Source organism: Saccharibacillus endophyticus (genome assembly GCF_013185185.1).
In the GTDB taxonomy this organism is placed as follows: domain Bacteria; phylum Bacillota; class Bacilli; order Paenibacillales; family Paenibacillaceae; genus Saccharibacillus; species Saccharibacillus endophyticus.
Genome location: NZ_JAAZWE010000005.1, coordinates 230,686 through 288,015 on the forward strand (window position 1 = coordinate 230,686; position 57,330 = coordinate 288,015).

The window sequence follows — 57,330 nt, forward strand, 5'->3', positions numbered from 1 at the left end:
AACACCGTAATCAACTTGACTCAGTTCCTGATCATGGGTCTTCTGGGTTTACGCTCGCTTCGCCAAAGCGAAGTCAAAATCAACAAGATCGACGATCTGATCGACCGTCATATCGCCTGAATCGAGCTTCAGGGACGTTTGTCCGTCAAACGTATACATATCAGCAACAAGCAGGCCTCTTCGTTCCCGCATTTTGCGGAGAGAGCCTGTTTTTTATTTCGACATCAACTTGGATGCGGGCACATCCACTCCGTGACTCCGCGCCAAATCGATCAAAGCCGAAGCTCCGAAACGAACAGCCATCAGTACCTCGTCGCGTTCCTCGGCAGTTCGATAGGCAGGGAAGTCGTCTTTTTCCTCGTCCATAAAGTTCGGCGCGCCGCTGCTGCTGTAATACGGATGCCAGCCTGCATAAGGAGGAGCAGCGGCAAAAGCATTCCGATTCGTCGGCTCGGCTTCGAATGTCTCCGTCGGGATCGCTCCGAGAACCGATACGGCCGGCTCCAAAGCCGACGAAGCGTCTGCTCCTTCTTCCGCGCATAACATCAACAGTTCCAGCAGCTCTGCCGCCCGTTCCGGGTCCCGCAGCTTCACCGGAGCGCCGTTCCCCGACACTTCGTCTCCGACCAGCTCGCTCAGCATCAGCCCCGCCCATTCCGCAATCTCCGTCGCTTCCTCCGGCAATACCCGAATGCGGATCATATCCTCGCTATTTTCCTTTTGCATGCTAACTCCTCCTTTTGGACCGACTCTGCCGATCGCTCTTCTTGGTTCCATTTTAAAAGATAAAATAAGAAGATAAAGAGAAGATAAACAAGCGATTTTTTCGTATTTTAAATCCGATGAACATTCGACCCGCGCATGGACGGCATGACCTATGCGATCGAACGCGGCAGCGTACGATCTCAGCCTATTTCAAACCTGTCCGTAACGCCGTCCAAAAACTCTGATCCTCCATGCCGAGCGCATAGACCGAAATTCCGGCCAAGCCGTATTTTTCGACTAGACGCGCTTTTAGCTTGATGCTGTATTCGTCCTCGTACCACATCGCATGTTTGTCGCCGTTATCGGCCGTGTAGCGAAGCATCATAGACTTGGACTCGGCGTTTCGCGTTCCGGCTGTGTTCAATTCCCGAATCAGCGTGCGAACCTCTGTCCAAGCCATCATTCCTCCGCTTTGATCCGTCGGATCGGACAGGTTCCAATCATTTCCGTAAGCCGGAACGCCTGCGAGCAGCTTGGAAGAGTCCACTTCGGTTACGGCAAACTTCAACGAAGCGTCGATCCAGTTCAAGCCTGCCGCGGAGCCGGGTTCGCCCCAAATGCCGTGTTCGTCATACGTCATGACCTGCACCAAGTCCGCGTGACTGCCGATCGCCTCGTAGTCAAACGCGCCGGACCAACCGTTTTCGGGATCATCCCCGGTTTTCGCGGGCACGGACACCATCGTCTTTTTTCCGAACTTGCGCATCTCTCTCGCCGTATCGCGCACGAATCGGCTTAATGCTTCCCGATCCTCCGGCCGCACTTCTTCGAAGTCGATGTTGATGCCGACGTAATCGTTATCGCGCACGATATCCAGCATATTGCGAATCAAGCGAATTTTCGCGGCAGGCTTATGGAGCACGTCGCGCGCGATATCTCCGTCCCAGCCGTTTTCCCCGTAATTCGAAACGAGCGCGTACGCATTCATTCCGTAACGGTCTGCGGCGGCGAGTGCTTTTTCCGGAATGAAACCGACCAGATTCCCTTGCGCATCCGTATTCAGCGTATCGGTCGCCAGCAGATTGAAACGGTTATGATACCGCTCCAGCGAAGCGTCCGATTGATCGGTGTAGTAACCGAGGACGATCGGACCGGTGTCTGCGTTGTTCGAATCGGCGAGACCGGACGTTTTCCTCGAGGTTAGGATTAAAGCCGCGGCAAGCAGTCCGGCGGCTATTTTTCGAATGATCATGGGGTGCCTCCGTTTCCGCTATCCCGAAATCACAAAAAAGCGGCCACCGTCCGAAGACGATCCCGCTTTATGCGTCTGACCCTAATCTATAATGTTCAAGCCGAATTCGCAACTTTAAAATCATGTGCCCAGTACCTTTAGTGTTGACATGGTACTTGGTCTTAACGAACGTCCGGCGATCCCAAGCGATTGACCGGCTGGTAGCCTTGTCCGTCGCTCCGGCGTCTGGCCCGCTTCGGGCCGCTGCGCAATTCGTTCGTCAGCTCCATAAACCAAGCTTCATCCCGAATTTGCAACGCCAAGTCGATCAGGCTGCGAATTTCCTGCTCGCTCTTGCGCGGATTGTCCGACAACTTCTTCATTCCGCGATCCGATACGGCGATTTCTTTACCCATCAGCTCCCGGTTGTCGCTATGGGTCACTTGCAGCAAAGCCGTCTGGATCGGCGCGCTCGCGGCAATCAGATACCCGTGTACCAGAGCGCCGTCGTCGGTGTATGCTTGAACCCAATCTCCCGTCGTCCATTTACTCATTTTGATACACCTCTCTCTTCCCCGTTTAGAAGTTTATTGTTTGCCTGATCCGTCTAAAAGAATTATACTTGGATTATAACTGTAATTATAAATCATACAGTTCGAAAGGTCAACAAAGGTGCTTGTTCATCTTCTACGCTGTAGGATCACTCGCGGTGTAAGGCCTTTTAGAACTTATCCTTATATTAAGTCAAGTTGCGGAGGGATAAACAATGAATAGCGAATTTCCTACAGCCGTACACCTGCTTGTCTATCTGGCCGACTCCCTCTCCAAAACGGCCAACAGCGAAGAACTTGCCGAGAATGTCGGAACGAACCCGGCACGTGTCCGCAAAGCGATGGGATGCCTGCGCGAAAAAGGTTGGGTCGGCACGCGCGAAGGCGTAGGCGGGGGCTACTTTCTTAAAGTCGAGCCTGCCTCCATCCGTCTGGCCGATGTTTACCGAGCGGCTTGTTGCGGCGGACTTCGCCCCAAGAAAGGCACCGGAAGCTCGGGCAGCGACTGCAAAATCTCATCGGGAATCTCCGGCGCGATGGACCACTACTTTGACGAAGCGGAGCGTCGCTACCTCGATTACTTCGACGGCGTAACCGTGCAGGATGTGTTGAACCGGATCGTGAGCGAAAAAGAACACGGTAACGGACAACCTGAACTTCAAGGCTGATTCACTTCGTTTCGATGCCCCGTTAACGTTTGCAAGAACGCCAAAAGGCCGCGTCTCGGGACGCGGCCTTTTGGCTATCGGACGATCACTCGGTCCTAGTACCTTATCAACTCTTAATCAAACGTAACCTTGCTTTTGACGTTGACAAGGTCCTGGCGTTATGCACGATTCGCCCCGAGTCGATGCGTATTTTCGATTATGCGCGAAATGATGCTTTTCCGCGCCGATCTTCGGCTTACTGGGCGCCTACCACGCTGCTCAGTACGTCGTCGATCATTTCACCGTTGGCAACGGCGCCTGTGTAGAGCCAGCTTTTTTCGCCGGTGAACTCATACACGTGACCTTCTTTGACGGCCGGAATGTTCTGCCAGACCGGATCGGTCAGGATTTGGTCTTTGGTCTTGCCGCTTCCGTTCACGAGGAAAATGTAATCCGCGTCCATGTCGGCCAGCAGTTCAAGCGACAGGCTGCTCCAGTTCGCTTCGCTTGCTTCGGAAGATTGCTTCACCACATCCGGCACCGTCATGCCCAGATCGTTGTAGATCACGTCGCCGCTCGACAGGTTTTGGTTCACCACGTACACGTCGCTGTCCAGCACCCATAATGCAGCCGCTTTTTTCGCGCCGCCCGTTGCTTCGTCCAGCTTCGCTTTTGCGTCCGCCGCTTTGGCTTCGTAATCGTCCAGCACTTTTTGCGCTTCGTCTTTTTTGCCCAGCACTTCGCCTACGGTCAACAATTCGTCTCTCCACGAATTGTTCTGCGCGTTGCCTACGACATAAGTCGGCGCAATCGCCGAGTACTGTTTGTATTTATCGCCCGCTACCAATTCCGCGCTATCCATGAGAATCAGGTCAGGCGAGTAGCTCGCGACCACTTCCAGCGGAAGGTCGGACGGAATGCCCGGAACGCCGGACAGCGAATCTTGCAGATAATCTTGATAGGAATTTCCTTTGATCATCCACTGCGCCACAGGCTTCACGCCGAGCGCCACCAGATTGTCTTCCAGATACGAAGCGATGATCGCTTTCGGCTCGGCCGGAATCGTCACTTCGTTGCCCATGGAATCGGTCAGCACGCGGTCTTCGGCCGGAGCGGCTGTTTCTTCCGTCGTAGTTTCCGCGGTTGTCGTATCGGTCGTCGTGTCGGTTGCCGCCTGCTCGGTCGGCGTTTCCGTCGTCGCCGTATCGGCCGTACCGTTCGAACATGCGCTAACTACCAAAGCCAAGCCGCCGACTATGGTAAAAGCCAGACTTTTGAATGTTTTCTTTTGCATGAATGTGCAGCCCCCGTTTATGGTCTTTTTATATTGATAATGATTCTCACATCCACAAATATAACCGCAATCGCTACGTTTCGCAACCTTTGCACAGAAATAAAACGTTGAAAAAAAGAAACGTCTCGCAGCTACGGCAGCCGTATAAAAAAGCGCCGATAACAGTGAAACGTTTCTCTTCAATCCTAATTCGATCCAACATTCCGCAATGATTATGCCCGGTTGCGACTGCGCTCGATACGTACCCGAACCACTTTGATAATCTCCATCAGGATGACCGCGCCCAAGGCCAAAGCCGAAGCGATCAGCCAGTCGTTCACGCCGAACTCGGCCGGGATCGAGAAGATATCGCGAACGCCCGGAAGCAGGGTTACCGCATAAAGCGCGAAGCAGAAGAGAACCGCGCCCAACACGTATTTATTGGAAAAGAATCCTGCGCCGAATGCCGTCTGAGTCTGCGAACGGGCGGCGAACGTCTGAAGCGTGCGGGCCAAAATCAGCGTCGTGAACGCCATCGCGACGCTCAATTCCGGCGACTGCTGGAGTCCGATATACTGCGACACGATAACCGCGATACCGATCAGCACGCCGCGGATAATGACCGTTTGCAGCGTACCGCCCGCGAAGATGCCTTCCTTAATATCCCGCGGCTTGCGCTGCATGACGTCCGGCTCCGCTTTTTCCATGCCCAACGCGATCGCCGGCAGCGAGTCGTTGAGCAGGTTGATGAACAGCAACTGCAGCGCCGTGAACGGATTGATCCAGTCGAAGACGAGGGCGAACAGGATCGCGATGATCGCGCCCAGGTTGCCCGAGAACAGATAGGCGATCGACTTTTTGATGTTATCGAAGACGGTCCGGCCGACTTCGACCGCGCTGACGATCGAAACGAAGTTGTCGTCGGTCAACACCATCGCCGCGGAGTTTTTGGCCACGTCGGTACCGCTGCCCATCGCGACGCCGATATCCGCCTGCTTGAGCGCCGGAGCGTCGTTGACGCCGTCGCCGGTCATCGCGGTGATGCGGCCTTTTTTCTGCCAGGCGCGCACGATCCGGATTTTGTTCTCCGGCGATACCCGCGCGTAGACTGCGATATGTTCCAATCGGTTGTCCAGCTCGCTGTCCGACAGGGCATCCAGCTCGCGGCCCGTCAAAGCTTCGTCGCCTTCCGTCATCAAGCCGATGTCGCGCCCGATCGCTTGCGCGGTCGTCTTATGGTCGCCCGTGATCATGACCGGACGGATCCCCGCGCTGATCGCTTCTTTGATTGCGCCGTATACCGCGTCGCGCGGCGGATCGATCATGGCGGTCAGGCCGACGAAGACCAGATCGTTCTCGTCGCTCTCGTCCACGGTCACGCCGTCCGCGATTTCTTTGTACCCGAACGCCAGTACCCGCAGGGCGCGGTCGGAGAAATCTTCGTTTTTGGCTTGAATCTTGCGCAGCCATTCGTCCGTGAACTTCTCTTCCCGCTCGCCGATCCGAATTTGCGCGCAGCGGTCGAGCAATACGTCAGGCCCGCCTTTGACCAGAAGCAAACGGCGTCCGTCGATCGTATGTATCGTCGACATCAGCTTGCGGTCGGAGTCGAACGGAATCTCGCCTTCGCGACCGAACTCGCCGCGTACTTCTTCATGGTTGCGGTTCTTTTTGGAACTGTACGCCAGCAGCGCCGTTTCCGTCGGATCGCCGATCTCCTGCCCGTCTTCGTTGATGCGCGAATCGTTGCAGAGCACCGCGATGCGCATCAGCCACTGCTCCGAATCCGTCCACTGACCCGGATCGTCAGGAATTTGCTCTTCCCGTCCTTCCGGCACGTAATCGTCGACGACGGTCATCTTGTTTTGCGTCAGCGTACCCGTCTTGTCGGTACAGATGACGCTGGTCGAGCCCAAAGTCTCGACCGCGGGCAGGCGCCGTATGATCGCGTGCCGCTTCGCCATCTTGTTCGTTCCGACGGCGAGCACGATGGTCACGATCGAGGACAGGGCCTCGGGAATCGCGGCGACCGCAACGGCGACCGCGAACATGAACGAATTGAGGATCGCGCCCGTCATATCGTTCGTATCGCCGGACAACCATTCGCGTCCCGCTTCAACGCCGAAGATGACGATACACAGAATCAGAATGAACACGCCCAGCTTTTTGCTGAAACTTTCCAACTTGCGTTGAAGCGGCGTCTGCTTGGCTTCCGCGCTTTCGAGCAGTCCGGCGATTTTGCCGATCTCCGAATTGACTCCGGTACCGGTAATCACCATCGTGGCGCGTCCGTAGACAACCAATGCGCCGCTGAAGGCCATATTGCGCCGGTCGCCGACTCCGGACTCTTCGTCGATGGTATCGACATGCTTCTCGGCAGGCTCCGATTCGCCCGTGAGCATGCCTTCATCCGTCTTGAGCGAGCTGCTTTCCAGCAGACGCCCGTCGGCAGGCACGTAGTCTCCGGCTTCAAGCAGCACGATATCGCCGGGAACCACTTCCCTGGCCTCGATCGTCTCCACGCGTCCTCCGCGTTTGACCTTCGCCGACGGCGCGGACATCTGCTTCAATGCGTCCAGGGAGTTCTCGGCTTTCTTGGTCTGCACGACGCCGATGATCGAGTTCATGACCAATACGGCGAAGATGATAATCGATTCGATAATCTCGCCCAACGCCAACTGCACGATCGCCGCAGCCAGCAGCACGATGACCATCGGGTCTTTGAACGATTCCAAAATCAGCTTCCAGACGGGGTCCTTCTCCCGCTCCTTCAATTCGTTATAACCGTGCTCCTCCAGCCGCCTGCCCGCTTCCCCCGAATCCAATCCTTCCGGGCGGGACTTCAGTTCCTTTAGCGTCTCTTCGCCGCTTTTACGGTAAAACTCCACGGAATCCCTCCTAAACTATTCGCGCGGTCCGGCGCCCTGAGTGACGCGGAACAAGGTGAGTATTCCAAAAGGCCGGCCGCTCTTCTCTTTCTTCTTACCCAGAAGAGGTTGTCTGCGTTCCATATTTTCAGCCGTTTTTTCAGCAAATTTCAAAAAGATAGGGCAGAAGTTCGAAAAAAATTCGAACTTCTGCCCGTTCCCGCGGTTTTGCTATGTTTTACTCGACATATCGCTCTAATAATCCGCGCGCTTGCCAATCCGACAGGTTCCACGACTGCCATGCCGAAGGCTCCGCCGACTCCTCCGAAGCCTTTTGCCGAAGCAGAGCGTCGACCTCTCCGCCTTCCCGGGCACCGTACTCGACCAGCACGGGCACGGCGTCGGAAGACAAGCCCATCAGATAACCCATATCCGCCGACGCTTCCTCCCTTTGCAGATTCAGCAAAGCGATCATCCGATCCATAAAGGAATAATTCACGGCCAGATAAGCGCATACCGCAAGCGCCACCATCCACCTTCCCAGCGGCAGTCGTCTGAAACGGATGCACAAAGCGAACAAAATCATCAGCAGGAACAAGAAGATCATGAACGCGTGCACCAGGAATCGCAGGCGGGTATAACCGTAAGCTTCCTCATACATCAACAGGCGCGAAAAAGCCGAGCCCAGCATCGCCGCCGAGCAAAAAACGAGCAGATAAAGCAAACCGTTCAGCACGCCGGCCGTCTTGCCTGTGCCGGGTCGGGTAGCATACATGCCGATCAGCAGCAGCGCGAAGTTGATGAACGTTACCCCTATCAACTCTCCGAAGCCGCTTCGCGCATACTCCGCATACGAAGCCGACTCCGGCAGCACGCCCTGCCACGCTCCGAACAAATACGAGAATTGAAAAGCGACGAACAGCACGTAGACCAGGTTTAGCGTCATCATCAGCGTGACCGTGACCAGCGTCTGGAACTTGGCCGGAGCTTCGCTGAAACTTGCCATCGCGGGACCCTGCACGGGCGGCGAGCGACGAGGAGAACGAAATCCCGCCAGATAGGTGAAAAAGAATGCGCCGATCACCGCCGACCAGATCAGTCTTGCCGTACCGTCGCCGAGGGTAAGCCGCGTGAACCATGCCGGAATCTTTTCCGCCATCGTACGCAGCACCCCGTCCGCGGAAAGCAGCAGGATCGAAACGAGGATCAATACGGGAGCCGCGATCAGCAAACCGTACATCACCTGCCTGAGCGGAGAGTCTCCCTCTTCCTCCGGTTCATCTTCCTGTTCGGGCTTGCGCCGGAAAGCGGCCCACAAGTCCGGGATATGCATCAGCGTTTGTTTGATGCCGTGTCCGATCGCGTCGGCGATCAGCATCGGATCGTGCCAGCTTCTTTTCCGATCGCCCAGCATGTACGTCAACTGCCAAGCGACCAATACCGGCAAAGCGATCAGATTGAGCACGAAAAACACCGGATTGTCGAACAATCCGTACGTAAGGGCCAACAGCAGCGCGGCCGCCGTCAACAGCAGCCCCGCCCGTTCGGGCGGACGCATCGCTTCCCGTCCGAACGTCCAGAAGTAGGCATAGAACAGCAGCAGAAACAACGGCACGGACACCCCCGGCACCTTTCCGAAAAACAGCAGCTGATGCAGGCCTCCGAGCGCCAACGCCGCCGCGATCGGCAGCAGCGGACTCCTTTTGCTTTCCATTGTCGTCGTATTCATTTTCCGAAACCCCTCCGTCGTTCGAACAGGATGGCTGCCCGTCCGCATTGTATTCTTTTTCCATTGTAGATGTTAAAATAAGAAGATAAAGAGAAAGGTTTGGCAGTGTTTTTTCTTATTTTGTAAGGGGGAGCGAATCATGAAGCTGCACAGGCAATTTCTACTGCTGCACGAACGGTACGGGACGCAAGAAGTGGAAAATAACGGGATTCAGGTAACGTTGGCGGAAGTGGCGGAGACCCTGGACTGCACGCACCGAAGCGCATTGACCGTAGTCGGGAAAATGGCGAGTGCCGGATGGATACGCTGGTCGTCGCAAAGGGGACGCGGCAAGCGTTCAGGGTTGTCTTTTCTGGTGACGCCCGAGGATATTGCGGCACAATCCGTAGCCGATGCGATCCGGCGCGGAGATTTCCGGGGAATCGCGGGCGAGTTGGGGGATAATCCGCCTTCGCCCGCCATGCAGGAACGGCTGCAAGAATCGCTGCGCACGTACTTCGGCCACCATTCGGAAATGCGGACGGGCCGTCAGATCGATACGCTGAGGCTGCCGATCCGTCAGCAGCTGCATGCGCTCGATCCGATCCGGACCAATCTGCTCGCCGAATCGTTCGTCGCGAGCCATGTCTTTGACGGGCTTTTGCGGCAGCAGGCGGGTTCGGACGAGATTCTGCCCGCGCTTGCCCATCATTGGGAACCGTCGGAGGACCAAAAGTGCTGGACCTTTTATTTGCGAAAAGACGTGCCTTTCCACGACGGACGAATCCTGAGTTCGGAAGACGTCGTGTATACGTTCGAGCGCATGCTCAAGCTGTCCGAACGGACGCTCTACGGCTTTATGTTCCGGAATATCGAAGAGGTGTCCGGTATCGGTCCTTTGACCGTGCGGATTAAGCTGAAGCGCGCCCATTCTCTGTTCCTGCCTTTTCTATGTACCAGCCGGACGTCCGTCGTGCCGAAAAACGCGCTGGCGCGCGGCGAGGACCTATTCAGTCGGCAGCCGATCGGAACAGGACCGTTTCGCGTGGCCGAATTCGATCGCGACCTATGCGTACTGGAGGCGTTCACTGCGCATTACGCGGGAAGAGCGCATCTGGATCGGGTAGAAATCGTTAATATTCCGTGGCGGATGCAAGGAGAGACGGAACTTGCCGGAGAATCGGACTTGCCTTTTCATGTGGTTCCGGGCGCCGCGACGAACAGTTCTTCGCAAGCAAACGAAGCGCGTACGCTCCATCGAAAAATCCAGCCCGCCCACGGCAATGAGCCGCCTGTCCGATCCGGGCCTGCATCCAAACCCGCTGCATGGACACAGGCGCATGCCGAAGTGTTTTCGCGCAAATTCGTGACCTGCAATACCAAAAGCGGCCCGCTGCGCGATCCGGGAAGACGCGCTTCGGTCATTGCCGCTATCGCCGAGCGCGAAGCGCCGAACAGGGATGCGCATGCAGCGGCGGAACAAAACAGAGAGCCGGAAAATCTTCCCCCGCTGCGCCTGTTAACCATTCCGCAATACCGCAAAGATGCTGTTCTGATCCGAGATCGACTGGAACGACGAGGATATGCCTGCCGCATCATCATCGTGACGGTAGACGACTTCAAGGGACGAACCCGCCTGGCTGCGGACCTGATCTTGTTCTCGTTGATCCGCGACCGCGACGAACAGCTCCGTCTATTCGACCTGTACATTACCTTGTCGGAACATGCCGACTCGAAGACTCGCTTGTTGATCCGCGGCGCGCTGCGCCAAGCGGCTTTCGATCCCACTCCGCGCGGCCGAGGGCGGGAGTTGGACGATATCGAGACGCTGCTCATCGCGGGGAATCAACTGCACGTATTGTACGAGACGCCGCTGCAAACCGCCTACCTGCCCAGCATACGCGGCGTCAGCTTCGGCTCGCAGGGCTGGATCGATCTGCGCGCGATTTGGTTTCCGCCCGTGGATTCATGCGCACATTAATGTGCCTATACTACATTTGTGCGTCTATCCCACATTAATGTGCGTACTTACGAAAAAGAATCTTTTCTTCTACAATCGGAATATCAATTCAACCGGGAGGAATACCAAATGACTGATGCAGCAAAAATGAAAGCCGTCGCTTTGAAAGAATATTTGCCGATCGACCGCGAGGATAGCCTGTTCGATGCGGAATTGGATACGCCGTCGCCGAAAGGGCGAGATTTGCTCGTCCGCGTCAAAGCCGTTTCCGTTAATCCGGTCGACGTGAAAGTACGCGCTCCGAAAGCCCGCGCGGAAGAACAGCCTCGCGTGCTCGGTTGGGATGCTGCGGGAATCGTCGAAGCCGTCGGCGAAGAAGCAACGCTGTTCCAGCCGGGCGACGAAGTCTATTACGCGGGCAGCATCACGCGTTCCGGCAGCAACGCCGAATTCCAGTTGGTCGACGAACGAATCGTGGGCCGCAAGCCGGGTTCGCTCGACTGGGCCGAAGCCGCCGCGCTGCCGCTCACGACGCTGACCGCGTGGGAAGCTTTGCATGACCGTCTCCGCCTCTCCAAAAAACCGGCCGATAACGAAGGCAAAAGCATTCTGATCATCGGCGCGGCGGGCGTCGTCGGTTCGATCGCCACCCAGCTCGCGAATTTGGCGGGACTGACCGTGATCGGTACGGCTTCGCGCAAGGAATCGGCGGATTGGGCCAAAGAACACGGAGCGCATCATATCATCAATCACTACGAGGACTTTGCAGAGCAAATCGGGAAGCTCGGATCGGAAGCGCCGGAATATATCCTGTGCCTCAACAGCACCGATAAGCACTGGGACAACATGGCGAAAGCATTGGCTCCTCAAGGCATCATCTGCTCGATCGTGGAAACGGACGAAGCATTCGACCTGAATAAACTCAAAAACAAAAGCGGCACGTTCGTCTGGGAGCTGATGTTCACCCGCGCCATGTTCGAGACGAAAGACATGATCGCCCAGCACGAGCTGTTGAACGACGCGGCGAAGCTCGTGGACGAAGGCAAGCTGGTCACGACTTTGACGGAGCGCCTGTCCCCGTTCAACGCGGCCAATATGCGCGAAGCGCATCGGCGGCTCGAGAGCGGAAGAATGATCGGGAAACTGGTCGTAGAAGGATTCGGGGCATAAATCAATACGGCAAACCGATAGCGAAAATCGAAAAGCATAAAAAAATCCCTGCCGCTCGCATGATGCGAATAGCAGGGCTTTCCGATTTTGAATTTCAACGGTACGAACTGCCGGTCATTTTTGTTCAAGCTTGCGCTTCTTCCTGCATTCTTCGACCGCCTCGCATAGATCCCCGATCTTTCCGCTCGTAAGAAAAGGAATCATCGGCTTGATTTCCTCGATATTCAGCTCCCACCACCTCGCTTGCAGCAGCTGTTCGATCTCGAACGGTTCGAAGCGTTTACGAATGCTCACGGCCGGATTGCCTCCGACAATCGTGTACGGCTCGACGTCCCTGGTCACGACGGCGCGCGAAGCGATCACCGCTCCGTGACCGATCTTCACCCCGGGCATGATCATCGCTTCCGTGCCGATCCAGACATCGCTTCCGACGACAGTATCTCCTTTCGGCGTAAAGCCGTCGGCTGCCCCTTCGTTCAAATCCGGCGTGTAGTAAAACGGATACGTCGTCACCCAGTCGCTTCGATGCCCCTGGTTGCCGCACATGATAAATGAAGCTCCTGAGCCAATCGAGCAAAACCGCCCGATCACCAGCTTATCCGTTACCCATTCCTCCGGCGAAAGATAACGCACGCAAATATCTTCAAAATGCTTGTCATGATAATACCCCGAGTAGTAGCTGTAATCGCCTACTTCGATATTCGGATTCGTCACGTGCTCCTTAAGAACGTACCCTTGCGACCAATGCGGAAAAATAGACGGATTATCGTTATTCATCGTTTTCTCTCCCGTTGACGGGCTTCAAAGCCCGGTAGTGTGGAGGGCAGCAGCACATCGGGACCTTTTCCCATATCAAAAAGACAACAAAACAAGGCCAAACGGTTCGCCCTGATTCGTTGTCTTCTTCGCATGAATCTCTATTCGAAGAAACCGAACTCCATCCGATGGAATGGAAAAAGGCGCCGAATGCGACCGTGCCCGGACTTACGCTAAAAAGACAGACTTCTCCCGTCTTAAGCGAATCGTCGCGTACGAACAGTCGTCGTTTTCGGCATGCCTTTTCCCCTTTCCCTGTAAAGTCACTTTCAGTATAGACCTGATCGCGGCCCGGATTCAAGCGCGGAAGCAATCCGTCGATGCGTCTGCGCATCGGCAACCACGTACAGCTTGGCGTTCGCCGGAATCGGCATGTCCAGCTTGCGGTTGATGCCGAGGTCTTCGCGATCGGCGATCAACGTTGCGCCTTGCGCCAATAAAGCCTGGAACGCGTCGCCGTACGTTTTCCACGACCGGTCGACCGCCACTTCGTAGACGTCGCTGCCGTTCGTCCGGTTGAGCAATTGGGTGATCACGTCGGAGCTGCCTTCGTGCAGCGCCGCGCGTACCGCCAAGCGCGAGATGGCGTCATGCGACAAAATGAATTCGTTCACCTGCGCGTGACGGAAATTTTGCACATGGTTCTCCATCGTGATCTCGACCGTCGTATGCACGTGCGGCGCGATCCGTTCGATGCTGGACACGACGAGCAGCGATTTGCCGTCGATCAGCGAAGCTTCTTCGATCCGTTCGTCGGCGAAAATGATCGCGGCGCGGCAGGAAGAAATGCTCGCTTTGGACAAAACGGAATCCGCAGCCGGATCGCCGCTGACGAAATGCACCTGCTCCAGATGCTCCAACGGATGCCGATTCGATTCGTCGATCAGCACGATTTGCGTTTTCGGCGCATTTTCCAAAATTTCCTCGATCGCCGAACGGGCCTTTTTGCCCCAGTTCACGATCACGATATGCTGCTCTCCTTCAAACGTCAACATTCCCGCGCCCCTTTGACGCTGCACTTCCGCAATCGAGTCGATGACTTTCCCGATCACCAGACTGAGCAGCCCGATTCCGAATATGTACAGAAAAATCGTAAATACTTTGCCTGCCGGAGTCGTCGCGAAATAATCGCCGTAACCTACCGTCGCCATCGTGGTTAATACCCAGTAAAAAGCATTGAACCAATTCGCGAACGTCTCGGGCTCCAGCGCATAAGCAACCGTGGCGCTGAAGAGGACGAAAGCCAATATGATGCCGCCGATCGTCGTCTTGCGCAAATGCATCAACCTCGTCGACAGCCGGATAAAAAAATGCACGTCCCGCTCCTCCTATAGCGTCGTTTCATTTGAATGCCGCGCTGCGGAAAACGCCGGCAATCCGAACTGAACCACGCATCATGATGTAATCCCTTGCGAATCGAGCCCATGCTTGGATTCCGCCCGCGGATCGTCTACCATAAAACCATAAAGTTTTCCGAAACGCGTCCGCATCGCGCACCGTAAAGCATCCTATGCGAAATCAGTCGGATTATCGGCTGCAACCCAGGCTGGAGGTCAAAATCATGTCCATGTTCAAACGTATCCGCAATATCTTCGCCAAGCCGGAAGCTCCGCTGAAAGAACGCGGCATCCTGGAAATCGGTCCCGGCGACATCTGCGAAGTCTCCATGGTGACGTACGAAGTCACCGGACGCACCCAAAACGCCCGCCGCAAAGCGGTCGTGCTTACGTTACGCGACGGCTCGAACCTGTCCTATCTGGTCATCGAAGAGCGCGAAGAAAACAAATACGCGCTGTACCATCCGATCGACGGACGCCTCGATTCCATCCAGGAAGTCCCGACAACCATGGACCTGGACGGAACCGTCTACCATCTCGAAGAACAATACAACGGCCACGTCTCCACCACCGGCCGCACTCCGTTCATGCAAGGCGGCGACCAATCCGTCTGGCAGTACCAGTCCGACAACATGAAGCTGCTCCGCATCGAATGGATGGACGGCCGCTTCATGCTCTACGAAGGCGAAGACGTCCCCCCCGCCGACGTCCGCGTGATCCGCGGCGGCGGAGCTTAAGTCTTTCGATTTTAAACTGCTCTTCCCAGACAAGGCCGCGCCCACGATTTCAGTGGGCGCGGCCTTTACATGTCCAATCCTTTCCTTCCCCGCCCCTATAGGCGAAAAAAGAATCTTTGCATGGGCGAAGCCAGGCGGAGGGGGAAATTCAGTGAAAGATGCCTTTGAACTCGGAAAGATTCCACTAAAATTTTAAATCGACTTTTCCGAGTGAGACAGCATCTTGAACGAATTTCTCCCGCAGCCCCTGCTTGCCCCCAGCGAACAGGATTTATCTTGAGCCGAATTCAAATAATTAAACTGCTGATCGAAATCGCCGTCCCGATAAATACCGCGCACAGCAGCAGTCCGACCGCCACGTTTCCTTTTTCCAACTCTTCGGCCACTTTGAACTTGGGCGTCACGAGTCCGAATACCCAGTACACGATCACCAAGCAGACCTGCCCGATCAGGAACCAAATCGCCATGAACCAGATCGACGTGTTCGTGTAGGCGGAAATGCCGAGGATGATGCCGGTCGCGATAAACTTGCCGCCGAGCGCGAGACCTACGGCGACGTTGCCTTTTTTCAATTCGTCCATGTCGTTGAACGGAGTCTTCAGGAAGAAGATCAGCATGCCTATGATTTGCAGCACGATGATCGCGACCAAGCTGACCCCGATATTGTAAAACGCCATCCAATCAAATCCAAATTCCGCCATCAATTGGCCCACCCCCGAAATTTCGCATATGCCAGATCGTAATCGGCAAAGTCATGTACTTCTTCCAGCACGACGGCAACCTCTTTGACGTCTTTCAGTTTGCCGTAACGGGCATCGTCCACCGGCTGCTTCATGCGGTTGCCCGAAGGCAGTTCCAACACGGCAAAGTTGCGCGTCTCGCCGTTCAAAGCCGTTTTGTAGACGCCGACCACGTCGACGTCCGTCGTGACGGACACTTTGAGATTCTCCAAATCGGTCTTCGCCGAAGCTTCATCCGGGTACGACTTGAGCGTCGTCCAGCCGGACAGCTGCACGTCGTTGCGTCCCTGATCGTCGGTCGTCAGCGTGGCGCTCATCGATTGCAGCGTCCAAATCTGCTGGCCCGTCGCGTAATTGTTGTCGTTCGCCAGCAGCTCGTTGTCCGGCAGCACGGTCATGTCGCTTCCGATCAGATCGCCGACCGAACCTTCCTGAATCCGGTAATCCCACGGCACCGTGTTCACGCCCGGCCCGTCGTCCGCGTTCGTGCTCGTCACGGAGCTGTTCGAACAAGCGCCGAGCACGAGCAGCAGCACAAGCGCCGGCAGCCAGATCAGCGGCCGCAACCGATGCGTTCGACCTTGTCCGGAGACCGATCCGAAAGCCGCTTCGCGGCCTGCCGGATCCGCGGCCTTTTCGTTATTTCGCAGCATCTATTCCACTCCCAACGCGATAAAATGGCTGGCATTGCCGGTGATGAGTCCTCCGGCACGGCCCAGCATGCCGCACGGAACGCCGTCGATCACGAACATCCCGGCCAGCAGATGAAGCTCGCCTTCGGCCGTGTTCACGCGCGGCAAATCCGCTCTTTTTTGATACACGACCGGAAAAAGCCCGCTCGTGTCGTAGCCTTCTTCGTCTTGCAGCTCCAACTCTCCGGCCTGCCCGTACATGCGCACGGAACCGCCTTCGCGGCCGAACATGGACTTGGACACGTAATCGCCGGAAAACAACGGCTTGTTGTATGTAGGCAGCATGTAACGGGAGATCGCTTCGCGTTCCTCGTCGTTATACAGCATGCCCAGTTCGTGCAATCCCCAGACGACGGCCATCATGCCTTTGGATTGCAGCAAAATGGCGTGCGGATGATTGAACAGCCTGAGCTGGCCGCTCTCGACCGCGTAAGCGAGCGCTTCGCCGCCGTCGTCGACCGACATCCATTCTTTCGGATACAAGGCGAACATGCGGCGAATCGGCTGTCCCTCTCCGTCTTTGACCAGACCGTCGTCGATGGTCAGCTCCAAGCAGTCCACCAAGCGCATGTCGCGGCCGCTGTGCTTGACCAACGCTTCGATCGTGCCGGAATCCTCGGCGTGCTCGCCGTAAGCGATACAGGCCGCCGTTTCCGGCTGCTCGTACGCCCAGGCCGCCCGAACCTGCTCGGCCATCGCGCCGTTCATGCTGCGCACGCCGAGACGCCCGCACATCCACGGCGTCGCGATAGACGATTCGACGTAACCGGTCGGCGTGTCGGCGTTCAGCTCAAGCAGCTTGATGCTGACTGCGCCCGGTGTTTCGGCATCTTGCGAAATCGCGAAGTCGAACCGCGCGTATCGGCTGATCTTCGGCTCTTCCGCGACCGGAGCCTGATCCAGCATGTTCCACAGAATCGGCGGAATGCCGATCAGCTCGTACAGGTCGCGGCGGCGATGCACGTAGCGGACCGCTTTGTCGAACACGCTCCATAACCTGCGAGATGCTTCCTCCAGCTCGGCGTGTACGGATTCGTCCATCACGGCAACCTGATCGATCCAGTAGCGTTCGTCTTCATAATCCGCCCATGCAAAGCCCAACTCGCGAAGCTCTTCCACCAGTGCTCCGCGTTCTTCCGACGGCGTTCCCACGATGCGAAAAATCCCGCTCATCCGCCGAAGAAGCCTCCCGACTTCGATCCCGAAGACTTGGAACCCGACGAACTGAGTCCGCTGGATTTGCCGCCTACTCCGCCCGAACTCGACGAAGTCGAACGCCGGGTGATTTTACCGGTGGAATTCGAAGTCTTCGGACGCACCGTGGAGCCGCTCACTTCGCGGTTCTGGAAGCTGCCCGTATTGTACGTGCGCGGCGTGTACGGACGGGTCGAACCCGCGTAGTAGCCGCGGCGGTTATCGTACCAGCCGCGCGACGAGTAAACGCCCGCGTTATTGAACAGGAAATGGTACAGCATCAGATCGCCCCAGCCGAAGCCCGAACCGTATCCGCCGTAATAGTTGTTGACGACGGTGCCGCCCGATCCGTCGGCCGGCGCGGTCGTTTGCTCCTGCTCCTGAAGATCTTCTTCCGTGATCGGCAGGCTCCAATCGACCTGGGGATCGTAATACTGCTTGACCTCTTCCGTCGAGGCTTCGACCAGCGTCGGCTCGGAAGCGCTGCCGGAATTGTTCGAAGCCAGCGCGCCGCCCGGAATGAACGCCGTATTGGCGATCAGGGCAAGACCCAGCGATGTCGACAGTACCTTAACCGGGCGACTAAAGCCCGGTTCGCGCTGGTCACGGCTTGCTTCGACGTTTTGTTTTTGGTTAACGGGTCCGCTCGGCGAAACGGATAAGTTTGCCGAGTCCTCTTTTAACGCATATCGTTCTTTTCCCGTGTGATCCAACGTTTTGTCCCTCCTTCAAAACTGCTAGAACCTTGTCTGAATGAAGCTTTGACTTTACCCGTGCATCGGGACGAGCAGCAGCTCCAGCTTGCCCGTATCGACGTTCAGGCGGCCTTCGACCGCTTCATATTCTTTACCCTGAACGACGAGGTAATTGGCATGTTCGAGCGCGGCTACCATATTCATGCTCCACGGACGCTCTTCGATCTGACGAAGTTCGCCCCCGACCATTTTCTCGAACAGTACGACTGCGATATCTTTGTCCATTCGGTGATCCCTCTTTCTTGAATGAGTTTCGAGTTTTTCTGCTACGTGACGCTGATGTTTAGGCTTACGTTTTCTGTATACGTGCTTCGCGGCGAATCGTTGCGGAAAGGTTGCGAACCGCTTGTTCTGCCCGATATTCCCATTCAGCATACGATTTTCGCGGGAGCAATACAATAAATAAGAGGGAAAAGACGAACGGGGGAGGGAGGCGCTGCGGGAACAATTCGTTAAAAAGCGTCTTTCACTGAATTCCTCCCTCCGCTAGGTCGCTCGTCTTTTAAGGGAAAGGAGAAAGAAAAACAAAAATCGGCATCTTATTTATGCAATAAGGTACCGATCTTAAAAGATTTTTTCGTGCTTGTTATGAGATTATGCGGGTTAAGATTCGCTTCGTTTGGCTTGATCGCCTTTTGTCAGCAGGCTGACGACGAAGATCGCGATCAGGTTGGCGGCGAAGCCGGGGACGATTTCGTATAGGGTGTCTTTGAGTACCGGAACGTTGGCCCAGACGATGACGGTGATTGCGCCGGCAGCCATGCCGGCGAGCGCGCCCCAGCGGTTCATTTTTTTCCAGTACAGGCTCAGCAGGATAACCGGGCCGAAAGAAGCGCCGAAGCCGGCCCAAGCATAAGCGACTAGGGTCAGGATCGTGTCGTTTTTGGTATACGACAAGGCCAGCGCCAGAATCGAGACGATCAGTACGGCAAGTCGGCTCACGATGTTCAGCTCGCGATCGGATGCGCCGCGGCGAAGCAGAATGCGGTACAGGTCTTCCGTCAGCGAGCTGGACGTGACGAGCAGCTGCGAAGAAATGGTGCTCATGACGGCTGCAAGCAGTGCGGCGAGCAGGAATCCGGTGATGAACGGATGGAACAGAATACGGGATAGTTCGATGAAGACCGTCTCCGGATCAGCCAGGTTCAAGCCTTCGCGCGAGAAGTACGCGGCGCCAATCAGGCCCGTCAGCATGGCGCCGCCCACGGAGAAGATCATCCAGCCCATCCCGATCCGGCGGGCTTTCTTGATTTCTTTGACGGAAGAAATCGCCATGAAGCGAACGATGATATGCGGCTGACCGAAATAACCCAGGCCCCACGCAAGCAGCGAGACAATGCCAAGGAAGCTTGCTCCTTTGAGCGGGTCGAGCAGCGTCGGATCGATTGCGCGGATCTCGCTCAGCGAGCCGCCGATTCCTCCGCTATGAATCAAAGTTACGATAGGCACCATCACCAACGCCAGAAACATGATCATTCCTTGCACAAAGTCCGTCCAGCTGACCGCGAGGAAACCGCCGAACAAGGTATAGGCGATCGTCACGATCGATACGATCCAAAGCCCGGTGCGATAGTCCAGCCCGAAGCTCGATTGGAAAAGGACGCCGCCGGAGACCATGCCCGACGAAATATAAAAGGTGAAGAAGATGATAATGACCAATGCGGACACCAAACGAACGATCCGCGTACCGTCGCCGAAGCGGTTTTCCAAATAGGAGGGGATCGTCATGGAATCGCCGGCTTCCTCGGTATAGGTGCGCAAACGGGGCGCCACGTAAAGCCAGTTCGCGTAAGCGCCGATGGTCAGGCCGACCGCGATCCAGCCTGCGCTTAGCCCCTGCGCGTACATTGCGCCGGGCAGTCCCATCAGCAGCCAGCCGCTCATATCTGCCGCTCCGGCGCTCAAGGCCGTTACGGCCGGCCCGAGGCTGCGGCCTCCAAGCACGTAATCCGATAATCCGGATGTTCGCCGATAAGCAAACCAACCGATCACCAGCATTCCCGCTAGATAAATGCCGAGCGAGATCCAAATTTGTGTATTCGCCATGTGTTTCCCCCGATTTCTCTCTGTTGATCAGACCTTCGCTGCACGAATGTCATTCCAAGATCGTAATTGATTTACCGCGTTATCGCAATGAATTTTTCATGCAAAAAAATGAATGCGTTAACGAAAAGGTATTCGGGAAAAAGAGAATAAAAACATGGCGAATAATCGCAACGGGGAAGTTGTTAACGTTAATCAGCCAAACGGAACACTTCCGGCAGTTCTCTCGATATCGGACTGTCATCCGGATTGGTCTCCATGATGTCTTTCATATAAGCCCACCATTTCCGGCAAATATCCGTATCGGCAGAGCGCGCCCATAATTCCTCGTCCTTGATCGTGAGATAAGCGAACAAACTGTCCGTCTCCGCGTCCAAGAAAATGGAATACTCCAATACCCCGTGCTCTTTGAGCATATCTTTCATCTCGGGCCATAGCTCATCATGCCGTTTGCGGTATTCTTCGTGATGCTGCTTGTACACCTTCATTACCGAAGCTTTGCGAATCATGGTTGCCGCTCCTTCCGTTTTCGTGTGCAGAATTCGTTCATTTTAAAATTATACCGCTTTCATTTTGCTTGATGCAATATTCTTCTTTGTTTCCATGAATGAAATGTGCAATGCACAGAATCGGATAGATCAAACGTTCTTGCGCAATAAAAAAGATCCGGTTTCGCCCCAGGGCAAAAACCGGATCGGAAAATGTAAAGTCGGTCAAGCCGTTAGACCGCCGTTTTATCTTTCTTCATCTGCTTGCTTCTCAACTGTCCGCAGGCTGCGTCGATATCCGTTCCGTGCTCCATGCGAACGGTTGCGTTGATGCCGCGCTTTTTCAGTACGTCGTAGAAGCCGTTAATCGCCTCGGGCGTGCTGCGCTGATACTGGCTGTGCTCGTCGACCGGATTGTACGGAATCAGGTTGATGCTGGCCAGCTCCTTGAACTCGTCCAGCAGGTCCGCGAGCTGCGCTGCCGTGTCCAGACCGTCGTTGACCTCGCTCAGCAGGATATACTCGAACATGATCCGGCGTCCCGTCGTTTGGAGATAGTAACGGACGGCGTCCATCAACTTCTCCAGCGGGAAAGCACGGTTGATCATCATGATCTGCGTACGCAATTCATTGTTGGGCGCATGCAGCGAAATCGCCAGATGCGTTTGCGTGCCGAGATCCGCGAACTCGCGAATCTTGGCCGGAATGCCGCTGGTCGATACGGTGATCCGTTTTGCCGCGATCGCGAGGCCTTTGCGGTCTTTGACCACGTCGAGGAAGTTGATCAGATGCTCGAAATTGTCGAACGGCTCGCCGATGCCCATGACGACGATATTGGTCACTTTCTCGCCCTTGCCTGCCGCGTCCAGATAATGCTGCACCGTCATGATCTGCTCGACGATCTCGCCTGCGGTCAGGTCGCGACTCTTCTTGATCAGTCCGCTCGCGCAGAAGCTGCATCCGATATTGCAGCCGACCTGCGTGGTTACGCAGACGGACAGACCGTACTTTTTACGCATCAATACGGTTTCGATCAGGCTTCCGTCATGCAATTGCAGCAGAAATTTGACCGTGCCGTCGGACGCTTCCTGTTTGACGAATTCTTTCATCGTGTTGAGCGAAAAACGCTCTTGCAGAAGTTCCAGGCAAGCTGCGTTCACTTCGGTCATTTGCGAAAAATCGCTGACGCGCTGCGTATACAGAGCTTTCCAGATATGCGCGGCACGGGATTTCTTCTCCCCGTTCTCCGTCAGCCAGCCGGACATTGCTTCCAAAGTTAATCCATAAATGGATGGTTTGCTAGTCATGTTGCGTTACCCTCTTTTCAACCCGGAGCATCGACGTTACGTTCGTCTTTTCCGGTACGTAAAATTCGGCTCTGCGGGACAAAGCCGCACAGCCGAGTATTCGTTCTTCATTGTCCCAAATTTTAGGGATGAACACAAGAGGCGCGGCAGATTCGCTCGGGTTCGATCCGTCGAACCCAAGCGAACAGTCTGCGCCGTTTCCTTTTCGAACAAAATTCGTTCGCCGAGTCGGCCTTCTGCTCGTCAGAACACTTTTTCATCCGCGTACTGGGCCCGAATCTCCAGGAATTCTTCCAAATGCTCAAGAAACAGATCGGTCAGGCTCGGATCAAAATGCTTGCCTTTTTCTTGATGGAACAGATCGATGATTTCGCTCAGCGGCCAAGCTTTTTTGTATACCCGGTCGCTGGCTAACGCGTCGAAGACGTCGGCGATCGCAGTGATGCGGCCGTACAGATGGATCTCTTCGCCGCTTAATCCTTGCGGATATCCGCCGCCGCCGTATTTTTCATGATGCTGAAGGGCGATGATCGCCGCCGTCTTGAGGATCGGACGGCTCGAATGTTTCAGCATCTCGTACCCGGATATCGCATGGCTCTTCATCGTTTCGTATTCTTCGAGCGTGAGCTTGCCCGGCTTGTTCAAGATTGAATCGCTGATGCCCACCTTCCCGATATCATGCATGGGACTGGCCAGCGCCAGCAGATTCGCTTCTTCTTCGGGAAGCCCGTACTTGAGCGCCAGCAGCTTCGTGTATTCCGCGACCCGCTTAACGTGGAAACCCGTCTCCTGCGAACGCGTCTCCGCGATTTCGCCGAGGGTGTAGATGATTTCCTTCTGCGTGCTCTCGATCTCGTGACGCAGCTCCAAATTCTCGAACACCGCATCCGTATTCGCGCAATAGGATTCCGCCAAGTAATATTCCCAATCGCTCGGCGTCCGGCAGGGATCGACGAAGATCAACCGTTCCGTGCCCGCGACGCTCGGCGAATGGAAGTCGAAACTCTCATGGGTCGGCAAGTTCCCGCCGAATTCCCGCAGCTGCGGCAGAACGCTCTCGAGTTCCCAAGGAAGCGCGCTGACATCGAGCTCTGCATATTTACCGATTGCGGCCAATCTGCGCCAACGTCGATGACTTCTTTGCAGGATCAATCCGCCGTAGCAACTTTGGGTATTCAAGATCGAGGCCAAATGACGCAATACGTCCTGCGCCAACATTTCCAGCGAGCCGGCATTCAGCACGAGCGAAGAGGACAGTGCCACATATTCGAGGCTTTTTTTCTCGTCTTCCGTTTTTTTGAAATCCCGGTAAGCCCGCAGCGAGCCGACCAAAGCGGACTTCAACTTGCTTGCCGTATCCAATTCGCCTTTGACCCGAAAATTATTGACATCGTAGTTGAACATAATCTCTTCTTCGTCGTCCGCCCACTTCTTGTCGGCCACTACAACGATCCGCACCGCCGCATTCATGAGTGCTTGACGAATATAATCGATCAGATCCAGTAACTGGCGTTTTCCCGAAGCATCCAACTCCATCATCACGACCGCAATGTCCTGTTCTTCTTCCAGAACAAGGCGGGCTTCGTAAGTTCCCGCAGCATGCAATACGCGAATGCCGCGACCTTCGAAGCGAAAATCGGCCAGTAGGCGGGACAGCAGCATCGCTTCGTCTTGACCGCCTCCGATTACCAGAATGCTCCATTCGGTCTCGGTCGTCGTGCTGTCTTCTCCGTGCCCGGGGTATCTGTTCATTCCGATTCTCCTCCAGCCTGTTCTTGATCCGTGTAATAGGTTATATAGGTTCATTATTATTTATGAATATTAGATTCTTATCCTTTTCGCTTTATCGTCAATTCAGTGAGCAATTTGAAGGGAACACGAGTACAAATTTGCAGAATTCGCAGAAAAACTTGTCGGCGTAAAAATTGCCCGGACAAGGAAGCGAAAATTATTTCAGAGGAGGATAATAATGGGCGATCCAAACCACCTTTCATTACCATCGCGTAAAATCGTGCTCGCCGGAGCCACCGGATTTATCGGCGAAGCGCTACGCGAACGATACCGGCAAAACGGATACGAAACCCTGATGATTTCTCGCCGCCCCGGCCATATCTCCTGGAACGATAAGGCAGCGATTACCGAAGCTCTGAACGGAGCCGATCTGCTCGTCAATCTGGCCGGTCGCTCGGTCAATTGCCGCTACAACGAGCAGAACCGACGCGAAATCATGGAATCGCGTACGACCACCACGAAGACATTGGGCGACGCCATAGCCGATTGCCCGCATCCTCCGAAATTATGGATCAATTCGGGTACGGCTACGATCTATCGGGACGCGCGCGACCGACCGATGACCGAGGAACAAGGCGAACTCGGCAGCGGATTTTCCGTAGAAGTCGCCAAAGCCTGGGAAGAAACCTTTTTCGCCGCGCATACCCCTTTCACTCGTAAAGCGGTGCTGCGCATCGCGATCGCGCTCGGCCGCGGAGGCGGCGTCATGACGCCATATTTCAATCTGATCCGCTTCGGGCTCGGGGGTAAACAGGGTCCGGGCAGCCAGCGCTTCAGTTGGGTCCATATCGACGATCTGTGCCGCATGGTCGAATTTTTGGAAAAAAGAACCGACCTGTCCGGCGTATTCAACGCTTCGGCTCCCGAACAGGTGACGAATGCCGAACAGATGCGCACGATGCGCGAAGCCTACGGACGCCGCTTCGGTCTGCCCGCACCCTCATGGATGCTGAAAACGGGAGCCGTCGTCATTCGCACGGAGACGGAATTGATTCTCAAAAGCCGCTGGGTTGCGCCCGAACGATTGCTTCGCGAAGGGTTCGAGTTCCGTTATCCGAGGCTGCGCGAAGCCATGGCGGAGATAGCAAGATGACGAATCTTTTTCTCCGGCGGGTAATGGAAAGCACAATACTCTCAAAATACAATATTCTAAGCGAAAGCGGGGAATTCCTTTGTCGCAGACTTCTTCTTCCGAAAACTTGACCCTTGTCATCGGGGCCGGCTTGGCCGGGCTTGCCTGTGCTTTCGAGCTGGCCGAAAAAGGCAAGCCCGTGCTTGTGCTCGAAGCGGCACCTTACGTAGGCGGCCGAACGGCCAACTGGAACGAGAACGGCATGGAGGTCGAATCCGGCTTCCACAAATTCATCGGCTACTACACGCTGCTGCCCGAGCTGCTGGAGCGCGCGGGCATCGACCTGAACGAAATGCTGTTTTGGGAAAAGTCGATGGAAGCCCGCCACCCGGATGCCGAAGAGTTCGGCGAATTCGGTCTGGACGTCGTTCGCGCGCCTATCAAAACGCTGCTCGGCGCGCTCGGCAACAACAGCTATCTGACTCCTGCCGACAAAGCGTCGCTGATCCCGTTTTTCACGGCCGGCTTCAAAGACTACCTGTCCGATCCCGAAGAACTGGACGAGATTCCTTTGAACGAATACGCCGAGCGGCACGGCGTGACGAAGCAGGCGTTGGAACGTATTTTGGAACCTTTGTCTTCGGGCATCTTTTTCCTGCCGCCCGAGCAGTATTCGTCGTATGCCTTTTTCGGCTTGTTCGCGCCCGGCATTCCGAGACTGCATAAAATGCGGATCGGCGCTTTCAGCGGCGGAATGACGGACGTCATGTGCAGGCCGCTGGCGGATGCGGTCGAGCGTCTGGGCGGCACGGTACGCACTTCCGCGCCGGTCAAAAGCCTGATCGCGGAAAACGGATCGGTGGTCGGCGTCGAGCTGGAAAACGGAGAACGGCTGAAGGCGGCGAACGTGGTCGTGGCGGCGAATGTCCGGCGCGCGCAAAAGCTGGTAGCCGAGCATTTCGGCGCCGTGTCCTGGTTCGCTCCTTTTTTCGAGCTGGAAGCGATGCCCCACGTCACGGCGCAGTTCGAGCTGACCGAGCCGCTGCTGCCGCAGGACCGGACGACTTTCGGCCCGGGTACCCAGCTCGGTTCGTTCGGCGAGCAGTCGCGTACCACGTTCCGGGACAAAGCGGGACGAACGTCGATCATCCTGGTCGACCCGGACGCGCTGATCGATCTGCCGGAAGAAGAAGTCTGGCAGCGTACCGTGGAAAGCTTGACGGCGATCGGATTGGACGGAATCGACAAAGCGACCGACCACCGGATCATAAGGGGAGACGAGAACTTCTACCGCTTATCGCCGGGAAGCGAAAAAAAGCGTCCTAAACAGATCACGCCGATCCCGGGTTTGTTCCTTGCCGGAGACTACACGAAGCAGCCGTTCCTCGCGACGATGGAAGGCGCGGTGATCTCCGGGCAACGGGCGGCCAGAGGCATTTTGAAAAACTGATTTCGTCCGCGAAAAAAATTTCCGCTCCCGAATGAAACCGCCCTCCGGGATGTCGCGTATATCTGGCATCAATCAAACGGAGGGTGAACATTCATGTCTTTTTTCAAAAAAATGCTGGCTAGCGTCGGAATCGGTAACGCCAAAGTAGATACAGTGCTCGATACGGCCCAGGTGCCGGTAGGCGGAGACATTTCCGGCATCGTGTACATAGAAGGCGGTCAAGTGGATCAGCAGGTGGACCGCATCTACCTGTTCATCAAATCGGAATATGTCCGCGAACATGATGACCGTAAAGTGCGCGAAACCGCGACGATCACCAAATTCCTGTTAACGGATCGCTTCACCCTTCGTGCCGGAGAGCGCAAAGAAGTCCCGTTCCGGTTTACTTTGCCGGAATACACGCCGATCACGCTTCGCAGCTCGGGCGTATGGGTGGAGACCGGCTTGGACATCCCGAGCGCCGCTGATGCGACCGACCGCGACGCGCTCAACGTCACGCCGAGCGACGAAATCCAAATCGCGCTGGATGCCATCGAGCTGTTGGGCTTCCGCCTGCGCGAAGTGACGAACGACTATACCCCTCGCCTGGGCGGACCGCTTTCCTTCGTCCAGGAATTCGAATACGTGCCGACCACGAAATTCCGCGGAAGGCTCGACGAACTGGAAGTTCTGTTCCGTCAGCAAAACGGCGATCTCGAACTGATGCTCGAGGTCGACCGACGCGCTCGCGGTCTTGGCGGATTCTTTTCCGAAGCGATGGGCACCGACGAAAGCCTCGTACGCCTGAGCCTTTCGCGCAGCGATCTGAGCCGCGGTCCGCACTACGTCGCGGAAATTTTGGAAAACACGATTTCGCGTTACGCGCACTAATCTTTCCTCGTCTTTATCCCCGGCTCTTCACGAGTCGGGGATTTTATTTTTCACGTATGCCGTAACTGAAAAGCTTCGGCCAGCATTTCGTACATCCGCAGCTTCAACCCGAAATCCGGGGATACCGTAGCCAGCATGACTTCATCCGCCTCATACAGATCCGCCAACGCAATCAATTGTCTTCGAACACTGGCCGGATCGCCCACGACCATACGCTCCCGCCCTTTTCGGATCTGCTCTTGCTGGGCTTCCGTATACTCGATAGACTCGATGCTTGCCAGAGAAGGAACGGTATTTAGATGCCCGCCCTCTCCGATATCAAGCAAATAATGATCAAAAACGCGCGCCAGCCGCTCTGCTTCCCGTTCGTCTCGACCGCAAACGGCAAACAGCGAGACCAAAACCTTCGGACGATCGCGTTCTGAAAAAGGAACAAATCGTTGCCGATACCTTTGTACCGCTTCTCGCCCCGCACGGCCACGAATAAAATGCCCGAATGCCAAGCCTAGTCCATTCGCGGCCGCGATGTCCGCACCGCTTTCGCTGGAGCCCAATAGCCACAAGTCGGGCGGCGAAGCCGAAGCAGGCGTCACCGCGGGAGCGAGCGCCCCGCGAATATGTCCGGACAATCGGCTCACCTGCTCGGGATAACGGCTGAACGAGCCGCTTCGACCGTCCAGCAATGCAGCCGACGTCTCCGCTCTCCCTCCGGTGGAACGGCCGATTCCCAGATCGATTCGCCCCGGATAAAGGGCCGTCAATACCGAAAAATTCTCCGCCACTTTAAACGGACTGTGCATCGGAAGCATGATGCCGCCGGAGCCGATACGCATTTTCCCCTCCGTTAATGCCGCCAATGAGGAGACCAGAACTTCCGGAGCCGAGCCTGCCAACACCCGATTCCCGTGATGCTCGGATACCCAGTATCGGTGATATCCCCATTGTTCCGCTGCCCGGGCAAGCCGGATCGTCTCGCGCAAAGCGATCGCCGATGAAGCCTCCGAGCGAATCTCCGAATAGTCCAAAATCGACAATTTCATTCCGTTGCCCTCCTTGAGAAGTTTCTTTTCTTCCCATTATAGGCGATCGGGCCGCATGACAAAAAAGCCGTATTTTCGGATTGATGCGTGCCCCGCGATCCGATACTCGGCTTTCTCTCCGTATGGAAGTCCATTCAGATGATGTTATTAAAGTCACGCGCGCGTGCATCCAGCTGTTCCGATGCTGCTGAAATGTCTTCGAATTCTTCCATGGCCGTACGGATTTGCGAATGGCTGCGCGTGATACTTTCCTGCGCCTGGTTTGTGCCTTGAGTGATGTTCGTGACTTCTTTCGTGATGCCTTCGATGTTGTGGCGCACTTCCACGATCGACTCGCTGACTTTCCCGGCTAGTTTGCGGACTTCCTTCGCCACGATATCAAAGCCTTTTCCATGCTCGCCGGCATGCGCGGCTTCGATCGCCGCGTTCAAAGCAAGGAGGCTTGTTTGCGAAGCGATTTCTTGAATCGTCTGCACGATACCGCGAATCGATTCCGCCTGGCTTTGCAGGCTGGATAGCGTAGAGATGTTTTTTTCCGACACTTCCGAAATGCCTTCGATGCTTCGGAGCAGCTCCGTGCTGCGAACGATGCCGGACTCTGCGCGAACGTTCAGCCCTTCGGACATCTGCTGAAGTTCGGAGACGACTTCTTCGATATTTTTTTGGCGGCGGGTGATGTCGGTCGCCACTTTGAAGACCTCGATTACCCGGCCCTGATCGTCGAGCACCGGCATATACGTCGCTTCCAGCCAAATCCGCTCGCCTCTCGCGTCCATGCGTTCGATCTTGTCCTGATAACTTCTTCCGGCCAAAAGATCGCGCCAGAACTTCTCGTAGCCCGGTCCGTTCGCGAACTCCGGAAAACAAAACTGCCGATGGTCCATGCCGATCATGTCCCGCTGCGCATAACCCATGGCTTCGGCAAAATTCGAGTTGACGTGAACAACACGGCGATTCAGGTCGAAGCGGATCGTGGCCAGGCTTTTTTCCAAGGCTGACATGACAAGATCATTGCCGGCCCCCGTTGATGGTTTTATATTCATGTTTCCCTCTCCCGTCCCACAAATTAATTTTGCGCAATGGTTTATACCTTATATATCGTCATCCTTTAACATTTTTTTATATTTTTCGACAAAATTCTCCCCCGATCACAGCAGTTTGGAGAACTCTTTGGCCTGCGCGTCCAATTCGCCGGAAGCGGCCGAAATTTCGGCGAACTCGTCCAACGCCAAACGGATTTGTTCCTGGCTTTCCGCAACGGTGTTTTGCGCAAGGTTCGTTCCGTTTGCGATGTTATCGACTTCTTTCGTGATGCCTTCGATATTGCGGCGCACTTCGACGATCGATTCGCCGGCCCGGTTCGCCAGCTTGCGTACTTCCTTCGCGACGATATCGAAACCTCTGCCGTGCTCGCCGGCATGCGCCGCTTCGATTGCCGCGTTCAGCGCGAGCAGGCTCGTTTGCGACGCGATATCCTGAATCGTCTGCACGATGCCGCGGATGGAATCGGCCTGCCGCTGGAGGCTGGCCAGCGTGTTCATGTTGTCCTGCGACACCCGCGCGATATGTTCGACGCTTTGCAGCAGCGCGTGGCTGCGTTCGATCCCGCCTTCGGCGCGGATATTCAGGCCGTCGGACATCTGTTGAAGCTCGCTCATGACGGTCGAAATCGTTTCGATCCGCTCAGTGATGTTCGAAGCGACTTTCGAGACGCCGAGCACTTTGCCGTTCTCGCCCAAAACCGGCATGTAGGTCGCTTGAAGCCAGATCGAACGGCCGGATGCCGTAATGCGCTGGATTTTGTCTTCGTAACTGCGGCCGCCGAACAGATCGCGCCAGAATTTCTCGTAGGCCGCGCTGTTCGCGAACTCGGGCAGGCAGAATTGCCGGTGATCCATCCCCAGCATCTGTTGTTTGGAATAACCGAGCACTTTGGCAAAATTATCGTTCACGTAGACGACCCGGCGATTCAGATCGAACCGCACGATAGCCAAATTTTGTTCAAGCGCCTTTACGACCAGACTGTCGCTTACCTGTTCATCGGCTTGCTGCGTGTTCAACTGTGTCATGATATCATCGAGCCTCCGTTTTGAATGGATTAATAAAAGTTTCGCACAACTAGATTTCCCGAAATAATTATTGAAAACTATATCGGCACAATTTGCCGGATTGCTTAGAGCAATTTTGTTTGACGACATAAAAAAAATACCTTCGCAATGTTTGCCGACGTACCGAAGGTTCGTCTTGTCCATCTCAAAGGTATACGCATGTTTTTCATGTTTAGATCAATTCCGAAAATCTTTTGGCCTGCGCGTCCAATTCGCCGGAAGCGGCCGAAATTTCCGTAAGTTCTTCGATCGCGAGCCGGATTTCTTTTTGGCTTTTGTTCACGGTCCCTTGCGCACGATTCGTGCCGCGGCTGATGTTGCCGACTTCGCGCGCGATGCCCTCGATCGTATGACGCACTTCCACGATCGATTCGCCGACCCTCCCGGACAACTTGCCCACTTCTTTCGCGACGATATTGAAACCTTTTCCGTGTTCGCCGGCATGGGCCGCCTCGATCGCCGCGTTCAAGGCGAGCAAGCCTGTCTGCGAAGCGATTTGCTGGATCGTGTGCACGATGCCCCGGATCGATTCCGCCTGCTCCTGCAGGCTTTCCAGCGTCGTTATGTTCTCGCCCGACACTTCAGCGATCTGCTCGATGCTTTCGAGCAGCGAACGGCTTCGCTGTATGCCCGCGTTCGCTTTGGCGTGCAGCGCGTCGGACATCCGTTCCAGCTCGCCCGTTACCGCGGTAATGGTGTCGATCCGTTCGGTAATGTTCGACGCGACTTTGCATACGCCGAGCACCTGCCGGTTGCTGCCGAACACGGGCATGTACGTGACCTGAAGCCACAGCCTTCTTCCGTCCGCCGCGACCCGTTCCACCTTGTCCTCGAACGTGCTGCCGCTGAGCAGGTCTTTCCAAAAGCGGTCGTACTCGGGGCTGTTTGCGAATTCCGGCAGGCAAAAACGACGATGGTCCATGCCGATCATGTTTTCTTTGCGATAACCGAGGACGGCCGCAAAATTGTCGTTGGCGTACACGACTCGGCGGCTCCTGTCGAAACGAATGATCGCCAGATTCTCTTCCAGCGCCCGTACGACGAAACTATCGCTCACCTGTTCATGTTGTGATTGGTCCATAATTCGAAGGAACCTCCTATTCGCGAAGCGGCAAGATTGATGGAAAAGGAATAGCTTGAATTTTTCTCCAAGTATTGAATGATTCGGCGGAGACCTCCCGCATTCCTTCCTGTTCCCATACAAACTATTCGTCGAAACGGGCAACGGTTTGAACGGATCAAACGCGGGCGGCGGTCAACGTATCCGGGCCGATCTTTTTCAGCCCGGCAGACGGAACGGACTCTCGCCGAATACAGTCACGCGGTTTTTGCCCGTACGCTTGGACGCGTACAACGCGGCATCGGCCTGTTGGTATAGTTCTTCGAACGTCAGAACGTTTTGCGGCGCATAGGCGACCCCGATGCTCGCCGTCACGCCGATCGAGCGGCTCCCCGGCAGGTCGAATACGGCGGATTGGATAGCCGCCCGCAGCCGTTCCGCTCCCGAGCGCATTTCTTCTTCGGACAAACGCGTCGAAAAGACCGCGAACTCTTCCCCGCCGAAACGCCCGACGACCGCGTGCCCGCCGAAGCTTTCTTTCAACACGGAAGCGAAACCTTCGAGAATCACGTCGCCCCCCGCATGGCCGTAAGTATCGTTGATCCGCTTGAAATCGTCGATATCGAGCAGCATGAGCATGAGCCCGGGCTCGCCGAGCCTTCCCCCGATCAGTTCGAGGAAATGGCGGCGGTTGTTCAGTTCCGTCAACCCGTCGATCGTGGCTTGATGCGTCAGCACTTTTTTCTGCGCTTCCAGCTCTTCGTTCTTTTGCTTCAGCTGTTCCATATGCATCTTGGTATTATCGATGATGCGTCCCGTTTCGACGGCAATGTCTTCGATCTCCGAGTACGAGCGATCCATCTGGATGCCTTTTTCGAACAGCTCGTCCACGTCGCCGTCCGCAAGGCGGCGAAAAACGTTGCGCAGTTGACCGAGGGATCGAAGCAGCGGGCCGATCAGCCATTTGCCGAGCAGATAATTGACGTAGAAACAGAGCAGGCCGAGCAGCAGCATCAACACCGCGGTCACGCCGACGATCTCTACCAGCAAAGGCGGATAAATTCGGGCTATGATCAAACCGACCTCTTCGCCGTCGTCGTTTACGATCGGCGCAAAATACGGCTTATTGAAATAATCGTACAGCCAATTCCGTTCGCGCAGCGCTTCTTCGGCCGTTCCGGAGGGCGACAGATAGGCGCTGCGGTACAGTTCTTGATCGCCCAATCGAACGACGATATCGACGGTGTGCAGCGCGCGCGGCATTTCGCGCCCTTCGTCGTACGCCAGAGGCTCGTCGCCGTCGATCCACGGAATGCGATAATTGACCACTTCCTGCCGTTCGACCGTCTTCCACCAGCGTTCGAAACCAGTCGCTTCCGGCGAGAGATCCTCAAGCCGGGCAATGCCGTGATTTTTGGGGAAAGCGGGCGACGTCATCTCCCGCATCGTGGAGTGCGCGACCAGTTGGGCGCCGAGCTGGGCAAGCGGCCGGATCACGACCGAAAGCAGGATCGTGACGATGACCGCGAAGACTAGAATGGTAAACAACGTGGACGAATTCATGGAGCGACGGATCAGCCGGCTCAAGCTTGGGCTGCCGGTTTTATGCTTCAAGGGAACTGCCTCCCGTTCTTCTGCTGTATATCGCCTTCCGCGAAAACATGATCGAAGAATTCCGAAACGAAATCGGTTCGAAAACATGCGTCCGCCGTATCCGCGTTTCTCAATTGTAGCGGCGGGTTCGGTCGCGCGCAATCCATTCTTGCAAGAGTCCGAACAAATGCAATAAAATCGGGTGAAAAAAAGAGCGTACTGTGCTACAATACTGAAATTGCAAACAATTGCAATCGGCCATCAACCTAGGGAGGTTTATCGATCGCCATGCTCATTATTGGTATCGCCGGCGGCACCGGTTCCGGCAAAACAACGGTCGCACGATCCGTCATCGACCGGCTCGGCGCCGGAAAAGTTACGTTCATATCTCAGGACAACTATTATAAAGATCATCCGGAGCTTAGCTTCGAAGAGCGCGGAGCGATCAATTATGATCACCCGTTCGCTTTCGACAACGATCTGATGGTCCAACACCTGAACGATTTGAAAGAAGGCAAGGTGGCCCATGCGCCAGTCTACGACTTCACCATGCACGCCCGTTCCGCCGATCAGACCGTGGAACTGAAGCCCAACAATATCGTCATCATCGAAGGATTGCATGTCTTGTCGGACGAGAATCTTCGTGCGCTGCTCGACATCAAAGTCTTCGTCGATACCGACCCGGACGTGCGGATTCTTCGCCGTGTCGTGCGCGATATCGAAGATCGCGGACGCAGCATCCGCTCCGTGCACGATCAATATCTGCGCACGGTTAAGCCGATGCACGAAGCGTTTATCGAACCTTCGAAGAAATACGCCGACCTCATCATTCCGGAGGGCGGTCACAATGAAGTGGGCATTCAGCTGCTGTCGATCCTGACCGAGAAATATTTATCGGGCGACCATCAGTGGAACCACCACGCGTAATCGGACGTCGAAGTCCGAAAGATCGACGAAAAAGCCTGTCCCCGGAGCGCATATCGCGCTTCGGAAGGACAGGCTTTTTTACTGTCGACACGGTAGTCCCCTGTCCTTTATGAAGGTAGCGGGTTCGAACTTTATTTATAAAATACTTTATCGACGTTGTATTTGGCACGGCCGTCGTTGATCAAAAACGTCTCGTAAATCTCGCGATGCGTCGGATCGGCCACCAGGCAGACGTCAATGCGGCGAACTTCTTCGCGATGATTTTTCATCGGCGATACGCTGTCTTCAAAATGCTTTTTGATCCGGGGTCTGAGCTTGCGGGCTTTGCCGACGAAGAGCAGCTCGTCGTTCTCGCCGTAAAACATGAAAATGCCGGCTTCTTCGCGCGTGATCAGGTGAAAGTCGGTAAATCCGTAAATATGGCTAAGCTGCGGATTCTCCTGCTTTTCGATCGAGACATCCGGCTTCGGTACAGTAACTAAAATCATTAAGTTCACGTCCTCTATAGAAAATGGCCTCTTGGCCCTGCCGTCGCATCAAGTTCTTCCGGCGCTGCCCATCCTACCACAGAATCAGTCTTCGCGCCATGAAAATAAACGATTGCCGCAACCTTGGACAAGCTCGCTGCGTATGCTTTTCCATGCAGAAAATCCGAAGGAGTGAAAGTTTATGTCCACTGTCAATGCAAGCATTACCGAAGGCGTTCTGCGCACGCGCAAAAAATTGCGCCAGGATACGCTGATTTCGATCTTTGACGAATTCGACGGAGAACGCATGGCTCTCGACGACGCCAAGCGTACGGAAAAATATCGCAAAATGGCACTGAGCCCCTTTTCCTTTTATCGAGGCAGCGCCTATCTGTTCTACTTCGACGTCACGCGCCAATACTTTCCTTATCATACGCCGAAGGAACGCCCGACCTGGGTGCAAGGCGATCTGCATTTCGAAAATTTCGGCGCGTTCCAAAGCGGCGACGGGCGCATCTTCTATGACGTGAACGACTTTGACGAAGGCTATGTCGGTTCCTATCTGTACGACGTCGTGCGCATGACCGTCAGCATCGTGCTGGTCGGACGTCAACTGGGTTACACCCAGGAGCAGCAGGTTGATGCGGCGGCGCATTACATCCGGTCGTATTACAAGCAGATCGGCAAATTCGCTTCCGGCAAAGACGATCCGGCCGACTTCGTCGTCGATTCGGACTGCGCCAAAGGGGCGGTACGCAAACTTCTCCGCAAGCTGGAGAAGCGTCAGCAAGGACATTTTCTGGAAAAGGTCACGGCTCGGATGCAAAGCGGCGACGGACGCGCGTTCCTTGAAAATAACGAGCTGGTCGAACCGACCGAAGCCGAGCGCGGCGGACTTGAACAGTCATGGAACTTCTATATGGACACCCTGCTATGCCGCCGCCCGGGCGAAGAACATTATCGGATCAAAGACATCGCGGCCAAACACGGATCCGGCACCGCTTCGATCGGATTGGACCGATTCTACGTACTGATCGAAGGCGGCACGGCTGAGGCCACGGGCGACCGCGATTCGGACGATACGGTGCTTGAGGTCAAAGAGGTTCGCGTGCCGGTTCCCGCCTACTTCATGCCGTATTCCGAATCGTTCTGGGAGACCTTCGCGCATCAAGGCAAGCGCGTAACGGCCACCCAGCAGGCGATGCATCATGAAGCGGACCCTTATCTGGGCTTCCTGACGATGGACGGACGCCACTTCTACGCACGCGAGCGCTCCCCGTACAAAAAGCGTTTGAAGCTTGAAGCGCTGCAAACGACGGAAGATATGGATCGCGTGCTGACCCTTATGGGACAACTGACCGCCAAAATGCACGCACGGGCCGACTTCGACGTGAGCTTGGGCATTTTGCCGTACCACAGCGAAAAAGAAATTGCTGACGCCATGGGAGACGACCCGGACGCGTTTGCCAAGCATGTCTCTCAATTCGCCTACGCGTACGCGGACGTCGTGGAGCGGGACTACGCGCTGTTCGCGGAATGGATCGCGAAGCGTTTTCCGGAAACGCAGGCGGCATCGGAGGAAACAGCGGCCGTGGGCGGTACGGTGAAAGCCGCTACGCCGGGCGAGGTCGCGGCGCAGCCGGCGATGGAGGACGGGGTGACGGTCGAACCGACGGCGCAAGCCCCTGAAAACGAAGCGGACGGCGCTGTCTGCGCAAGCGACGAAAACGCGAAGTAAAGTTGTTTTAAAAACGGCCCCGTCAAAAAGAACCTTCGAATCCGCGAGACGGCGGAAACGAAGGTTCTTTTAAATTGCGCGCGGCGAATCCGCGAATCTACAAGCTGCCGCCGAACGTGTCGCCGCCTTCGATCGTACCGCTTTGGAAGCCTTTGTAAAACCAGCTCTTTCGCTGTTCGGACGTGCCGTGGGTGAAACTGTCGGGCACGACGTAACCCTGCGATTGAAGCTGGATGCTGTCGTCTCCCACGGCGCTCGCGGCCGTCAGCGCCTCGTCGAGGTCTCCCTGCTCCAGCAGGTTCTGTCCCTGTTCGTAATGCGCCCATACCCCCGCGTAATAGTCCGCCTGAAGCTCCAGCTTGACGGAGTACTTGTTATACTCCGTTTTGCTGAGCGTTTGGCGCAGGCGATCGACTTTGCCGCTCGTACCGAGCAGGTTTTGCACATGGTGTCCGACTTCGTGCGCCACGACGTAAGCCATCGCGAAATCGCCCGGCGCGTTGAACTGCTGCTTCAATTCGTCGTAAAAGCTCAGATCGATATACAGCTTTTCGTCGCCGGGACAGTAAAACGGCCCGACTGCCGAGCTGGCCGTCCCGCATGCGGATTGCACGCTGCCGCTAAACAGCACGAGCTTCGGATTGCGGTAGGTCATTCCGTTTTCTTGGAAAATCCGGCCCCATACGTCCTCGGTATCGGCCAGCACGACCGAGACGAAGTCAGCCAATTCTTCTTCCTCCGCCGGTCCTTGATAATTAGCGGCCGATTGCGATTGCGTCTGCGTTTGCTGCGTCGAAGCGCCGCCGTTCAGCAGGTCGGACGGATTGCCGCCGAGCAGCATGACGATAATGACGATCACGATCCCGCCTACGCCCAAGCCGCCTCCGACCATTAAACCTCCTCCGCCGCTTCGACCCCGCTGGTCTTCGACGTTGCGGCTCGCTCTTCTCCCTTTCCACTGCATGGCTGTTCCTCCTTGATGTCGGCGAGAATGCGGATCATCCCGTGCGTCTTCCCGTCGTACTCGCTTTCTTACACAGAATTAACCGACTAATAGCTTGTCTCAATCAAGGCGAAAAAGAAGCGGCAGACCTGCGCCTTCGCGCGTCTGCCGCTCCCGTGCTACGAATCCGATTTCTCCAAAGCGTCCAACCGTTCCAGCACCCGTCTTTTGCGGTACAGCATATGGGCCGCTTCCGAGACGTCGCCGAGCGTCTGGCGGTTTGCCACGGCGCCGAACACGATGCCGGCAACAGGAACGGCTTGCAGCAGCTTTTTCCATCCCCAACTGTCGCGGTACGTGGTGACCACCTCGCGCCAGCCTTGAATCTTCGACATGGCGGTGACCGAAGGCGGCAGCTTGCCGTCCTCGCCTGCTTTGAGGTTCAATTCTTCCAGCACGGCCTGCTTGCCCACGATATCGGAGGAGGTAAACTGGAGAACCTTGACGGCGAAGACCCGCTCGGCTTTGTCGTTGGCGTCGTAGCCGTAGCACAGCCCGATCTCCTGGATCACTTTCAGCGACAAGCCGAGCACGGCCGGAATATCCGCAGCCAGCGTGAAAATCCCGCCGACGCCCGTCGTTGCTCCTTGGGCGGTTGCCAAGTTGCGGCTTTCCCCGGACAGCCGCTTTGCCGCTTCGTCCATGACGGCAAGCGGATAAGGTCCGGTCTCCGGCAAATGCCTTTTGCGCGCGGCCGCTTCCAATACGCCGGTTACATGGCGACGGGCAATCAGATATTTGCCGCCGTTTTGCACGTAGTTGCCCAGTTCGTCCAACAAACCGCCGATCTTTTCGTGAATGAATTTGGGCGTGACTTTGTCCAACAGCTTGAACGGAATGCTCGCGATCCGATCCCAGATCGGCAGCTTGCGCTGGCTTTTCGTCCACTTCTCGATTTCTTTCAAAGCGGCCTGCAGTTCCTGCTCGCTATCGGGCACGGCTTGCTTCGGCTCCGATTCTTCGCGTCCGGTCTCTTCTTGTTCGTTCGTCATGGGTTTCCTCCTGATCCGCGCCAAGCGATTCGCTTTGCGCGTCATGTATTCTTTCCGTTTATACGCGCCGAACCCGCTTCGGTTACGAATTTCATGGCTGACAACGTACTACCCGGAAAAAGAACCCCTGACACGCGCGAAACCGTCGGAACCTTTCAGGGTTCCGGCTGTTTGGGCTTCAATCGCACTCCGCCCGGACAATCCGCTTGGCCCGCGCGTCCCAACGCGGGGCGTCGGGTCCGGCGAGACTCAGTCCGCCCGCCCATTCCGGATAGGCGCCCGCGTCTTGCGGCGCGGGGACTTCTCCGGCCAGGACCTGCCGTCCGAGCGCAGACGGCTCGAACTTGCGGTTTCCGAAGTCCGGCGGGCATTGGCCGTACTTCGGAAAGCTGCCGTCTCCGCTCGGGCGAAGCAGCGGAGACGGCCCGGCGGACATCCGTTCCAGATGCCGCCAGAATTCCAGGTCGCCCAAGCCGAGGGCGACCAGCTTGTCCGCGGCGAGCCGAAACAGCTCGCCGGGCGCGGCAGCGCCGGAGGCGGCGGCTTCCAGCGCGGCTCGCTGGATGCTGCCGAGCCCATCGAAGGCGGACGGCAGCCGCGCCAGATGCGCTTCGAAAGCGGCGCGGGCAAACGGCAGGGCTTCGGCGTCCGCCGTCAGGAAGCGGACATGCTCTTCCGGATCCGGCGAGCTGTATGCCGCCCAGAAGCGCGACGCGAGCGCGAACTGCGCCTCGCCGACCGGCTGCCAAGTACCCGACAAGGTCCGAAGCTGTTCGGGCTTCAGCTGCCCAAGCCCGTGGAAAACTTCGATGCCCGGAAACTCGCCGATGCAGAGCAGGCTGATCCGGGTACGTCCCCGCTGCATCCGCCCGATCCGATTCAGCAGCAAAGCCAACATGGCCTGATCGAACAGATCATGTTCGAACCACAACACGGCTTCTTCGAATCGCTCAAGCTCGCGCAGCTTGCGCTCCTGCGCCGAACATCCCTCCAAGTAAAGCGCACGCGGAATGCCCAGCTCCCGCTCCAACGCTTCGGCACGCGCGAAACGGGCCGACGCTTCTTCCATATCCGCGAAAGCCGGTCCGAACGGATAAAGCTCCCGCCACACCAGCACCTCGCCTTCGATTCCTGCCTGACACAGCAGGTCTGCGGTATGATCTCCGTTTACGATATGCAGCATATGTTTGCCTCCTTCATGCAAGTCGCGGAACGCGGCGGAAAAGTCCGAAACGTGCAGCGCCGATCTCAGCTTGGCCCGGGCATCGAACAATCTTTTTTTGAGCGCCGATTCCGATATGTCCAGAAAAACCGCGATGTCCTTCGTCCGGCAACCTTCGAAATAGAAAAGCCGCACCGCCAGACGTTGGGTTTCCGGCAGTTCTTCGACCGAATCGTACAGCATGCGTCTCGTCTCGCGCCGCTCCGCGATTTCTTCCGCGCTGCCTTCTTTGTCCGCGAAATCCGAAAAGCTTTCCCCGATCGGCAGCGCGGGGATTTTTTTGCGCCGGATCAGCCGGATCGCCCTCCTTTGGACGATCGTCCGGAACCAACCCGGAAAAGCTTTCGGCTGCTGCAAGGCTTCCAATCCTTCGAACGCTTCCGCGAAGGCTTCCTGCACGGCGTCTTCCGACGACTGCGCATCGCCCAGCTTGTCGTAAGCGGCGGCGTAGGCCATTTTGCGGTACTGCCGGAACAGTTTTTCATAGGCTTCCGGCTCGCCGCGTTTTGCTTTTTCCACCCATTCTTCCACGCGTGTTCGTCCTCCTTCAGCATGTTTCTTCTCTATAGTGCCCCGCTGCTCCGATTCGGTTACCTAATCTTGCTTGCTATGAGTTTATTTTTCTAATATTTCTTTTTTTCGTACCGATTAATTAAAAGATAGACTATGATAAGCATAGAGCTAAAGAACTATATAAAAAAAGAGGGAACCATTCATGCGCACTTCCGCCAAACACATCGCCGCTCTTCTTTTTGTGCTTCTTTTTACGGGCTTTTATTATACGTGGATTTTGATTTGGAACGGCGACGACAATATGGCGACCTGGGGAGGAGACATCCTTTCCGTGGCCGGAAGCCTGATCGCCGCACTATGGCTGTTTGGAGCTGCCAAACGCACATGCGGAGAAAAAAAGACCTTTTGGATGCTGCTTTCCTTGGGGTGCTTCAATTATTTCATCGCCGAATCCGTTTGGCTGTATGAAGAAAAAGTGCTGCGAATCGATCCTCCTTCCCCCGGCTGGACCGATTTTTTCTATATTTTGCAGGTTGTTTGTTATTTGGCGGCTTTCGTTTATCCGTTTATCCGGCTGAAAAAAAGCTACGGAGCGTTCAAGCTGGTATTCGATATCATGATCGTCATGACCGTTGCCGCCACCTTCAGTTGGCACTACCTGATCGCTCCGGTTTTGCATGACATCGAACTCTCGAGTTTGACGATGATCGTCAACTTGTCATATCCGATCACCGACCTCGCGCTGCTGTTCGGCGCGATGAGCTTGTACTGGGGCGCCCGCAAAATATTTTCCCGCCGGATCATTCTGTTCATTTTTCTGGGTCTCGTGACTCAGGCGGGCGTCGACTCGGTTTATTTGTATTTGCTGTCCGCGGAATCGTACGATTCGGGCAGCTTCGTTGATCCGTTTTTCATGCTTAGCCTGCTGTTGGTCGGCTATGCCGGCTTTATCCAGCGACCCGAACTTTCAAAACAGCCGATTTCCGAAACCTCGGAAACCGGCGTCGAACGCCTGGACATTCCCCGGATCATTTTGCCTTATTTGAACGTGTTGATTCTTTTCTCGTTCATGATTTCCGGTTCGGCCGGCATCGATGCTTTCACGATCGGCACCGGCATTTCGATCCTGCTCGTCATCGTCCGCCAACTGCTGATTATTTTCGAAAATCACGATCTTCTGATCAGCGTCTACCGCAAAACGGAAGAACTCGAATTAAGCGAAGAACGGTACAAATCCCTGTTCGAATATCATCCGGACGCCGTCTATTCGCTCGATCCGAACGGGAATTTCGACAGCGCGAACGCGGCCGCGTCGGAACTGCTGGACTGCGGCCGCGAGCAGCTGATCGGCATGTCCCATACCGAATTCGTGCTGAGCGACCGTCCGGCGCAAACAGAAGATTACATGTCGGCCGTCAGATCGGGCGAAGCGGAACGTTACGAAGGCGAAATCCGCAGCTTGAGCGGACGGATCAGCACCGTCAGCGTGACGCATATCCCGATTAGAGTGCGAGACCGGATCGTCGGCGTTTTCGGGATCGGACGCGACATCACGGAGAACAAGCGGAACGAGGAACGGATTCGCTACCTGGCTTATCACGATCCGCTGACGGGGCTGCCCAACCGAGCTTCTTTCGACGCCGAGTTGAAAGAAACGATCGAGCGGTCTCGCGAGGCGGGCGAGACGTTTGCCGTCGTGTTTATCGATCTGGACCGCTTCAAAAACGTCAACGATACGCTCGGGCACGACGTCGGCGACCGCCTGCTGATTTCCGTGGGCGAACGTCTCAGGCTCTGCATCGGCGCGAATGATACGGTCGCCCGGCAGGGCGGCGACGAATTCACGCTGATCCTGCGCGGCATCGACGACAAAGAAGGCGCCCGGGCGGCCGCGCAGGTTATTTTGGACGCTTTGAGCCCGCCCCACGCTCTTGCGGAACAGGAGATCGTTGCGCTGCCGAGCATCGGCTTGTCTGTGTACCCGATCGACGACGATACGCCTGTAGGCTTGATGAAAAAAGCCGATATCGCGCTGTACCAAGTCAAATACGGCGGCAAAGGCCACCATCGGATGTACTGCGAGACCGATCCGGCTTTTTCCCGAAAGTTTATTCTGGAACAAGATTTGGGACAGGCGATCGAAGAAAATCGCCTGCTGCTGCATTACCAACCTCAGATCGATTCCGCTTCAGGGCAACTGAAAGGCGTCGAAGCACTGATTCGTTGGAACCATCCGACATTCGGTCCGATCTCGCCGGTCGAATTCATTCCGATCGCCGAAGAAAGCGGTCAGATTTTGACGATCGGAGCCTGGGTGCTGAAGCAGGCTTGCCGTCAAGCCAAACAATGGAGCGACGCGGGAACGTCGATCAAAGTAGGCGTCAATCTGTCGCCGAGACAACTTCATCAACCGGACATTGTCGGACAGATCGCCGGGGTCCTGCGCGAAACGGGCCTCGCCCCGGAGCTGCTCGACCTCGAAATCACGGAGTCGGCGGCGCTCGAGCAGCCGGAGCTCGTGTTGTCGCGCCTGAGCGAGCTCAAGCAGCTCGGATTGACGATCTCGATCGACGACTTCGGGACGGGCTATTCTTCGTTGTCTTACCTGGAGAGCTTCCCGATCGATAAGCTCAAGATCGCCCGACAATTCACCAGCAAGCTCGAAAATCGCCAGGTCAACCGAAAAATCGTGTCCCATATCATCGATCTGGCCCGCACTCTGGAGATGAGCGTCATCGCCGAAGGCGTCGAAAGCGAAAACCAGGCCGAGATCCTTCGTTCGATCGAATGCGTGGAGATGCAAGGCTTCCTGTTCGGCCGTCCCGTTCCCGCTTCGGACATCGACCGGCTTCTCTCTCTGACTCCGTCGGAGTAAGGATGCTTGGAGTAAGCATGGCTTCGTGATCCTTTTTTAATTTTGTATAAAAAACAAACAAGCCCTGCCAAATACGGCAGGGCTTCTATTACTTACAAAAAAACTTGAAGCGTGCAGCGGAGGGAGAAATTCAGGTCAAGACGCCTTTGAACTCGGAAAACTTCCATTAAAAATTTCAATCGACTTTTCCGGGTGAGACAGCGCCTTTACCGAATTTCTCCCGCAGCGCCCCCCGCTTCACCTCACCGCGATATAGATTGAGACTTCCGCTGCTTCCGGGTCGAAGCCGCGGGTATCGTACAGCTCGAAATCCCCCGTATAGGATCTGCGTTCGGAAGACGTTTCGTAATAAGACCAGATTTCGCCCCATGCCTCGGCTACCACTTCGGCAATAGGGCCGCGCTGCGTGCGAAAAATTCGGTATCGGCTTTCCGGTACCAGGGCGCGCAGACGCTCGGACTCGTCTTCCGCGAAGCGTCTTCGTTCGATCGGCGTCGGGCCGTCGGCGACTGCCGATTCGTGGCCGATGACCAGCGTGTAGGCGCCGGAAGCGTCGCTTTCGTAATCGGTGTACAGCGCGTAGATCAAGTGCGGATCGCGAACCGAGGAATCCAGCGGGAGGCCGCTTTGATAGTACGTACGCCACAGTTCGGGAATCTTGCCGTTCGGCCCGAACTCGGCAGCATTGGTCGTGCGCGCCGCGAATCCGGTCAAAGCGAAAGCGGATCGGGAAGCAAAAATCTCGGAGTCGTGGTCAGGCAGATATTTGGCGATGCTCACGGAAAATCTTCCTCTCTATCGGTCATTTTCCGCTATCATACGCTTAGAACGCGGACATCCCCATGTCCACGTTGTTCGAAGGTTGCAGGACGTTTTCTTTTTGCGAGTCCATGCGTTGATCCGCATGCACGATTCCCGCGTAAGATTCCACGATCCGCCTTGCCCGCCGCACCAGTTCCTCGGCAATAACTAAAGGAGACTCCACCGTAACGCGATCCCCGTAACTGAGCAGCATGCCGTAAAACCATTCGTCCATCGTGAAATCCCCCGCGATTCGCACGCAGCCGTTTTCAAGTTCCGTCATTAACGATGCTTCGAATGTGTCCGTGACCCTCAGCCGAACCTCGGCGCAAAATCGCAGCGATACCGCAATCCTCGGCATGCTGTCCCAATCGTCGTTCCACTCGTACGTATCGATTGCGGGCGCGGCTTTGGGTATAAAAGGTTCGCCCGTTTCGCGCAGCTCCAGCATGCGAGACAGACGGAAGATCCGAAACTCCTTGCGCAGCAAGCAATAGGCCTGCAAATACCAGATACCGCCTTTCATTAGCAGCATGGCGGGTTCCAGCAGACGCCGACTTTCTTTTCCGTTCATATTCAGATAGCGAACTTCCACTCTCAGAGCTTCGCGGGCCGCCTGTCTTAGGCATTCGACGCGATCGCGAGTCGACGCATGACCGCTCCACGCATTCAGATCGAAGATCACGCCCGGCCCCCGTCCTTCCGTTCCTCCGCCCAGCAGCGCTTGCACCTTGTCCGCCAGATCGGCAAAAGTCTGATCATCCAGCACGCTCGCCGCTCCCTTGACCGCGGCGCGCAAAGCCTCGATCTCGCCCGGACTCAGCATCTGCCGACCGATCGTATACCGCTCCATCAATTCGAATCCGCCGCTCATGCCCTGATGCGATACGATCGGAATTCCGGCGCGGCATAAGGTCTCGATATCCCGATAAATGGTTTTGGTCGATACCTCGAATCGTTCTGCCAACGCGCTGGCACTGATTCGTTCCCGGTTCAACAATAGAATGGTCATCGCGAGCAATCGATCGATTTTCATTGCGCGCTTCCTCCTTTCGCAAAATCGCAAGTCCTGCCTGTTTCTTCTATTGTACGGCAAACAAGCGTTCGCTAAAAGCAGCAAATACAGCCTTTTCGCGACTTTTCGGGTAATAGAATATTTTTATGGGTAAAACGGTGATGAAGCCTTTCAAGTCGGGCGCGCGATGTCGGTAAGCCGCCAAACTTGCAACCGCCTTCGCGCATCCTTTAAGATCATGAGGAGGACATCGCGGCGGGTACCGGGCCCCCTGCCCTCAAGCGCCTTCTCGTACGCAGAATTGAAAATCTCGTTCTTTTTCTGAAAATATATCGATATTTACATATTCATGCGAGATGCCGAAACCGACGCCAAAGCCTGCACGACCGCCCAACGCGCAAGACGCCTGTCTCGACTCGAAATCGTTCGGATAACATTCGATGTTCGACCATGCGACTGATCGCGTGACGGCATGCAAGTCCGGGAGCCGGAATCCCGTCAAATCCGAAAGTCGAGGTGAAGAGAACGTGGAAAATTGGATTACCGACTTTATGAACGACTGGGGTTACTTCGGCATCTTTTTGCTGATTGCTCTGGAAAATATTTTCCCGCCGATTCCGTCCGAGGTCATTCTGACGTTCGGCGGCTTTATGACGACGCAGACCGATATGAGCATCTGGGGCGTTATCATCGCATCCACGCTGGGATCGGTGTTCGGAGCCGCGGTCTTGTACGCGATCGGCGCGATCATGAAGCAGGAACGCATGGAGCGCTTGATCGAAAAATACGGCAAATGGCTCCGTTTGAAAAAAGAAGACGTCGGCAAAGCCTACGGCTGGTTCGATCGGTTCGGCAAATGGGCCGTGTTCTTGTGCCGCCTCGTGCCGCTGGTTCGCAGCCTCATCTCTATTCCGGCAGGCAGCGTTCGCATGAATCTGTTCTCCTTCCTGCTGCTGACGACGGTCGGCTCGCTGCTTTGGAACACGATCCTGACCTATATCGGCAGCGCCGTCGGAGAATCGTGGGAAAGCGTCGTCGGACAAATGGACGTCTTCTCCAACGTGGTCTACGTGATCCTCGGCGTGCTGGTGGTGGGAGGCGCGGCGTTCTTTTTCTGGAAAAGAAGCAAAAGCGTCAAAAGCGGCTCGTGAGTCAACGCCGCCCAATCGAGTTAATGGCTTAGGGCGTGTACGCAAACTCCGACGGAAGTAGATTTTGCTGATTTTTCGTTCTCAGCAAGGAAGTTTTCCGAAGGCGTGCCGGGGCACGTCAAGGGAAACTGACGCGGCGAAGGGCGAAAAGGCAGCAAAAGATACACGTCGTTGAGTTTGTGTACACGCCCTAAAAGAACGCGCAACCGCCAATTTCTTCATAAACGGAGGAGAATCCCTATGGAAGCCATCACCGTAACCGCCATTATCAAAGCAAAGCCCGGCCGGGCCCATGACCTGCGCGGCGAGCTGATCAAAGTCGTCGGCCTCAGCCGCACCGAGCAAGGTTGTCTGGAATACGTGCTGAACGAGTCGCTCGAAGATTCGCATACGTTCATTTTTTATGAGCGTTGGGAAAACGCGGAGGCCGCGCAAGCGCATCTGGATAGCGACCATTACAAGGAATACCGCAGCGCGACGGAAAAAATGGTCGCAGCCCGCGAAGTGTACCGGATGCAGCCGATCACCGCGCCGTAAGTATCCGACCGACCCGGAAAGCCCTGCCGCCCTGAATCGGGAAGGCAGGGCTTTTTATTTTGCGTATGCATGGAATCGGCCTCCGTCGGCTCAAGCTCTTCCGCGCGGATACGCCGTACGTCAATTCCTCTCGATCCGTCACCAGCACGGAAGCCGCGCCGACAATCCGAAGCGATTGAGTCGATAAGCCATCAGCTCGCCGTGAGCCAGCGACGGCTCCGGAGCATGGATATACAACCTTTGTCCGAAGACCGTTGTCCGTCCGATCGGTTTGCGCTCGGGATCTCGGGATCGCAAGCTTGAAGAGCTTGAACTTAAACCGCCCTTTGCCGATTTCGGCGAAGGGCGGTTTAAGTGTGCGGAGTTACCGGGTATAGAGAGAATGACTCTGTGCGTACAGAGCGGCAGTTTCCGTCATCACGTAACTTTTCGACTCTTAATTGGAGGTAACTTTACCTTTATCGTTGAGTAGTTACAGTTTCAGTCCCGACAAGCGAAAGGAGAACGACCGCTATGTTCAGCGATTCCGAGAATCATCGCTCTGATCCTTTATCCGGCAGCACGGCCGATTCTGCCGATAAACACGACCAGCTGTACGTCACCGAAGCCGAGGAAGCGGTCGACGAGCTCGAACGCGTATCCGGCGTCCATCCCGGCTACCGTCGCGCCCATGCCGGCGGCTTCTGCTGTCGGGCTTCGTTCCTGCCGAGCGGGAAAGCGGCTCCGTTCACGACCGCGCCGCATCTTCAAGATCGCGAAATTAAAGCAATCGTCCGATTTTCGGGCAGCTCGACCGATCCGGCACTCGCCGACCTGCTTTCGCCCGCCAAAGGCATGGCGGTCCAGTTCGCGCTTCCGGACGGCGGAGTCACCAACATGGTCGGCGTGACCGTTCCGGTCTTTTTCGCGAGAACCCCGTCTTCGTTCATGGATATGCTGACGACGCTCAACCGGACCAAAGCCGGCAAAATGCCCAAATCCGAAGCGCTGATCCATTTCGCCCGCCATTTCGGCGAAAGCCGGCAGAGCCTGCTCGCGCTTAAGCGCTTGAAGCCGCCCGTAAGCTATGCCACCAACCTTTACTACTGTATCCATGTCTACATACTCGTCGATGCGGAAGGCCGCCGCCGTCCGGTCAAATTCGAATGGATACCCGACCTGGGCGTCCATACGCTATCCATTCACGATGCGGCTGCCCTGCCTGACGACTATTTGGAAAAAGAGCTTGAACTGCGCATGCTGTCCCAGCCGCCTTCGTTCAAGCTGAATATCGTGTTCGGCGAAGAAGGCGATCCGACCGACGATCCGACCAAACGCTGGCCGAGCGACCGCGCGCGGATCAACGCGGGACGGCTGGTACTGCTCGAACCGATCGCGGAACCGCGCGGACTATTGATGGACCCGACCGCCGTGCCCGAAGGCATCGCTTTATCCGACGATCCGATCTTGAATTTCCGGCGCGAGACCTATGCCGAGTCGATGAAACGTCGCAGCGGCGGGCATTGATTCAGAACAAATGGCTTGTTTATGTGCGTCCATACAAAAGAACGCCGGAAGGGGCGGGCCGAAACCCGTCTCTTTTTTGCTTTTGGCACCGGTGTGCTTACCGGGCCTTAAATCAAATTCAGCCGGGCCCACTCCGCCATCTTCGTTCCCGGTCGCCCCAGCACCGTCAAGACGTCATCGCGAACGACTGTCGTCTGTGCGGTCATTTGACCGGCCGCGGTCAATTTCATCGTTATGAGGGCACTTTCCATGTAAGCGCGTTGTCCTATATCCGTAATTCCGGCAACCTGATCTTCGAAATTCGAAGGATCAATCACCTCGCAACGGATTTCTTTTCCCGACGCCGACGTCAAAATGTCGGCGACCTCCGTACCTGTCAGCACTTCCGTACTTAACCAGTAATCGGCGCCGCCGTGTTTCTCCGGCCCTTCCCGCAATACGGCTGCGGCAACAGCGGCAATGTCCGCGGCACACACCCATCCTTGCGGCAGATCTTTTGTGAAAGCCGTAAAAAAACCAGTCTCCGAGATCGGAGGATCCGTCTTCAAACTCGTGTCCGCAATGACATTCGGATGCAGATGCGTCCAGGCGACTCCGCTGGCCCCGATATAGGTTTCGATCAGATCATGCCAAGCAAAATGCGGCATCAGATCGCGTCCCGAGGTGAATACGCCCAGATGAACGATATGACCCACGCCCGCATCGACTGCCGCATCAACCAATTTTTTGCTTTGGAATAGCATATCCGACGTGTAGCCGGTCAACAAAAACACACGGTCGACGTCTTCCAACGCTTTCGCGAAAGTCTCCGGACGATTGAGATCAAGCACGACGGCTTCGCGTCCTTCTATCCGCCATTTCTCCGCAGCTTCCGCCCGGCTTGTCGCAAGACGAATCGTAATGCCTTCGTTATTGCGATCAAGTTCTTTTACCACTTGCGAACCTACGGTTCCGGTTGCGCCAATAACCAATACTTTTGCTGTCGTCATCATTTCGCCCCCTGCTCTTATTTATAGAACGATTAAGTTCCGTAATTGAAGTGTACCAAATCTATTTATAGAACTCAATAGTTCCGTATTAAAACAACCAAAATGGTATACTTTGAGCAGCGAACGAAAAGTCATTGGACAAGAAAGGCAGGTAGAACGATATGCCGAAAGAAAAGCAGCAACGAATCGAAGAAAAAAGAGGACGTCCCCTCGATTTGTCGCGCAATAAGGTCATTCTTGAAGCGACTTTGGATTTATTGGCGGAAAAAGGCTATGACGCGTTAACCATAGATGCGGTCGCACTCCAAGCCAAAGTCGGAAAAGGTACGATTTACCGAAGATGGTCTTCGAAAATGGAGCTTGTGATCGACGCGGCTACTTTAATGAGTCCTTTTGAGCTTTCTTTGGATACGTTGAATAAAAATCAAGATTTGCGCGGGCAATTCGTCGACTTGCTCACTTTTGTTTTCATGGAGGATAAAAAATTCCAAAAAGCGACGAACGCGATTTGCAACGCTTTTAATGACGAATTGGATCAGAGGATGCGCGATGCGTTTTACTGGCGTTACCGCAACGCGATCGAAAGTCTGCTTGAGCCTTATGTTAAAAAGAACAAGTTGACCGACGAAGACATGGAATTAATCGCGGATATCGGTCCGGCTTTGGTCATGTATAATCTGCGCTCCAAAAATCAATCAGCCGACATCGCCTATATCGAAAGGGTCGTCGATAAATTGGTCATGCCGCTTTTGCCGAACTGACCGTTCAAAAGAAACTCGAAAATGACCTCGCTGCCGAAAAATTCGGCAGCGAGGTCATTTTATATGCCATATAATTCTTATTAAAAAGTATCGATTTCCGGCGATGCCGTACTTAAGCATCCAAGGAACAAACCAGAATCTCGATCTCCGTATCGGCGAATTCTTTTTTCACGATTTCCCTGACCTTTTCCCAGCGCAATCGATCCAATCCGCTTCCGATACGCGGCATCGCAAGCTGCGCAACCGCAGCGGACTCGCAATTCTCGCGCAGCGAACGAACCGCCTGCGCGAGCGATTTGTAGGTGGGCTTGTTGAAATAGTTGGCCTTGGTCACCAGGTTCATCACACGGCCTTCCCGGTAACACGCGCCGATCTCCAGAGGTTCTCTCGCTGCCCGTTCCTTTAACGGCTTCAGATCGAATCTTCGCACGAATTCGGCAGCGATTCCTTTGCCCATCTTCGCATCGGCCGAAATGCAGTGCGCCAGTATGTAGTCGTCCGGCAGCGTGAACAGATCCCCTTCAATCTCGTTGAACCGCATTCATAAGCCTCCTTCCCCTTGTCCCCTTACAACGAACGGCCCCAGATTCGTTCGAACGGACGGATCGTCCGACTATCTTTCGAACGATCCAGCACCGCAAAAATAACTTGATCGAAGTGTACCGCCCAACCTTCCCCGTCCAGCAGCCGGCGCCACCACGAAGCCACCTCGGCCGGATCGTTGCGGAACACGCCGCAGCCATAAGCTCCGAGCACCAGCGTACGGTCTCCTTGCTCGGCAAAGATCGCAAGCGCCAACCTCATTCTTTCCAGCATCACGGCTTTGGCCTGCGCCGCGTCTTCGCCTTTGAGCAGCACCTGTCCGTAGTTCACTGCAGGCAAGGTCAGCACGGAAGCATATGCCGGAGGTGCTGCCAATTCAAACCGTTCGTCGCGGAAAAAGACGACATCCGGCGAATAAATGGCATGGTGGGTGTACATCATCGTTCCGCTGGCCCGGTGGGCATCGTAATAACCGGAGTGCCGCAGTTGGGACGGGTACAATCCGCTGGTCGCGGCCAAGTTCTCTTCCTGCGCATTCGCGCCGTTCAGGAAGCCGCCTCCCGCATTTTTCGCGCTGGCAAAGTTCAATAATCCGATCGATTCCGCTCCGTTTGCCGTCAGGTCGCGTACCGTCTTTACGGCCGATTCGTTGACGACACGGTAATCGGTACGCAAATTTTCCGTTACGGGACGTTCGATCTTCAGGCTTTGTACAATTTCGGCTCCGCGCTTCGGCGTGATCAGCAGACTGTCTTCTTCGGAATGCCGCTGCGCTTCGCCGATCTCGATCGTCTTTCCCCGATACACGTAAGAACCTCGCTTGGCGATTTCGACCGTCTCGGCCGCGATTCGGCGCATCCGGTCGCGTGCCGCTTCGCGGTATCCCGTCGTCAGGTTGTTCATTTGCTTATTCATCTTGGATTTCCTCCTTCCGCAGATTATCCCGCGCTTCGCTCAAAGCAAAGCCCAGCAGATTGGTTCCTCGCCATTTGAACGGATTTTCCGCATTCGGATCCTGCTTGTCCAGGCCTATGCCCCAGATCCGATCGACCGGACTGGCTTCGACCAGAACGCGGTTTTTCGTGTTCGACAGGAAAGCCCATAGCTCTCGGTTTTGCCGGAATTTTTCTTCGCTCGCCCGGCGCACGATGCCGTAAGCTTCCTTTTTCCATACCTGATCGTCAAACCCCCGCACTTCGCGACCGAAAGCTTTCATCTGCTTGGGATGCTTGGCCTGCAGGATTTTGCGGCGTACTTCTTCATCGCGGAACAGCCGTGCCTTTTCGGCCATCATATACTGCTCGGCGCAGCCGTACTCGACGCCTTCGACCGTAAAACGGCTCGGCCACCATTGACTGAGGCAGCTTGCGTCGACCACGCCTTCCGTTTTGGCCGTATGGCCCCAGAAAAACAAATATTTGATCCGCTGTCCGGCGCCGTGCGCTTTCCGCAGCTCTTCCAAGTTATAAATCACCGATAATCTCCCCAGTCCTCGCGGCTTCGCCGATACAATCTCGATGGGCGATGTCCCGCGTTCTCCGTATATTGATCCGTTTTCTCGACCAGCGGTTCCGCTTTGCGGCGGAAGGCCGCTTTGAGCAGTTCCCGATCCAAGATCGCCTCGTAGGCCTGCTGCAATTCGGTCAGCGTAAAAAGCTCCGGCATCAGATGCAGCGCCAGATCGTTCTCCTCCACCCGTCCGCGCAGCCGCTCGATCGCCATGCCGATGATCTTCGCATGGTCGAACGCCAAATCTCCGCGGTCTGCGACCACATACTCCTCGATCGAAGCCCGGCTCGTTCGCGTGATCCGATGCTCGACGGTCGCCGTCAATTCCAGCTTGCCCGCCGCGTTTTTCGCAGAGTCGGCATAAAAATCATTCGAATCGGCTTCCGGCGACTCTGCCGTCAATTTCAATTCATAACGCCGGACATGCAGCATGCCGCCTTCATCCAACCGTTCCCGGCTTTCGCTGTTCATTCGATAGGACAGCTCGAACCACGCGGCCCGATCCGCATCGTCGCCCGCTTGCACCTGCAAGCCGCGACTGTCGATCAACGCCATGTATGAGCAGCTCACGACCCAGGTACGCGGATCTCGCCCGACATCGCTGAACGTATGCAGCTGTTCCAGATAGACGCGATCAACGCCCGTTTCCTCAAACAATTCTCTCGCTGCCGCCTGATCCGCAGTCTCGTTGGGACGCACGAATCCGCCGGGCAGCGCCCAGCGACCCAGATACGGGTGCCCGGCGCGCCGGATCAACAGCACTCGCAGCGTCTGCTTCGGCAGCTTGCGGTAATTTTCTTCCTTTTCGCCCGCTACCGTAAAAATGACCATGTCCGTCGCGATGGAAGGCCGTTCGTAATCCCCCGCGTCGTATCCGGCCAGAAACTCTTCTTCCGTCAAACCGTTCGCGTCGCGAAGCGGCTCCCGTCGGCTGTCTTCGTTCTTGTTTTCCCGCATCTTCATCCCCGACCTTCCATATAGGCGTTATCGTTATTCTCTTTTTGTTATTATCTAAATGTTAATATCAAAGATAAAGCCTTTCCTCCTGACTGTCAAGCCGTACAAGTTTCATCTATTCGATTAAACGCGGCTCGAAGCGTATAATGGGAACAGAATCCAACTTCGAGGAAGTGAACCCCATGCCGAACATGCCCGAGGCGAAGAACCATAGCCTGACGGACGGCAACGAGCCCTGCTTCTGCGGCAGCGGGCGCAAAATGAGACTTTGTCATAAGACCGCCTCGCCCGACAGCCGCGCCGCGCATGTGGTACGACTGTACCGGGACGTCGAGCAGACGATCGGCGACTATCGGGCAACCAGCCCCAAGCAGCCGCCGTGCCGGGAAGGGTGCAGCAATTGCTGCTCGGACTACTTCCCCGTCTCCCAAGTGGAGTTCGAGCTGCTGCTTGTTTATATGGAACGTCATTGGAGCAAGGACGAAATTGCCGAAGCGTTCGACCGCGCGGAAGAAAATCTATTGTTGTTGGAAAAAGAGAACCCGGACATGCACGCTTCGCTGACCCACAATATCGACCGCAAAGGCGAGCTGGACGCGGTACGCCGCCACGCGGGCCGCAACAGCTTTCCTTGCCCGCTGCTGGATCGGGAAAACGGACGCTGCCGGGTCTATTCGGCCCGTCCGTTCCTGTGTCGGACGCACGGCAGCTCGCATACGTTCTACGGCGGTTGGCGCGAGCGCTTACAGCCCGGGCAGGTATGCGAGTATATCGACGGCGGACGGTCGCATCGCAAGATCACGCCGAATATCGCCGATTACTGGCCGCTGTACGAAGAACTGGCGGATGTGCGCGTAGGGAAAGAACGCCGCCTGCTGCGTCAGTATCCGATCTTTTACTGGCTGGTGCTGTACGGGCGCCACGGCGGCGGCAAAACGACGGAACTGGGCAACCGCGACAACTTCGACCTGCCGCTTGCCGAGCACAATGCGAGAATGGCGGCGCATGGGTCGTCGGCAAATTGAGTAGCTCATCGCTTTTTCCGCATCAAAAAAAGACCGTTTCTCCTCCATCTGCAATATGGGGTAGAACACGGTCTTTTTGAGTGTCTTGCCGGGTAATCGAGTTTGTCGCGGATACTTTTTGCCTTATGGGGTACCAATGCCGACTCTATGTCCATCGGCCACGCACGGAGGACAGCTTTACGGCTTGTCCGCTCCGCCGTCTCCGGATTTACTTTCGGTTTCTTTACCTTTGCTCTTATAAGGTTTGGGTGCGTTTTTCTTGCGGTTTTCCGCTTTTTGCCAACGGTTCCAACCCTTTTTGCCGGTTCCGCGGCCTGTACCGCCTTTTTTGCTGGCCATGCTTGGTTCGCCTCGCTTTCGCGTCCCTCGCCTCCCGCACGCGCCTGAATCAGCCGTGTCGGTGCGCATGGACGTCTGTCGTTCTATCCTACGCGATGAAGCGGCCTCGGCACAAGGAAAATCGCCGGATTCCGAAAAAAGCGCATCATACGCCGGGCAAGGCAGCTTTTCCAAAAACTCGTCCAGCGCTTTCGGTCGATTCGCATAGATCGTCTTCAGATCCGTGCCTTCATACACGTTTCCGATGACCTCTGGACGACACAGTTCGCAGATCAAAATATCGCCGTTGCCGTGCAGATGGAGCTGCTTTTTACCATCCACGCAGTTCGAGAAGTACACGCCGGGTTCTTCCTTGAAGCCAAGCTTGTCTAGAAATCGATCCATGCAGGTCAGATACAGATCCGTGTCCGGGCGACGGTTCGCGATCAGTTCTTCCACTGAACGCACTAACGATTCGCGCGACGCCACGGCGTTCCAGCCCGCACGCTCGGCATGATCCATCACGATGCTGTTCTGAATTTCATGAATGCGCACGCCCAAATCATGCACCATCGCGCTGATCGCGGGCATATTTTCCTGAGTCGAACCGAACAGCAGCGTCTCTAGCACGGTTTCCAGACCCAATTCCACGCACAGACGAATATTTTCGATCACCTTCGCATACACGCGCGGGTCCATCCCGTAATAAGCCGCAAACGACTCCGCATCGGTAAAGTTAAACGACAGGTGGATGTTCGATAACCCCGCTTCTTTTAAACGGCGAATGCGCTCCGGACTGAGCAGGCTTCCGTTGGTGTTGAGTTGAGTCGCGATTCCGTTCTCCGTGCAATACGCCACGATCTTTACGCAGTCCTCAAAACGCATCGTCACTTCCCCGCCGGACAGGCGCACCCTTTTCAACGTCGGAATATCACGAATTAACCGAATGGCTTCCTCCGCGCTGACTTTCGATCCGTCATCCCGACGATAGGCACAGCAATAATCGCATTTAAAGTTGCAATTCGACGTTACGCCGATCTCTAATCCCTCAAGTTCGTACAATCCAGGCGTCTCCAGCTCAAGCGCCTTGTACTTGTTCTTCGTCAGCAATACCTTCAACCTCTTCCGTACGAATTTTCCGCTTTCTCGGCAGCTCCTTCCCCCTGATTGAGAACGATTGCTTGAGATGCGGAATCCTTCGCCATTATAACGAATAGAACATGGATTTCGGTATGACAAAGCTAACGCCCGGCGTGTTCAAAAAACTTTTATAGTTCCTTTGTGAGAAAAGCACTTTACACGTAATATCCGAGTTATATACATGTAATATTAAATTCCACAAAAACGTTTCGAAGACATATTTTTCTTTTAATTTGCAAATTTTAGCTTTACTTTGCCTAAACACCCTTGTATATTCGTCTCACACACAAGCCTTAAAAGTTACATAAAGTGACATTAGGAGGAAGAGAGATGAAAAGAAAAACAGCGGGGTTGGCTTCTTTGGTTTTGTTAATGAGTGTCGTATCAGCATGCGGAAACAGCGGGGGAGGCACGACAGCCAGCGGAACCGAAGCCGGAGGCACAACAGGGTCGGCTGACGGAACAGTCATCAAGATCGCTTCGCAATCGCCATTATCCGGCTCGAGCTCGATCCAGGGCGAAGCGATTCGACTCGGCGCCCAGATGGCACTCGAAGACCGCTCGCAGGAGTTCAAAGACCTCGGCTTCACGCTGGAACTCGTTCCCTACGACGATCAGGGCGATGCCAAAAAAGGCGTAGCCAATTCCGAAATGATCGGTGCCGATCAGGCCGTTCTCGGCGTCATCGGCCATCTGAATTCCGGCGTCTCCATCCCTTCTTCCGTCGTGTACGAAAAATACAACATCCCGATGATCTCTCCCGCCAGTACGGCCACGGAGTTCACGGATCGCAAGCTCAAGGTCGCGAACCGCGTCGTGGCCCGTGACGACTTCCAGGGTCCAGCCGCCGCGCAATACGCCGTCAATGAGCTGGGTGCCAAAAACATTTTCGTCATCCAGGATAAAACGGCTTATGGACAAGGGTTAGCCGAAGCATTCCGCGACGAAGCCGAGAAGCTCGGCGCGACCGTCGCGGGTTACGAAGCGATCACAGTCGGAGAAAAGGACTTTAACGGGGTTCTGAACATCGCTTTGAACAAGAAACCCGATTTCATCTTCTTCGGCGGCCTCTACGCCGAAGGCGGCTTGCTCGTCAAGCAAGCTCGCGAAAAAGGAATTACGGCTCCGTTTATGGGCGGCGACGCCCTCGACTCCTCCGGCATGGTCGAGATCGCGGGCGATGACGTCAAAGATTCCCTGTACAGCTCGGTCGCAACCGATATTACCAAGACCGAAGACGGCAAAGCTTGGGCCGACAAATACAAAGAAAAATTCAATAAAAACGCCGAAGGCTATTCCGTTTACGCCTACGATTCCATGTCCGTCATGTTGGATGCCATCAAAAGCTCCATCGACGCCGCAGGCGGAAAAATTCCTACCCGAGAAGCTGTACGAGACGCCGTTCGCGCAACCAAAGACTTTAAAGGCATCGCTACCGAAGTCGCTTTCGACGACATCGGCGACAATATCTACGCCAAAGTCTTCATCTACAAATTCGAAGAGGCCGCTTACCCCGGCTCCCTAGTCTCCGAAGTCAGCAAATAACCGCACGCCGTCGCCCGTTCCTGCTCCTTACCGTTCTACAGCAACGGCTTCACTCGCCTGCCAAGCGCTTCGCAACCACGAAGCGCCGCCCTTATCCCTGCCCCCAGAAGGCAAACGGGGCGAAGGGAGAGGTTCAGTGAAGGTCGCCTTTGAAATCGGGAAATCCGTTTAACCTGTTCAGGTTAAGCGGATTTCCCGATTGAAACAGCGACCGCAACGAACCTCTCCCGCAGCCCTTCCCGCCTTCCGTACCCCACCAAACAGAAAGGACCGATGCCTTCATGCTCTCCAGCATTCTAAGCTCTTTGCCGCAGGTATTGATCGACGGCCTGGCGCTCGGCGCGATCTACGCCGTCGTCGCCCTCGGCTATACGATGGTATACGGCATCCTCGAACTGATTAACTTCGCGCACGGCGAAGTGTTTATGACCGGAGCCTTTGTCGGCACGGCCACCCTGTTTATTTTCGACGATGCCGGCTTTTTGTCTTCCGCTCCGGGCTGGATCGTTTATTTTCTGGTCATCCTGATCTCCATGATCATCACCGGACTGCTCGGCGTACTGATCGAGAGAATCGCCTATCGTCCGCTGC

Annotated in this window: 52 protein-coding genes and 1 pseudogene (2 of these 53 cut by a window edge); 18 read left to right on the forward strand and 35 right to left on the reverse strand. The window is 55.6% G+C overall.

Annotation, left to right across the window (positions count from 1 at the left end; all coding sequences use genetic code 11):
- Positions 1-120: the 3' end of a hypothetical protein gene (locus HRQ63_RS18390; protein ID WP_172246486.1), read on the forward strand. The gene continues 279 nt to the left of window position 1, outside the view; 120 of the gene's 399 nt are visible here — the last part of the coding sequence; its start codon lies off the left edge, out of view; it ends in the stop codon at positions 118-120.
- Positions 121-213: 93 nt separating this feature from the next.
- Here the strand turns inward: HRQ63_RS18390 and HRQ63_RS18395 are convergent, their stop codons facing one another.
- The 3 genes from HRQ63_RS18395 to HRQ63_RS18405 all read right to left on the reverse strand — a co-directional run bounded on the left by HRQ63_RS18395 (position 214) and on the right by HRQ63_RS18405 (position 2,490).
- Positions 214-726: a hypothetical protein gene (locus HRQ63_RS18395; RefSeq protein ID WP_172246488.1), complete on the reverse strand. Its 513-nt coding sequence runs from the start codon at positions 724-726 to the stop codon at positions 214-216.
- A gap of 184 nt (positions 727-910) precedes the next feature.
- Positions 911-1,957 carry a glycosyl hydrolase family 18 protein gene (locus tag HRQ63_RS18400; protein ID WP_172246490.1) on the reverse strand — a complete coding sequence of 349 codons (1,047 nt, stop codon included), beginning with the start codon at positions 1,955-1,957 and terminating at the stop codon, positions 911-913.
- A gap of 161 nt (positions 1,958-2,118) precedes the next feature.
- Complete coding sequence (locus HRQ63_RS18405; RefSeq protein WP_172246492.1) at positions 2,119-2,490, reverse strand: IDEAL domain-containing protein; 372 nt, start codon at positions 2,488-2,490, stop codon at positions 2,119-2,121.
- A 212-nt stretch (positions 2,491-2,702) separates the two neighbouring features.
- Between HRQ63_RS18405 and HRQ63_RS18410 the strand changes: the two genes are divergently transcribed.
- Positions 2,703-3,155: an Rrf2 family transcriptional regulator gene (locus HRQ63_RS18410; RefSeq protein WP_172246493.1), complete on the forward strand. Its 453-nt coding sequence runs from the start codon at positions 2,703-2,705 to the stop codon at positions 3,153-3,155.
- Positions 3,156-3,390: 235 nt separating this feature from the next.
- Here HRQ63_RS18410 and HRQ63_RS18415 read toward each other — a convergent pair whose 3' ends face one another.
- The 3 genes from HRQ63_RS18415 to HRQ63_RS18425 all read right to left on the reverse strand — a co-directional run bounded on the left by HRQ63_RS18415 (position 3,391) and on the right by HRQ63_RS18425 (position 9,003).
- Complete coding sequence (locus HRQ63_RS18415; protein ID WP_172246495.1) at positions 3,391-4,428, reverse strand: ABC transporter substrate-binding protein; 1,038 nt, start codon at positions 4,426-4,428, stop codon at positions 3,391-3,393.
- Positions 4,429-4,640: 212 nt separating this feature from the next.
- Positions 4,641-7,295 carry a cation-translocating P-type ATPase gene (locus HRQ63_RS18420; RefSeq protein WP_172246497.1) on the reverse strand — a complete coding sequence of 885 codons (2,655 nt, stop codon included), beginning with the start codon at positions 7,293-7,295 and terminating at the stop codon, positions 4,641-4,643.
- A gap of 217 nt (positions 7,296-7,512) precedes the next feature.
- Positions 7,513-9,003, reverse strand: coding sequence for a DUF4153 domain-containing protein (locus HRQ63_RS18425; protein ID WP_172246499.1), 1,491 nt, complete (start codon positions 9,001-9,003; stop codon positions 7,513-7,515).
- Positions 9,004-9,142: 139 nt separating this feature from the next.
- Here HRQ63_RS18425 and HRQ63_RS18430 point away from each other — a divergent pair, with 139 nt between their 5' ends.
- Together HRQ63_RS18430 and HRQ63_RS18435 are read left to right on the forward strand one after the other, a co-directional pair.
- On the forward strand, positions 9,143-10,963 hold the full coding sequence (locus tag HRQ63_RS18430; RefSeq protein ID WP_172246501.1) for an ABC transporter substrate-binding protein: 1,821 nt from the start codon (positions 9,143-9,145) through the stop codon (positions 10,961-10,963).
- A 108-nt stretch (positions 10,964-11,071) separates the two neighbouring features.
- Positions 11,072-12,112, forward strand: a complete 1,041-nt coding sequence (locus tag HRQ63_RS18435; RefSeq protein WP_172246503.1) for a zinc-binding alcohol dehydrogenase family protein — start codon at positions 11,072-11,074, stop codon at positions 12,110-12,112.
- Positions 12,113-12,226: 114 nt separating this feature from the next.
- On the opposite strand, the gene HRQ63_RS18440 is transcribed toward HRQ63_RS18435, so the two are convergent.
- Both HRQ63_RS18440 and HRQ63_RS18445 read right to left on the reverse strand, forming a co-directional pair.
- Positions 12,227-12,889, reverse strand: coding sequence for a CatB-related O-acetyltransferase (locus HRQ63_RS18440; protein ID WP_172246505.1), 663 nt, complete (start codon positions 12,887-12,889; stop codon positions 12,227-12,229).
- Between the two features lie 308 nt (positions 12,890-13,197).
- Entirely contained in the window at positions 13,198-14,244 is a 1,047-nt protein-coding gene (locus HRQ63_RS18445) for a potassium channel family protein (protein ID WP_172246507.1), read from the reverse strand.
- A 245-nt stretch (positions 14,245-14,489) separates the two neighbouring features.
- Between HRQ63_RS18445 and HRQ63_RS18450 the strand changes: the two genes are divergently transcribed.
- The gene (locus HRQ63_RS18450) at positions 14,490-15,002 is read left to right on the forward strand and encodes a DUF4178 domain-containing protein (RefSeq protein ID WP_172246509.1); all 513 of its coding nucleotides are present in this window, start codon (positions 14,490-14,492) and stop codon (positions 15,000-15,002) included.
- A gap of 287 nt (positions 15,003-15,289) precedes the next feature.
- Here HRQ63_RS18450 and HRQ63_RS18455 read toward each other — a convergent pair whose 3' ends face one another.
- From HRQ63_RS18455 to HRQ63_RS26040, 9 genes are all read right to left on the reverse strand, one after another.
- Positions 15,290-15,703, reverse strand: coding sequence for a DUF350 domain-containing protein (locus HRQ63_RS18455; protein WP_229714313.1), 414 nt, complete (start codon positions 15,701-15,703; stop codon positions 15,290-15,292).
- Positions 15,703-16,395 carry a hypothetical protein gene (locus HRQ63_RS18460; protein WP_229714312.1) on the reverse strand — a complete coding sequence of 231 codons (693 nt, stop codon included), beginning with the start codon at positions 16,393-16,395 and terminating at the stop codon, positions 15,703-15,705. The genes HRQ63_RS18455 and HRQ63_RS18460 overlap by 1 nt, the downstream gene beginning before the upstream one ends.
- A complete protein-coding gene (locus HRQ63_RS18465) occupies positions 16,396-17,607 on the reverse strand; it encodes a glutathionylspermidine synthase family protein (RefSeq protein ID WP_172246511.1) in 1,212 nt (403 codons plus the stop codon). It lies immediately after the preceding gene.
- Positions 17,604-18,341, reverse strand: a complete 738-nt coding sequence (locus tag HRQ63_RS18470) for a hypothetical protein (protein WP_229714311.1) — start codon at positions 18,339-18,341, stop codon at positions 17,604-17,606. Before HRQ63_RS18470 ends, HRQ63_RS18465 begins: the two co-directional genes overlap by 4 nt.
- 54 nt (positions 18,342-18,395) lie before the next feature.
- Entirely contained in the window at positions 18,396-18,608 is a 213-nt protein-coding gene (locus tag HRQ63_RS18475; RefSeq protein ID WP_037286645.1) for a hypothetical protein, read from the reverse strand.
- Positions 18,609-18,986: 378 nt separating this feature from the next.
- Positions 18,987-20,429, reverse strand: coding sequence for a sodium/proline symporter PutP (gene putP, locus HRQ63_RS18480; RefSeq protein ID WP_172246513.1), 1,443 nt, complete (start codon positions 20,427-20,429; stop codon positions 18,987-18,989).
- A gap of 188 nt (positions 20,430-20,617) precedes the next feature.
- Positions 20,618-20,935: an L-rhamnose mutarotase gene (rhaM, locus tag HRQ63_RS18485; RefSeq protein WP_172246515.1), complete on the reverse strand. Its 318-nt coding sequence runs from the start codon at positions 20,933-20,935 to the stop codon at positions 20,618-20,620.
- Between the two features lie 212 nt (positions 20,936-21,147).
- Positions 21,148-22,221 (reverse strand): dual-specificity RNA methyltransferase RlmN, encoded by a 1,074-nt coding sequence (gene rlmN / locus HRQ63_RS18490; protein WP_172246517.1) that lies wholly within the window; start codon positions 22,219-22,221, stop codon positions 21,148-21,150.
- 243 nt (positions 22,222-22,464) lie between these two features.
- Positions 22,465-23,973 carry an HD domain-containing phosphohydrolase gene (locus tag HRQ63_RS26040; protein ID WP_172246519.1) on the reverse strand — a complete coding sequence of 503 codons (1,509 nt, stop codon included), beginning with the start codon at positions 23,971-23,973 and terminating at the stop codon, positions 22,465-22,467.
- A gap of 217 nt (positions 23,974-24,190) precedes the next feature.
- Between HRQ63_RS26040 and HRQ63_RS18500 the strand changes: the two genes are divergently transcribed.
- From HRQ63_RS18500 to HRQ63_RS18510, 3 genes are all read left to right on the forward strand, one after another.
- Positions 24,191-25,105 carry a TIGR01777 family oxidoreductase gene (locus HRQ63_RS18500; RefSeq protein ID WP_172246521.1) on the forward strand — a complete coding sequence of 305 codons (915 nt, stop codon included), beginning with the start codon at positions 24,191-24,193 and terminating at the stop codon, positions 25,103-25,105.
- Positions 25,106-25,184: 79 nt separating this feature from the next.
- Entirely contained in the window at positions 25,185-26,534 is a 1,350-nt protein-coding gene (locus tag HRQ63_RS18505) for a hydroxysqualene dehydroxylase (protein ID WP_172246523.1), read from the forward strand.
- A 93-nt stretch (positions 26,535-26,627) separates the two neighbouring features.
- Positions 26,628-27,404, forward strand: a complete 777-nt coding sequence (locus HRQ63_RS18510; protein ID WP_172246525.1) for a sporulation protein — start codon at positions 26,628-26,630, stop codon at positions 27,402-27,404.
- A 50-nt stretch (positions 27,405-27,454) separates the two neighbouring features.
- Here the strand turns inward: HRQ63_RS18510 and HRQ63_RS18515 are convergent, their stop codons facing one another.
- The 5 genes from HRQ63_RS18515 to HRQ63_RS18535 form a co-directional block, all read right to left on the reverse strand.
- Complete coding sequence (locus tag HRQ63_RS18515) at positions 27,455-28,444, reverse strand: LLM class flavin-dependent oxidoreductase (protein ID WP_172246527.1); 990 nt, start codon at positions 28,442-28,444, stop codon at positions 27,455-27,457.
- Between the two features lie 134 nt (positions 28,445-28,578).
- Positions 28,579-29,487 (reverse strand): methyl-accepting chemotaxis protein, encoded by a 909-nt coding sequence (locus HRQ63_RS18520; protein WP_172246529.1) that lies wholly within the window; start codon positions 29,485-29,487, stop codon positions 28,579-28,581.
- Positions 29,488-29,592: 105 nt separating this feature from the next.
- Entirely contained in the window at positions 29,593-30,513 is a 921-nt protein-coding gene (locus HRQ63_RS18525; protein ID WP_172246531.1) for a methyl-accepting chemotaxis protein, read from the reverse strand.
- Between the two features lie 211 nt (positions 30,514-30,724).
- Positions 30,725-31,633: a methyl-accepting chemotaxis protein gene (locus HRQ63_RS18530; RefSeq protein ID WP_172246533.1), complete on the reverse strand. Its 909-nt coding sequence runs from the start codon at positions 31,631-31,633 to the stop codon at positions 30,725-30,727.
- Between the two features lie 198 nt (positions 31,634-31,831).
- Positions 31,832-33,226 carry a GGDEF domain-containing protein gene (locus tag HRQ63_RS18535; protein WP_172246535.1) on the reverse strand — a complete coding sequence of 465 codons (1,395 nt, stop codon included), beginning with the start codon at positions 33,224-33,226 and terminating at the stop codon, positions 31,832-31,834.
- 267 nt (positions 33,227-33,493) lie between these two features.
- Between HRQ63_RS18535 and udk the strand changes: the two genes are divergently transcribed.
- Positions 33,494-34,132, forward strand: coding sequence for a uridine kinase (gene udk / locus HRQ63_RS18540; protein ID WP_172246537.1), 639 nt, complete (start codon positions 33,494-33,496; stop codon positions 34,130-34,132).
- A 131-nt stretch (positions 34,133-34,263) separates the two neighbouring features.
- Here udk and HRQ63_RS18545 read toward each other — a convergent pair whose 3' ends face one another.
- On the reverse strand, positions 34,264-34,620 hold the full coding sequence (locus HRQ63_RS18545; RefSeq protein WP_172246539.1) for a nucleotide excision repair endonuclease: 357 nt from the start codon (positions 34,618-34,620) through the stop codon (positions 34,264-34,266).
- 181 nt (positions 34,621-34,801) lie between these two features.
- On the opposite strand from HRQ63_RS18545, the gene HRQ63_RS18550 reads away from it, so the two are divergent.
- Complete coding sequence (locus HRQ63_RS18550; RefSeq protein WP_172246541.1) at positions 34,802-36,337, forward strand: DUF2252 domain-containing protein; 1,536 nt, start codon at positions 34,802-34,804, stop codon at positions 36,335-36,337.
- Between the two features lie 97 nt (positions 36,338-36,434).
- Here HRQ63_RS18550 and ypfJ read toward each other — a convergent pair whose 3' ends face one another.
- From ypfJ to HRQ63_RS18565, 3 genes are all read right to left on the reverse strand, one after another.
- Positions 36,435-37,301 carry a KPN_02809 family neutral zinc metallopeptidase gene (gene ypfJ, locus HRQ63_RS18555; RefSeq protein WP_172246543.1) on the reverse strand — a complete coding sequence of 289 codons (867 nt, stop codon included), beginning with the start codon at positions 37,299-37,301 and terminating at the stop codon, positions 36,435-36,437.
- A 158-nt stretch (positions 37,302-37,459) separates the two neighbouring features.
- The gene (locus HRQ63_RS18560; protein ID WP_172246545.1) at positions 37,460-38,332 is read right to left on the reverse strand and encodes an EcsC family protein; all 873 of its coding nucleotides are present in this window, start codon (positions 38,330-38,332) and stop codon (positions 37,460-37,462) included.
- Positions 38,333-38,510: 178 nt separating this feature from the next.
- On the reverse strand, positions 38,511-40,085 hold the full coding sequence (locus HRQ63_RS18565; RefSeq protein ID WP_172246547.1) for a sigma-70 family RNA polymerase sigma factor: 1,575 nt from the start codon (positions 40,083-40,085) through the stop codon (positions 38,511-38,513).
- Between the two features lie 184 nt (positions 40,086-40,269).
- Here HRQ63_RS18565 and HRQ63_RS18570 point away from each other — a divergent pair, with 184 nt between their 5' ends.
- Entirely contained in the window at positions 40,270-42,942 is a 2,673-nt protein-coding gene (locus tag HRQ63_RS18570; protein ID WP_172246549.1) for a DUF4084 domain-containing protein, read from the forward strand.
- A gap of 237 nt (positions 42,943-43,179) precedes the next feature.
- Here HRQ63_RS18570 and HRQ63_RS18575 read toward each other — a convergent pair whose 3' ends face one another.
- Both HRQ63_RS18575 and HRQ63_RS18580 read right to left on the reverse strand, forming a co-directional pair.
- Positions 43,180-43,722 carry a GyrI-like domain-containing protein gene (locus tag HRQ63_RS18575; protein WP_308809937.1) on the reverse strand — a complete coding sequence of 181 codons (543 nt, stop codon included), beginning with the start codon at positions 43,720-43,722 and terminating at the stop codon, positions 43,180-43,182.
- A 43-nt stretch (positions 43,723-43,765) separates the two neighbouring features.
- Positions 43,766-44,779: a helix-turn-helix transcriptional regulator gene (locus HRQ63_RS18580; RefSeq protein WP_172246551.1), complete on the reverse strand. Its 1,014-nt coding sequence runs from the start codon at positions 44,777-44,779 to the stop codon at positions 43,766-43,768.
- 506 nt (positions 44,780-45,285) lie between these two features.
- Between HRQ63_RS18580 and HRQ63_RS18585 the strand changes: the two genes are divergently transcribed.
- From HRQ63_RS18585 to HRQ63_RS18595, 3 genes are all read left to right on the forward strand, one after another.
- Positions 45,286-45,909 (forward strand): DedA family protein, encoded by a 624-nt coding sequence (locus tag HRQ63_RS18585; RefSeq protein WP_172246553.1) that lies wholly within the window; start codon positions 45,286-45,288, stop codon positions 45,907-45,909.
- A gap of 240 nt (positions 45,910-46,149) precedes the next feature.
- Positions 46,150-46,446, forward strand: a complete 297-nt coding sequence (locus HRQ63_RS18590; protein ID WP_172246555.1) for a putative quinol monooxygenase — start codon at positions 46,150-46,152, stop codon at positions 46,444-46,446.
- Between the two features lie 513 nt (positions 46,447-46,959).
- Positions 46,960-47,952 (forward strand): catalase family peroxidase, encoded by a 993-nt coding sequence (locus tag HRQ63_RS18595; protein ID WP_172246557.1) that lies wholly within the window; start codon positions 46,960-46,962, stop codon positions 47,950-47,952.
- A 107-nt stretch (positions 47,953-48,059) separates the two neighbouring features.
- Here HRQ63_RS18595 and HRQ63_RS18600 read toward each other — a convergent pair whose 3' ends face one another.
- Positions 48,060-48,944 (reverse strand): NmrA family NAD(P)-binding protein, encoded by an 885-nt coding sequence (locus tag HRQ63_RS18600; RefSeq protein WP_172246559.1) that lies wholly within the window; start codon positions 48,942-48,944, stop codon positions 48,060-48,062.
- A 158-nt stretch (positions 48,945-49,102) separates the two neighbouring features.
- Between HRQ63_RS18600 and HRQ63_RS18605 the strand changes: the two genes are divergently transcribed.
- A complete protein-coding gene (locus HRQ63_RS18605) occupies positions 49,103-49,702 on the forward strand; it encodes a TetR/AcrR family transcriptional regulator (RefSeq protein ID WP_172246561.1) in 600 nt (199 codons plus the stop codon).
- Between the two features lie 112 nt (positions 49,703-49,814).
- Here the strand turns inward: HRQ63_RS18605 and HRQ63_RS18610 are convergent, their stop codons facing one another.
- Genes HRQ63_RS18610 through HRQ63_RS18625 form a run of 4 tightly spaced genes read right to left on the reverse strand, consistent with a single transcriptional unit; the run spans position 49,815 to position 52,717 of the window.
- Positions 49,815-50,243, reverse strand: coding sequence for a macro domain-containing protein (locus HRQ63_RS18610; protein WP_172246563.1), 429 nt, complete (start codon positions 50,241-50,243; stop codon positions 49,815-49,817).
- 26 nt (positions 50,244-50,269) lie between these two features.
- Complete coding sequence (locus HRQ63_RS18615; RefSeq protein WP_172246565.1) at positions 50,270-51,160, reverse strand: TIGR02452 family protein; 891 nt, start codon at positions 51,158-51,160, stop codon at positions 50,270-50,272.
- A complete protein-coding gene (locus HRQ63_RS18620; protein WP_172246567.1) occupies positions 51,153-51,719 on the reverse strand; it encodes a riboflavin biosynthesis intermediates N-glycosidase in 567 nt (188 codons plus the stop codon). The genes HRQ63_RS18615 and HRQ63_RS18620 overlap by 8 nt, the downstream gene beginning before the upstream one ends.
- A complete protein-coding gene (locus HRQ63_RS18625; protein ID WP_229714310.1) occupies positions 51,716-52,717 on the reverse strand; it encodes an NUDIX hydrolase in 1,002 nt (333 codons plus the stop codon). The genes HRQ63_RS18620 and HRQ63_RS18625 overlap by 4 nt, the downstream gene beginning before the upstream one ends.
- A 176-nt stretch (positions 52,718-52,893) precedes the next feature.
- Between HRQ63_RS18625 and HRQ63_RS18630 the strand changes: the two genes are divergently transcribed.
- Complete coding sequence (locus tag HRQ63_RS18630; protein ID WP_229714309.1) at positions 52,894-53,736, forward strand: YkgJ family cysteine cluster protein; 843 nt, start codon at positions 52,894-52,896, stop codon at positions 53,734-53,736.
- Between the two features lie 177 nt (positions 53,737-53,913).
- Here the strand turns inward: HRQ63_RS18630 and HRQ63_RS18635 are convergent, their stop codons facing one another.
- A complete protein-coding gene (locus HRQ63_RS18635; protein WP_172246908.1) occupies positions 53,914-54,075 on the reverse strand; it encodes a DUF3934 family protein in 162 nt (53 codons plus the stop codon).
- 135 nt (positions 54,076-54,210) lie between these two features.
- Positions 54,211-55,164, reverse strand: a pseudogene (locus tag HRQ63_RS18640) (radical SAM protein); the annotation flags it as partial.
- A 360-nt stretch (positions 55,165-55,524) separates the two neighbouring features.
- On the opposite strand from HRQ63_RS18640, the gene HRQ63_RS18645 reads away from it, so the two are divergent.
- Positions 55,525-56,739 (forward strand): branched-chain amino acid ABC transporter substrate-binding protein, encoded by a 1,215-nt coding sequence (locus tag HRQ63_RS18645; RefSeq protein WP_172246569.1) that lies wholly within the window; start codon positions 55,525-55,527, stop codon positions 56,737-56,739.
- Between the two features lie 281 nt (positions 56,740-57,020).
- A protein-coding gene (locus HRQ63_RS18650) for a branched-chain amino acid ABC transporter permease (protein ID WP_037286568.1) crosses the window boundary here: on the forward strand, positions 57,021-57,330 show its beginning. Its footprint extends 677 nt past the window's final position; 310 of the gene's 987 nt are visible here — the first part of the coding sequence; its start codon is at positions 57,021-57,023; the stop codon falls past the right edge of the window.

Excerpts from the sequence above, each read along its gene's own strand:
- HRQ63_RS18430 (WP_172246501.1), top strand. The coding sequence starts at position 9,143 with ATGAAGCTGCACAGGCAATTTCTACTGCTGCACGAACGGTACGGGACG.
- HRQ63_RS18525 (WP_172246531.1), bottom strand. The coding sequence starts at position 30,513 with ATGACACAGTTGAACACGCAGCAAGCCGATGAACAGGTAAGCGACAGT.
- HRQ63_RS18550 (WP_172246541.1), top strand. The coding sequence starts at position 34,802 with ATGTCCACTGTCAATGCAAGCATTACCGAAGGCGTTCTGCGCACGCGC.
- putP (WP_172246513.1), bottom strand. The coding sequence starts at position 20,429 with ATGGCGAATACACAAATTTGGATCTCGCTCGGCATTTATCTAGCGGGA.
- HRQ63_RS18405 (WP_172246492.1), bottom strand. The coding sequence starts at position 2,490 with ATGAGTAAATGGACGACGGGAGATTGGGTTCAAGCATACACCGACGAC.
- HRQ63_RS18635 (WP_172246908.1), bottom strand. The coding sequence starts at position 54,075 with ATGGCCAGCAAAAAAGGCGGTACAGGCCGCGGAACCGGCAAAAAGGGT.
- HRQ63_RS18450 (WP_172246509.1), top strand. The coding sequence starts at position 14,490 with ATGTCCATGTTCAAACGTATCCGCAATATCTTCGCCAAGCCGGAAGCT.
- HRQ63_RS18615 (WP_172246565.1), bottom strand. The coding sequence starts at position 51,160 with ATGAATAAGCAAATGAACAACCTGACGACGGGATACCGCGAAGCGGCA.
- rlmN (WP_172246517.1), bottom strand. The coding sequence starts at position 22,221 with ATGACTAGCAAACCATCCATTTATGGATTAACTTTGGAAGCAATGTCC.
- HRQ63_RS18415 (WP_172246495.1), bottom strand. The coding sequence starts at position 4,428 with ATGCAAAAGAAAACATTCAAAAGTCTGGCTTTTACCATAGTCGGCGGC.
- HRQ63_RS18595 (WP_172246557.1), top strand. The coding sequence starts at position 46,960 with ATGTTCAGCGATTCCGAGAATCATCGCTCTGATCCTTTATCCGGCAGC.
- HRQ63_RS18435 (WP_172246503.1), top strand. The coding sequence starts at position 11,072 with ATGACTGATGCAGCAAAAATGAAAGCCGTCGCTTTGAAAGAATATTTG.
- HRQ63_RS18465 (WP_172246511.1), bottom strand. The coding sequence starts at position 17,607 with ATGAGCGGGATTTTTCGCATCGTGGGAACGCCGTCGGAAGAACGCGGA.
- HRQ63_RS18510 (WP_172246525.1), top strand. The coding sequence starts at position 26,628 with ATGTCTTTTTTCAAAAAAATGCTGGCTAGCGTCGGAATCGGTAACGCC.
- HRQ63_RS18475 (WP_037286645.1), bottom strand. The coding sequence starts at position 18,608 with ATGGACAAAGATATCGCAGTCGTACTGTTCGAGAAAATGGTCGGGGGC.
- HRQ63_RS18600 (WP_172246559.1), bottom strand. The coding sequence starts at position 48,944 with ATGATGACGACAGCAAAAGTATTGGTTATTGGCGCAACCGGAACCGTA.
- HRQ63_RS18400 (WP_172246490.1), bottom strand. The coding sequence starts at position 1,957 with ATGATCATTCGAAAAATAGCCGCCGGACTGCTTGCCGCGGCTTTAATC.
- HRQ63_RS18560 (WP_172246545.1), bottom strand. The coding sequence starts at position 38,332 with ATGACGAACGAACAAGAAGAGACCGGACGCGAAGAATCGGAGCCGAAG.
- HRQ63_RS18455 (WP_229714313.1), bottom strand. The coding sequence starts at position 15,703 with ATGGCGGAATTTGGATTTGATTGGATGGCGTTTTACAATATCGGGGTC.
- udk (WP_172246537.1), top strand. The coding sequence starts at position 33,494 with ATGCTCATTATTGGTATCGCCGGCGGCACCGGTTCCGGCAAAACAACG.
- HRQ63_RS26040 (WP_172246519.1), bottom strand. The coding sequence starts at position 23,973 with ATGAACAGATACCCCGGGCACGGAGAAGACAGCACGACGACCGAGACC.
- HRQ63_RS18520 (WP_172246529.1), bottom strand. The coding sequence starts at position 29,487 with ATGAATATAAAACCATCAACGGGGGCCGGCAATGATCTTGTCATGTCA.
- ypfJ (WP_172246543.1), bottom strand. The coding sequence starts at position 37,301 with ATGCAGTGGAAAGGGAGAAGAGCGAGCCGCAACGTCGAAGACCAGCGG.
- HRQ63_RS18645 (WP_172246569.1), top strand. The coding sequence starts at position 55,525 with ATGAAAAGAAAAACAGCGGGGTTGGCTTCTTTGGTTTTGTTAATGAGT.
- HRQ63_RS18530 (WP_172246533.1), bottom strand. The coding sequence starts at position 31,633 with ATGGACCAATCACAACATGAACAGGTGAGCGATAGTTTCGTCGTACGG.
- HRQ63_RS18440 (WP_172246505.1), bottom strand. The coding sequence starts at position 12,889 with ATGAATAACGATAATCCGTCTATTTTTCCGCATTGGTCGCAAGGGTAC.
- HRQ63_RS18590 (WP_172246555.1), top strand. The coding sequence starts at position 46,150 with ATGGAAGCCATCACCGTAACCGCCATTATCAAAGCAAAGCCCGGCCGG.
- HRQ63_RS18630 (WP_229714309.1), top strand. The coding sequence starts at position 52,894 with ATGCCGAACATGCCCGAGGCGAAGAACCATAGCCTGACGGACGGCAAC.
- HRQ63_RS18570 (WP_172246549.1), top strand. The coding sequence starts at position 40,270 with ATGCGCACTTCCGCCAAACACATCGCCGCTCTTCTTTTTGTGCTTCTT.
- HRQ63_RS18625 (WP_229714310.1), bottom strand. The coding sequence starts at position 52,717 with ATGAAGATGCGGGAAAACAAGAACGAAGACAGCCGACGGGAGCCGCTT.
- HRQ63_RS18610 (WP_172246563.1), bottom strand. The coding sequence starts at position 50,243 with ATGCGGTTCAACGAGATTGAAGGGGATCTGTTCACGCTGCCGGACGAC.
- HRQ63_RS18580 (WP_172246551.1), bottom strand. The coding sequence starts at position 44,779 with ATGAAAATCGATCGATTGCTCGCGATGACCATTCTATTGTTGAACCGG.
- HRQ63_RS18395 (WP_172246488.1), bottom strand. The coding sequence starts at position 726 with ATGCAAAAGGAAAATAGCGAGGATATGATCCGCATTCGGGTATTGCCG.
- HRQ63_RS18410 (WP_172246493.1), top strand. The coding sequence starts at position 2,703 with ATGAATAGCGAATTTCCTACAGCCGTACACCTGCTTGTCTATCTGGCC.
- HRQ63_RS18515 (WP_172246527.1), bottom strand. The coding sequence starts at position 28,444 with ATGAAATTGTCGATTTTGGACTATTCGGAGATTCGCTCGGAGGCTTCA.
- HRQ63_RS18545 (WP_172246539.1), bottom strand. The coding sequence starts at position 34,620 with ATGATTTTAGTTACTGTACCGAAGCCGGATGTCTCGATCGAAAAGCAG.
- rhaM (WP_172246515.1), bottom strand. The coding sequence starts at position 20,935 with ATGATTCGCAAAGCTTCGGTAATGAAGGTGTACAAGCAGCATCACGAA.
- HRQ63_RS18425 (WP_172246499.1), bottom strand. The coding sequence starts at position 9,003 with ATGAATACGACGACAATGGAAAGCAAAAGGAGTCCGCTGCTGCCGATC.
- HRQ63_RS18460 (WP_229714312.1), bottom strand. The coding sequence starts at position 16,395 with ATGCTGCGAAATAACGAAAAGGCCGCGGATCCGGCAGGCCGCGAAGCG.
- HRQ63_RS18605 (WP_172246561.1), top strand. The coding sequence starts at position 49,103 with ATGCCGAAAGAAAAGCAGCAACGAATCGAAGAAAAAAGAGGACGTCCC.
- HRQ63_RS18500 (WP_172246521.1), top strand. The coding sequence starts at position 24,191 with ATGGGCGATCCAAACCACCTTTCATTACCATCGCGTAAAATCGTGCTC.